Raw genomic sequence first — 56342 nt, forward strand, 5'->3', positions numbered from 1 at the left:
GAACTGCAGATCTGCCTCAGCGATGGGCTTGGCGACGCCGACAGCGCTCGGCTCGATATCCAGTGGAGCGAACTGGATGTATTCGTTCCACTACGTCGATAGCGACGGCGTCAACTGGCGCTTCGATCGCCACCCGAACACACACTCTCCCGAGATTCATTTCCACCGTCCGCCCGAGGCGGCGACGACTGACGCTGAACCGTCCTGTATCGACGTGACCGAGGTGTCACTCGTGACGCGTGCCGTTCATGCGATGTGGCGGGAAGCGTACGAGAACGACAACGTCGACCAGCTGAATAGCGCATCAAACCCGCCGTGAGGCGGCATTATCGCGTGATTCGGTCAGCCACGTCGATCCTCTGTTCGTGAGCGGCTTCGACATCCGAGTAGAGTACCAACGCGTGCTTGATGAACCGGCGGTCTTCCAGATTCTCCTCCCAGCGCGTAATCACCTCATGGCGTTCGCGAAGCTCGTCACTTGCGAGGTCGCCGTCAGCGAGCGACTGTTCGAGCTCCTCCCACGTCTCGACGTCGTAGGTTTCCTGCCACTTTTCGATCTCCTCGGTAATCGCGGCTAGTTCGTTCCGCAGATCCTCGCGCGTGTTCTCCTCGATGAGCGTGCGGATTTCCTCGAAGAGCAGTCGCGTGTAGTCCGGCTGATAGCGCGTGGTCTCGCCGGCCTCGACGCGGCGCAGCTGGCCCTGCTCGACGAGCGCCTGGAGTTCTTCGTTGGTCGTGCTCCAAGCGGCGTCCGCCTGTTCGCTGACCCAGTTGACCGACCGTGGTTCACGAAGCGTCTCGGCGACCGCTCGAATTCGGTCGCGGGCGCTCATCGACTCGGTCCACGACTGGACGCCATCTCGCGAAGATTCAGCCATGCTTGGCACCTCTTGTATCAGTGTTCGTGCTGTTCTCTCATATATGTTTGTACTTTCGCGTATAATCGAGAGTTGTTGCGAGTGAGGTCGTCCGGACGTTGAAATGTAAAACCGAGAGAAGCTATGTTCTAACCAATGGACAACCAATATTCTGACTTCGAGGAACTGCGGTCGACCGGCAAGGCGTCTCACATTCCGGACACGAGGCTGGACGGCGGATGTGAAGATGACCCCCGCTAGCAACGCGTCGGGACGAGCTCTGGTGGCTACCCCGACGCGCCGACGGCCACTGACGGGGAGTGTCGGTCTGTGGGGCGTCAGTCCCAGACGGCCAGACGAAATGCTGGTTCTGTCCCACCAATCATCTCGGGAATGACGTGACTAGCACGGACGAGTCAGCGTCGACGACGTTCCTCGGCATCGTCCACCCGGTCGTCAAGTCGACCACGTTCTACGGCGCCGTCGCGAAGGGCGGCGCCGCGGCGAACCTCCTCTCCGCCAACGAGGCGGAGCTGGCCGTCGACGACTACACGCTCATCTACGATCAACGACCGATTTTACAAGAGACGCTCGCTACCGCTACACAACCGAGGTGTGAGGCTTAACTAAAGACGAATGGACCATGATGGGCACTTTTGAGAACGTCATCAGGAACAGGCGACTCCTCATCGGGCATACGCGGTCTTCTCGGAGCGAAGAGATATGGTTTATGGAGTAAATCACTCAGTCAAGTAATTGCAGTTCACTGTGAAGTAATTTACTCAGGGGTAAACTACTTGTCGCCGCATCGTGTATCGTACAGTATGAGCACCGAACTTGGGACTACTGAGGAGATGGAGCCTCGCGAACTGGTCCACTTCGTCACCCAGCAGACGCGATTCTCTCTCATCAACAACATCCTCCAGCATCCCGATCAGCTCCCCTCGATGTACGAACTCGAGGAGCTCAATCCCAGCGTCAGCGACGCCACCGTCTACAAGCACATCCAGAAGCTCATCGACGCCGGTATCGTCAAAGAGTTCGCCCTGGGCGACGACCAGCGCCGACAGGGGTACCCGTGGAAGTTCTACGGACTCACTGAGGAGGGACGCGAATTCCTCAACGATCATAACCTCCTCGCGGCGGAGGAGACCCTCCAGCAGATCTACGAGACGATCTCCGACAAGCCTGAGAAGATGATCAAGTACGAGAATGCTCCCCGCCCGGACGACGCGTAACTTTGGAATCGACTCGTTTGCAGCTCCCGATTACATTTCGATTTCGTAATTAGCTGCCAGCTCCTGGAACTCCTCCCACTCCGGGAGCTGGTCGTCATCGACCTCGCCGTGCGTCTCGAGGTAGCGGAGCAAGGCATCGATTTCGTCTTCGAGGTCATACTTCGCTGCCTGCTCTCGGAGGTCCTCCTCGTCGACGTCGACGTGGCTGCACAGGAGGAGACAGTACGAGCGGTGGCGGCTGCCGTCGTCGATCAGCAGCGTGTGACAGCAGAGCTCCGCCGGCGAGACTGCCTCGAGTTCCTCGGAGTAGAAGTAGTATCGATGGCCAGTTAGCAGGAATTGGAGGTCGAAGGCCGCAAATCGAGCGAGGCCGGTTTCGTGGAACCCGTCTGCGTCGATCTCCGTCTCGGTCTGGGCGAGGAATTCGTCGTCATCCTCCCAGAGAATCGTCCCCTTCGGGGCAACGGCTTCGAGGCGTTGGCGATGCAGATAGTGGGCGAGTTCACGGGCAAACACGTGGAGGCGGTCGAAGTCGGCGTTGAACTCGTAGCGGCCGTCGTCGACCCCTGCGAGCCCGCGGTCGCGAAACCGCTTGAGGACGCGGTTGACCGTGTTGCGGTAGTTGTCGCGCCGGTCGGAGATCTCGGAGACGGTTCGCGGCTGGTCGAGGTAGTACAGTACCTCGAGTGCCTTGCCGGTCAGCAGCTCGAGAAAGTCGATGTGGGAGTGCTGCCGGACGAGGTCCCGATAGAGCTCGACGGCGCGACCAACCGACGGGACAACTCGTTTTCTCCGGCCGTCGCGTTCCGTGTACACGAGTCCCTTCTCGACAAGGTCCGCGACGGCACGAGAGCCAACTCCATCGTCTTAACCAACAAAACTATGGATCAGTGGGTCGTGTTGGTTAACACGAGAGTAGCCGATGTCCTACGAACCCCCGACCCCACCAGCGAACCTCCCGACGGAGATCATCAACACGCTCAACGAGTCGGACCCGGAGCAGCTCCGAGACATTGCGACGTACGCTGAAGCGCTCGCCGAGCACCAGGAACGAGAGGTCCGTCTCGAGGAATCGGCAGATCAAGAAGAGGTCGAAGAGCGACCAGACGATCTTCCGGATGACGTCCCGGCCAAAGCGACGATCACGATCAAGGAGATCAACGACAATCGCTACTACTACTGGCAGTGGCGAGAGGGGGACCAAGTCAAGTCCAAATATAAGTCACCGGTCGATCCTGACGAGTAGAACAAGTGGCTAGCCGGATATTGATGCCCAGACACCCCGTGTGCGAAATGAAATCCGCAAAGAGATCTGATTGGCACCCCCCGTGTGCGAAATGATTCTACGCTGATTCGGGACGGACCCCGTATGAGAGATGAATCAGTTGACGAATCAAGCGGAGACACCCCGTGTGCGAAATGAAATCGTGTATATGGTTGTCAGACATACCAATAGATAGCAACAGGAATTCTAACGACATCACACCCCGTGTGCGAAATGAATCCAGTTGTGACAACAACGTCACTAAGCGCTACTTTCCTTCGAAGAAGTCATCTATCTGTACGTTGACAACAGATTTGATTAGATCGCCTTCATCGTCTGCCTCTTCGATCCGGATGTCAGCTCGAAGAGTTTCAGCAACCACACCCGGATCATCAACAAACGTGTACTCCTTGTGAACGCCACTCCCGTAGCCGCGTCCCCGCTTTTCTGAGGTAACAAAGTTGTATGTCTCTGCTTCACTCATATACCGGAGGTAGGAGTCACGCGATTTTGTATCAGCGTCAAGTAAGTCAGTAAGGTACTGATATACGCGGTACGCGACCGTGCTGGGAACGGCGTTCAGGTTGCGTTGCGAGTAGACGGGGACAATGGCAGTAGCGTAAAGCGAGAGCTTCTTTTGGGTCGACAGTCCCTGCATCTGAGTCAACGTCCGATCCCGTTCCGCTTCTTTCTGGGCATCACGAACGTGTCCTTCATGGACTGTATCTTCGCCTTCACGGTCTGCAATCTCGCCTGCTTTCCGGAATAGATCGATCGCTTTCCGCGCGTCACCATGGTCTTGTGCCGCAAACGCTGAGCTAAGTGGAATGATACCATTTTCAAGGACACCGTCTCGATACGCGTCACGACGTCGTCTTAGAATGGACTGTAGTTGATCCGCATCGTAATCCGAGAAGACGACATCTTGCGGATTGAACGAGCTCTCAGCCCGGCCGTCAAGGTTCTCCATGAACCGGGGATCATTTGTAAGCGCAGCAACGGACACGTGCCCCTCGATTTGACCGAGTTGTGATGCCCGAGAGAGTTGATAAAGCAGTTTTGAGTATGCTGGTTCGTCGTTCGGGTCCCGTTGTCGTCCCACCAAAAGGTCAACCTCATCCAAGATGATGATGACCGAGTCGAAGTTATTACTCAGGATCTCATAGAACCGGCTGAGTTTCTGGTCTGTCGAGACGCCACTCTGCGGAACACCGACTTCGACATCGGCTTCATTGGCTGCGTTTTCTACAAGACGATAGACGGCCCTATCATGCGATTTGATTGTCTGACAGTTGGTCTTAATAACGCCAAAACGGTCGTTTTGGGCGTTCGCGAGTTCAAGAACCTGCTGACAGACTGCGTTGGTGATGAGTGACTTCCCCGTCCCCGACGGGCCGTAGAGAAGCATATTGGGCGGACGGTTCCCCTGTAATGCCGGTCGAAGATAGGTGATGACGTCGTCAAGCTGGTCATCACGACCGACGATTCGGTCCTCGTCGATGACGGCATCAGGGTCAAGAAGGCCCTTATCTCGAAAAACCGAGTTCTGAACGCCCTCCTGGAGGCGGCCTTTGATGGATTGTGAGAGGGACTGTTGATCGTCGCCGTCAGCCATAATTGCGCAGTTAGGTCGAAACTATAAATAGATATGGGTACCGTGTGCGAGATTAAATTTGCTGAATTCTTCCGATACAGACCGTTTCACGAAGGGTAGACGGAGTAACACCGTAACCGCGGGCGAAATCAATTAGTCGTAGTGACCCCCCGTGTGCGATATGAAATGTCGATCAGGTCATCGAACAGCTGTCGATGCCAAGGCGGGACAGAAGAGTTCGGCAGAGGTACTCCCCGTGTACAAAATGAAATACCAGACGTTTTCTGGATCAAATAGTACCGAAAATACCCTTTGAGTATCTCGAGTGGAATTGGATCTCGTTGCTAAGTTACCCCCACACCCCGTGTGCGATATGAATTTAGCGAAAGGGTAGCCAAGGACGAACCATCCAAAGAGTTGGGATATTGGTGAGAGAGTTCACAAGAAGACGGTTAACCGACGAAGACATCTATCTCACGAAGGACTAAAGCTACAGATGAGTTCGGTTATGTAACGAAACATACTGTTTCGATTCAACCGACTTTAGCCTTATTGCGGCTATGGTTGACAGAGTGGCTATATAAATATTTCTCTAGGGAATAGCCTATCCTGATATTGCTGTCTTTGAGACCTCTTCCCTGTAATAATCGTGGTTTCTGATGTCTCCGGGTCTCTCTTCCCAATCACCCCGTCCCGCAATCTCTCCAATTTCATATCGCACACGGGGTGTGGGGGTTCGACCTCGTAGGGGTCATAGTTAACCAACAAACCCACTCCCGGTGAATCACTATGTTGGTAACAGCACACTTCGATACCTCTGAAGAGTTGCGTCTCGTAGTACAACGCATCGTACGACTTGATCTCCTCGTGAGCCAACGCGACCCGTTCTCGCGAGGTTTTCTCGTCATCAACGACGACGTACTCAATGTCCTGTCCTGGATGAACAGCGACGTCCTTCTCGCGAGCCCGTTTTAGTAACGCTATATTCTGGGTGCTCTGCGTATATCCTTCGAATCGCTTGGAGACACGATTCCGCTCGACGAGTTGTTCAACCGCCACCGTTCTAGCGTGGAGGCGCTTGATAGCGTCTTGGAGACATTCGAGTACGGCGTCCGGAGGCCGAGTCGCGTCAAATCGTTCGAGAAAATCGCACTAGATGGCCCCGATCAACGGTGGAGTTGAGCGCTGCCAGGCTTCGATGTCTCTAATCTCGAACTCGTCGTCGCCTGCGTTGCTCTCGCGCTCGTGATTGATGATCGCCATGATCTCGTTGCGAGCGTCGATGATCGGCTGTAGCACGTCGACTAGGTGGCCCCGCTTATCGCAGATAGGGTACCCGAGATCGGGAACAACCTCGCGAGCGCTGTGGCATTCACACCGGATAATGTCGGACGAAATGTTTCGGGTGCATGAGGTTCGGATAGAGGCTCGAATGTACGAGACGGAAGCCCACGCCGGTGGGTCTACTCAATAGTAGTTATCTTTTGAATGCTTGGGACACTCCTGACTATTGCCAAACCAACGGTCAGACATCGGTGAATACGTGCTGTCTGACGGAGTCTAACTTAGCGAGGAATCAGATTGCGTGCCTCAAAAAAGGTGTTAAGAGCCGAATTGATCGCGGCCTGTCGTTCATCTTCTGAAATAGATTCCCGACTGGCATCAAGAACCTGATCAACTCCATCCTGACGGAGGCTAAACAACTCGCTATACTGGCCGAGTGTCAAACCCATGTTGGACAACTGATGGGCTCCCTCTGTTCCTGAAATATCTGGGCGAAGCGCATCTTGAGCATCGGTCAGATTGGCTTCTGCATCATCAAACCGTGACTGCTCGTAGGCTCGGATACCTGTTTCAATAGCAGTAGCAGAATCTAAAAACGATTGTTGGGCCCGAATATGTCGATCAAAGACCTCTCGTTGGGTACGAAGGGACCCAAGAACCGCCTGCTGGTTCGGAACAAGTGTTCGGCCCTCCGATGTGACCTCGCTTGGCGATTTTTTGGCGTCCGACAGTTGTGATATTGACTGCTCGAAAGAAGCGGTGTCTAATTTGGAAGTCGGATTATAATCAAGTTCCCCTGTGTGATTGAGGACTTCGAGTTCGGACTCCCCAACCGAAATGTAGAGGGAGTCTGCGGCACCCAACGATGTCAGAAGTGTACTATAGTACCCTGTTGCGGTACGAAGTGCGCTGAGCCGCTGTTTGATTTTCGGATCATCAGGAAAGTCTTCGCTGAGAACCTGATTGACCGTATTAAGTCCCGATTCAACTTCGTTGTGAAGATCCCAGCTTGAATTTGGATCTGCGACATCAGCCTCGTTCAACGTTGTAGCTACCCTTGCGAATCGCGTCTCAGCCGTCTTGATCTGATCTTCTGGGGTAGGTTCTGTTTCCGTGTTCTGACCAAGTAATAGCGGTGCTCCACCGATAGCAGCACCACCGACCAGAAGCCGACGTCGCGTGATCTGCTCGCGAACATCTTCCGCATCTATGTCTTCAAAAAACCTATTCAGATCATCCATTACCTGACTTACTTGTCTACAATACTTAAATTCTCCCGGCTCAACAACCCAACTATGGCAGAGCCAGACCCGGAACGACTGTCTGAGATACAGTCAACAATCCAATCTGGACTGCGGGTACATGCACGCGATGAGCGACGTGTCCAGTCAGTCCAACTTGCTGGTGATCTCTCTACAATCTACGAAGAACTTGATGACACAGAACTCCCGACTGAAGGTGGTGGCGAAGACGTGAATGCCTTTTTCAGTACAACCGATCGGAGCCTCCAGCGAACGCGGAAAACCGTCGAAGTTGTCGAAGATAGTCTCAACATCGGTCTTGGACACAGCAAACTCACCCGCCTTGCGATGACCGGTGCGCAGTTGAATTCCGGTGTTGCCCTCGTGATTGCGACGCATAACCTCCTGATTACTGCAAACAATCTAGATCACGCTCGTGGTTCAGTTGAGTCAATTCGGGACATTGCAGCTGAGCGGTTTCACGAATTCTATCGGGCGATTGGCCTATTTGTCACGGAGGCGATCCTGTTTACCACGCCGATCAACTATCAGATTGCTTGGCGGGGTACGAGATATCTGAACAATCGGTTCCTCTATTCACTCCGGCACAGTGGGTTCTCAGGGACGATTGACACGACGCTGAAAGGGCTTCACCGGATCATATTGAGTGAGATCCACTACGTCATCCGTGGAATTGTCCCAGCTGGGCTTCGGGCCCCGGAAGAGTTCGTGACGTATCTCACGTCAATGGCGATACAGACGCTTGGGCTACTCTGGGAGTTCACAGATCTTGGGGTTAGAGAGATTCGTGGGAAGACAGAAGAGATTGTACACGAGTATCAACAGTTTGTCGGGGATACGTACGAGGTTGTGACAGCAGATGTGGACGTAGATTCAGTGATTATGAACGCCGTCGCTCAGTTTAGAGGCGAACTTGATTTCTTCCGATTGGCCTCTCCGTATACAGACTCAAGGATTTGAGGTACTGTAGCCCATTTTTTGGCATAGGGTTATCTGTCTAGTAACTATTCTGATCATCTGATTTCGTTTCAGATGGCCATATTGGCCCCTCTGGACGAGGGATCTCCTCTACCAAATCCTTCTCGAACTTCGAAGCTCTCCAGGCGATCACATTCTCTTTCCGCTGGACGTACTTTTTATCGGTATCCAGCCAGCGGGCAATATCCTCGTAACTGTGACCAGCACAGAGCAGCACCATCAACGCGAAATCGAAGCGATCTAGATTGCTCTCGTTCGCATCGGCATCAATACGGTCGATGAACGCCTTCGAAGCATCACCGACAAACTTCAGCAGTATCTCATACAGTTCCTCGTCATCAAAGCCATCAAACGTGAACCCCTCCGTGATGTTGTTCCCAGGGTCATTCTCTTCGGTATCCCAGCGAATCTCGTCGAGGGCCGCTCTTTCACAGTCGTGAAGTCTCGACAGGAGCTCTGGATACTCCTGTTCCCAGGTCGTGATTGTATCAGCTACAGCCTCAGATTGAGCGTGTTCGATGTAGGGCGCACATCCTCGCTTCGCGATGGCTGATTCGATGTTCTTTCCCGAGATCGTCAGTAGCACGGACGCACATCGATCAGTCTTCTCAAGGATCTGTGCGACTTCGCGACGCGACTCGAGTTCGTCAAGGCCTGCACGTTTCTGCGCGTCGTGGACGAGGTTGTTTCTGCGTTCTTTGACCTCGATAAGGGACCCGTGGTCACCCTCGGTCAGTATTTGGATATCACAGAGTTTCTCTAATCGCTTAGCGTGCCCCACACTCCGAACGTGCTCTGTGATGCTGTCGAGACGAGCTTCCTCGCGAAAGAGTTCGTTCAGGACCGTTTCCGTCGTCAACTCTTCGATGAGTGCTGAGGCAAGGAGTAGATACGAAAAGAATGACCGTTCAACTTCGCTGTCGATCTCGTCGGTGGACCGGATTTTTTCAGCTATTTCAGCACGCTGTTCGAGATAATACTCGAGGACGTTGTCTGAGTGCCCGACTAGAGAGTTTTGGCGTTCTACGTATGCAACTTGGAGTAGTAACTCCTTATCGAAAGGGGTGCTCTCACTCAGCTCCTGGCACTTCTGGAGTGAATTTGTGGGGAGATGGCGAGTCAAATAATCGATGTCGTCGTAGACGAGCGGCGTATTCGTCGGGCAATTGTCTACGATTGACTGAAAGTCGTCGTTGTCAGCGAGCTCGTTAAGAGCAGCACGTATCTCGTCGACGCTAAGTTCTCGGACATCTTCTGACAGGTCGGGGTTTTCACCGACTGGAACAACGCGGTAAGACGCATCTCCAACGATGACGACCGGCCCTTCCAAATCGAGAACTTGGTATTCCCCGATAGGGCTCAGAGAGACTGTCTCTGTGTCTATTGCGAACGATAAGTCGAGATCAGTATAGTCGCCCACGCGTCAAAATTGCAAAGAGCTCTATTCGACCTGGGCTTCGTACTCGTCCCAAAGCGTGTCGATGTCAGTGCCGGTCTCCTCAGAGATATGGCGCAGCAACTGCGCCCTGTTCTCGAACCGACGGAGCTGACCCTTTGCGCTCATAGTGAAATATAGTTGCTCCTGCAGTAATAAATCACGGGGATACATTTTTGCTCAACAAAACACGACCTATCAGCCCCTATCTACTCAGCAAATGTGGGTGATGGTTGGTCGATAGCTGTGTATTCCTGATCTCGGCTGGATCGGTTTGCTTCGAAGAGGTTGTATTGAGTCATCTTTGATGGATCTGTCCAAACGGATTCGCTTGGTTCGCGGATCATCGGGATCTTCGGAATAGTGCCCGTTGATCTCGCTCGGCTTGACCGGGCCGTGCTCGTGAACGGTGTTGTAGATGACCCCCTGATACAGAGTGAGCGAGTCGAGGCTCTTCTATTTGATCTGGGCGCGAGTATCCTCGGCGGCATTCAGAGAATGTCGCAGGCGGCGAACGTCCAAGCCGACATCCGGAGCGCCAGACGGTACAATCGAAATTATCGCCGCTGGCTCCAACTTCGGAGTCGACGGGAAGCACTCACCGACGAACGACAGCGACTCGTGAGTCGATACGAAGCCCTCGACCCAGCGAATGTAACAGGAACTCTCAAAGCGAGTGTGATCGCGATTCTCTTGGCGATCGTTGTGCCTTCGCTTGCGTACCTCCTCCGGGTCTTGGGGCTAGCACCGGAGATCGGACCAGCGGGAGTGCGCTCGATAGCTGTGTTCGTAGCGTGGGTGTTTGGTCTCGGCTACGTATTCTTACACCTCTATCGAGAAATCACGGAGGTCTCGGACGAGTTGCCCAAGCGACCAGTGGATGATGACGCGACAGATGCGTCGGACGAGAATCAGACGGCCTAACGATGAACTAAGTGGGAGGATAGAGTGGTATCGATAGAATGCCACCTGAGTGGGGCGCTGATGTACGCCCGCTAATCAAAAATGGAGTCCAAGCTGTCATCGAACGGCACTCCGACGTAGATGTCGATCCACCTACACGGACGTTCCATCAACTGAGTGCTGGCGGGTTTATGCAGAACACCGAGGAGGTTTCGGTACCAACTCCCGGCGACCGCTTCGACGACGGTGACCTCTTCGATACACTCTATGCTGGTGAATTTATAGAGGCGGCCCAGCGCATCTACGATCAGCTCCCGGATCCTCCCGACGACAATCAGTTATCCGAAGCCAACCGTGTCGAATCTATCGAGCGGGGGCTGTTCGAGTTCGTCGGTGTCGTGTTGAATTACGCCGGCGAGTTTCAGTACGACGAGGATGCCTTCGCAGCCGCCTTCAAGGAGCAGTTCGACCCCCGATTCACCGATCGAGAGTACTCCCGATTCCTGCTCGTTCTGAAGAACACCTCCATCGAGCCAGACATCACGATCAACCTCGAAACGGAGATCCAAGGTAGCCCGGACTATCTGGGACCATACGCCGTTGACACGCTCCGGATTCGCCCCTTAGACCGTCTGGAGGAAGCCGGAATCGCGACGTACGAAGCTTCGGGGACGAGCGTCCTCGAACCAGTCGAGACGCTCGGTGCATGCGGCCCGAACGCAGCGCTAGAAATCGTCCTCCGTCGCCGCCGGCCTTATCGGGATATCGCTCGCGAGATCGATGACACCGAAATCACGCCCTGGGAACGTCCCGAATTCGATGTCACACCGGTTGATGTCTATCCCTGGCAGCAATTGACCGACGTGATCGAGTATCTCGCGGGAAGCGTTCGCCGGTGTCTGCGACTTCTCTACCCGATGGGGACTGTTGGCTACGAGAAGGGCTACAACGTAGTGCCCGGCTGGAAAACGTACCGTGGGATTACGGCACCAGTCACCTTTGAACTCAAATTCGAGTGCCCAAGTTCGACGACAGGAACCCATATCGCTGAGGATCGTGCCTTGGAGATCCCCCGGCTGTGGAGAGATCATCGGCGTCGAATCGCACCCGACCATGACAAGTTTCAGAACCCGCTGTCCCGGTTCGAGCGAATGTTCAGCCGGGAGTCCCTTGAGGATCAATTAGTCGACTGCGTCGTTGGCTGCGAAACAACCGTGTTGAAAGGTGGCTCTCCTGGCGGGAACAAATATCGGCTCGGTGTTCGGACGGCAGTGCTTCTGGGTGAGCAGAACGCTCGCAATTGGTCGTCAGAACGGATTGGGGAGTTCTTCAGAACGCTGTACGACTACCGGAACAAGGTCGTGCATAAGGATACAACACTTCCAGACGAACCGACCGGTAGAAACCTGATCTCAGTCGATGATGAGGTATTCGTTGCCAGTACATTTCTTATCCACGCTCGCGAACTCTATGCAGACCTCATTCTGGATTATCTTGATCTAGTTGCATCTCAGGGTGCGTCCATCCCGGATATTAACGAACAACGCTCTTCCGTAGGAGATTGTTGATACACCCTCTCGTTGCAGACGCCACTCAGTAGCTGGCCGTTAGAGCCGCTGCAGCGCCAGTTCTTTCTTCGTCCAGCTCACAACAGAATCGCAAGAGGGCTCTCTATCAACAATGTACTACACAAGAGCGTGCTGGTGATCGCTCTTGTGAAGCACGTTGTTGATTTTCAGAGCGCAGCATCGATAGCATGTTTGAGCGCTTCATCACCCGGTTTTCTATAGAGTTCACGCCGAAGCTGAAACGCTCTGAGATACGGTGTTAGCTTGTCTTTCGAGACTCCTCGATGCGGCGAGAGCCACGGTCGCACCAGCGACCCGTGGCTCTCGCAGGTATTGACGTGCACATCTCCATCAGCGTACTCACCATCGCCGTGGACGACGTATTCGCGGGCGAATGCGTCGTCCTTCTCAAGCGGGTCGTACGCGCGAAATCCGTCGGTATACACCGTCAGCGGCTCCTCTTCGTGGTCCGCGAGCAGGAGCCGAACCGTCGATTCGTCGGCGGATTTCGCTGGCACGACGTACCGCTGGTCGTTGCCGCGATCAACGAGCGTGAACACCGGTGGTTTGTCTCCCTCGTACGAGCCACGACCGCGCGTGGACAGGCCACGCGAGCGCGACTTCTGGTCGCGCTCGCGGCCTTTCAGCCCCGCAGAGACGTACACTTCGTCGATTTCGACCGGGCCAGACAGCGTGAGCGAAGGCGCGTCGAGCGCTCTAGCAAAGCGCTCGACGCGCTGTCTTACCGTTCTGTACGAGAGATCGAGTTCAGCCTCGATCTGCCGAATGCTCGTGTTGAAGCGTAAGAACACGCAAATCGTGAAGTACCACTCTTTGAGTGTGAGCTTCGAATGAGCGAAAATTGTGTCGGTCTTATCGTTGAATGTGCGACCACAATTCTTACACAGATACCGCTGATACACCCGATAGCTGCCGTTTCTGACCGTCAGGTCAGAACGGCAGCGGGGGCATTCGACACCGTCACGCCAGCGGACCTGCTGGAGCAGGTCCGCGGCAGCCGATTCCGACACGAATCGGTTCACAGGGAACATATCGGGCACCGCTAGCGCGGTGCCCTTGCCCTCTTCGACTTTGAGCCGCTGCTCCCGCCATCAACAATCTACTTCACAAGAGCGTTTATAATTATTTGGGCTGGCGTTGGGGAGTCAGCCTGCCATCGAACGTGGTTTGTGTCCGTGTTGTCGGCTTCCTCTCGCGCCTGAAGACGCGGGTTTCCGCCTTGCAGTCATTAATGAGTCGCCGACTACGTTCGATAGAGCGAGTACAAGATCAGCGGTCGTGTTCTAGTACTTTGGTGCGAGCAAGCAGTGGGAGGATCTCAAAGAACCGCAACCCGGGGCTGATCATCTCTTGATCTCCAACAGTAATTACGTCTAGTGATACGAGTGGCCCGGTGTGATCCCGTTTGAGACTGTGATACATCGCTGTGGCCTCACTTCGTGGGAGTTGGGTTGCTGACTCTTCTTGCTCGAAGGCAGCCACGTGTGAAGCCACATGCCGTAGTGGCATCTCCCATGTGTCGGCAATCGCGAGACACCAGATCGTACGGCGGCGACGAGAGCTAGAGAGCAGTTGGTGGATATCGGCATCTGCCGCGCGCTCAGGCTGATTACGAGAAGGCGTGTCACTCATTGGAATCTCCATGAAATGTCGTGATGGCAGTGGGATCGACAGCGGGGAGTGGTTCGGTACCATCTGGTCTCTTCTGTGCGTAGTCGTACTCGAAGTTTGCGTGCTGGGCCGCTGTTGGATCAAGATGTCGCTTGAGACCGGATTTTGCGATCACTACTCGAGAGAGTAGTGAGAGTGTCTGCAACTGTTGGAGGCCACCTATGGCCTGAGCTTGTCGATCCATTGGTTTTCGTGGGCAGAATGAGCCCACCAATCAAGCACCACAAACTTGTCTCACGGCGCTCTCGTCAACGGCCTGTGTCGTGCTTATATCTACTTTTTGATATGATTGTGCGCAGCACAGATACTGTGGGTCGGTTCCAACGAGTATGTGTACGAGGTCGCCACGGTGGCCCACTCGTGCTCATCCATGAGCAGCACAACACAACTGCAGAAGATCGAACGTGTCGCACAAAAATATGGCCTTGATGATATCGGTGATGAGTTAGTTGCCTACTGGGACGATGGGGGCCCTGACAAGTCGACCCGGGAGCTCGCGGCGTACTTCAATTACCACGTTACTGATACTGCCCTCCGGAACGCAGGCATCATCCTTGACCGTGAGGTCGTTGAATCGATCGCAGAAAAACTCGGGACGGATAAGGCTCGCCTCACAGAGTCGGAATTCGGTGAGCGCGATGTCGATCTGCGCGAGGTCAAAGAGGATCTGGTCACGTATCAGACGGTGTATACGTACCTGTGTGAGATCCGCGGCATCGAGTACACCAAGACCAGCCGTGACAAGTCCCAATACCTCAGTACCCTGCGTAAACTCCATGGTCGCGTGGAGATGATCGATCGGGACACAGCCGCGAAACTGGTACAGCGGGACGAAATTGATGGCCCAACACCGAACATTGATGTCGATGTCACAGCGCAGTGTCCAGCTTGCCATTCCAAGACGAACCTGCTGATCTACCTCTCAAACGGTGGCTGTCCGACACCGGAGTGTGCAGATCACGCGTGAATCGCCTCGGGACTTGGCCTCGAGATCACCCCACAGTAGCCGCTCACCCGCTACACGCAATACCGAGACGGTATACCGGACACGCTGACTAGTTTCGCCCCACGGCGGAGACTTACGGAGAATCAAGGAGAAAGCCTCGCGCTTCAGCGCGGGGATGAATCCGACAACTCCTCCACAGTCCATCGCTCGAAGGCATCGCTGGATATTCTACGCCCTGTGAATGACCACTGTTAAGTTGGATTGCTGTCATAGGTTATGTATGGCAAAACAGGTCGTCACGCGCACCTATACTGCTTCCATTCGGAACCAGTCACAGGTGTCGGACGATCTTGATGCCCTTGGGTTCGCAGCCTCGAAACTCTGGAACGTCGGGCGGTGGACATGCAGCCGGATTTGGGACGAGATCGGTCACATACCAACCCACACCGAACTCACCGCGTACCTCAAGAACCACGAACGCTATGATGACCTGCATTCGCAGTCAAGTCAGCGAGTCCTTCAAGAACTCGCTGAAGCGTTCAGTGGGTGGTACGGCAAACGACGCAACGGAGACACGAGAGCGAACCCGCCCGGCTACCGCAAACACGGTGACGAACACCCGCGCTCAACGGTCACGTTCAAAGCCGCTGGCTTCAAACTCGACACCCAGTACAACCGCGTCCGACTCTCTCAAGGGTCGAACCTCAAGGAGTATTGGTCGGACTTCATCCTCTGTGAGTTCCAAACTCGTCCCGACGTTGATCTCTCCGCCGTGGAGACCGTCCAACAAGTGAAGGCGGTTTGGACAGGCGATGAGTGGGAACTACACTTCGTGTGTAAGGTTGAAATAGAGGAATCTGAGTCGCCCGGCGAACAGACAGTTGGCATTGACCTCGGTATCAACAACTTCGCCGCACTCGCCTTTGAGGACGGCTACAGTGAGTTGTACCCGCTGAACTGTCTGAAGCAGGACGACTACTACTTCAGCAAACGGATCGCCCGGTGTGACAATTCGAACTCTGAACAAGCCACGCGGCTGAACCAGAAAAAAGCGAGTCGTCGCACGCACTACTTCCACACCCTCTCGAAGCACATCGTTCAGCGGTGTGTTGAGGAAGATGTCGGCACGATAGTGATCGGCGACCTCTCTGACATCCGCAAGGACGACGAGACCGATGAGGCGAAGAACTGGGGCAAGCATGGCAATCTCGACTTGCACTCGTGGGCGTTCGGCCGCTTCACGGAGTTGCTCACCTACAAAGCCGAGATGGAAGGGATCATTGTCGAAGAGGTGTCTGAGCGCGATACGTCGAAGTCGTGTTCATGTTGTGGTCGCAAGCGGGATGCAAATCGTGTCGAGCGCGGACTGTATGTGTGCGACGAGTGCGGGACAACGGCGAACGCAGACGTGAACGGAGCCGAGAACATCCGACAAAAAGTATCTCCGAGTTCACCGAGTTTGTCGGTGGATAGGAGTAACGGCTGGTTGGCACAGCCATCGACGTTCCTGTTTGACAAGGAAGCTGGCGCATTCGCGCCTCAAGAACGGGTAACGTCGTAAACCACAATATCCCAACCCAGCGGCGCGGTGCCGTGGGAATCCTCGCGCTTCAGCGCGGGGAGGATGTCAACAGTGTCCGGATTGCGGTCGCGGGGAGGCACAGTTACGTACCGGATTCGAGGTTCACCACCTCGACGGCGACGCACACAACAACGACCCGTCAAACCAGATTGCGCTTTGTAGACCGTGTCACAATCTCCGAGAGGGGAAGAAGCCGAGCATCCGCTCTATCGAGCACCTCCGGAATCAGATCAACCTCGACGAATCAAGCCCACCGGTATCTGAACCGCAAGGCCCACGCGAGTGCGACGTGTGTGACAGAGAACATGACTACGAGTTTCAAACATACGCCCCGGATTTGGATCTTTGCAAGCTCTGTGACGAGACCTTCGAGTGGTCGAAATCGGGGAAACAGTCACACATCTCCCGTGAGGAAATCCACCGGTTACGGAAACGCTGGATAGCAGAACACCCCGATGCAGCAGTGATCTCCGATCTCACTCAACTTTCTCGCGGGGACATGATCGCAGTCACTGACTCGAATTACGTCACTAAGCAGGAATTCTGGGTGTACTCTGTCTCACGAGCGGGATTCACGTACGCGAACTGCGATGAAGTTGGTGGCCAAATCACGGCAACTGGGACACCCGATTTAAGCATCCAGAGGCTTGATGAGTCACCACCTGCCCGGAGCGTGCAGACCGACATTCAAACTTTTCTTGACGCCGAGCAGGTCGTTCGATACAATACAGACTCATTCAAGGAGCGTGTTCACCTCCACCGGTTCGCAAATGGGATCGATTCATAATCGTCTCGTTTTGAGTCCATCACCGCCAGTGGTCTTTAGAAGTAGCACAATGTGATGACACACGAGCGTGACGTCGGAGAACGCCGAGCGCGCAGGTGACCACAAATGACGGGCACAGACGTTACGACAGAGACGGCGTCGAGCGACAACGGCTCGAGCTACGCCTGTCGTGAGTGCGCGTGGCGAGGGAACGACTACAAGCTACTCGATAACGGTACACCCGAGGGACGGGCGGTGTGTCCGGGGTGCGAGGGCGGGCTCCTCCTGGCTCGCGACGCACGCGTGGTGGACGGGGGCGTCCATGCCGAGTGAACAGCCCACACCCGTCCGCAACGTCGCCGAACGCCTTGCGGAGCGCGGCGCCGAGCTCGCCGGCGAGCGCCTCCAGGTGACGCTCGGTAACGACCGCACCCACACGGTCACTGTCGACGACGTGACCCACGAGCCGATGGGCGAGACCGACACCGCCCTGCTGGAAGTCGCCGTCACGTTTGAGGCTCTTCCCGACGTGGGCCTTCCGGCGCACCAACACGGAACGATGCAGGGTGAGATCACGGTCGTGGAGTCCGACTCTGCGGGCTGGGGGATGCCGGCACTCCTCCAGCTCGTCGAGACGGACGCCGGCGACGAGGAGTATGCAACTGTCGGAGCCGTCGCGAGCGTCGCGAGCGCCGAGGAGGTGACCGCGTAGATGCCGAACCAGATCACGTCAACAGGCAACGGCTACGCACTCCAGGTGACGAAGCCCGCGCGGAGCGCGGGCCTCGTCGATGAGACGTCGGAGGGCGATACCACCTACCGCGCTGACGTGGTGGCGTACGGCTTCGACGGCGCGATCTGTGTGATCGACGCGGACACCGACCGGGTGTCCATGTCCGAGCGCGCCGATCTAGTGGCGGCGCTCACGAGCGCGACCGACTCCATCCACACGGGGATCCGAACGCGCATCCAGCACTCCGGTTCCACGGGGTACCGCGTCCAGATTCCCGTCGTTGGGACGGGCTTGCAGGAGGGCGACGGCCTGCCCTGCCATGCGGCCCCCGGCGTGCTGTTGATGGCACCACTCGACACGTCACTGCCCGTCGGCAGCCTGCTCGATCGCGTCCGGTGAGTCACGCAGGTTTCTCACTCGAGACCACACTTCCGCTGCACATCCTGTTTGATTTCGCCGGCAGACGCTTGCCCACCCCCTTCGACTTACAGAATCTCAAACGCGGGCGCCTCGGCGAGCTCGTCCATACCGTCGAACTCCTCCGCGAACCGTTCGACGAGCGCCGGCCCGCTCCGATTGTGGAGCGGAGCTTTCGCTTGAACCCGGCATGTTCGTCGGTGGCGAGCTGATCGAGTGCCCGCCTGATGTTCCGGTGTCGGTGTTCGACAATCTCAACGTTGAGCTCGGCGTCGACGCCGTCGACGCGACGCGCACGGTGTCGTCGTCAGTCACATCGGTGTGGAGCATGCTGTTTATACGAGAAGTTGGATGTCGGCATCAGCCATTTCCTGAAACGCGGAGGCGGCGCCGACTCCGGTGGTAACCCCCTCATAGAAGTCGGATTCGTCATACTCGAGTAGGTCGATCGTCATCTGGCAGGCTTGAAGGTCGACACCGCTGGCAATCGCCGTTTCGATCAGTTCTTCGACGGAGGCAACGTCGTTGTCCTCGATCTTCGAGCGCATCATGCGCGTCGTCATGCGGTCCATGCCGGGGAGTGCAGCGATGACGTTGGGAACTGGCATGTTGGGATTGCCCACGGAGCTCAGCTGTAAGTTCTTTGAGTTCTCCTCGTGGAGAATTTCGAGTCCCCAGAAGGTGTGGAAGACGGTGACCTCGTATCCGAATGCGGCGGCCGTGCTGGCGAGGATGAGTGGCGGATATGCCATGTCGAGCGTCCCCTTCGTCGCGATGATGACCATCTTGTCGGGGCCGTCGTCGGTGTCCACGCTTGCGATGTCGGCTTCGAGCTCCTCGACTCGCGCTTGGAGCTCGGCGACCGCTTCCGCCGAGGGAGCACCGGCGTCTGACTCGTCGGTAGGGGGCGCGTCGGTGCTCATTTACTCGACCTTCCGGATGTAGTGCTTGAACACGTCCGTTCCGGATTCCGTGGCCTCGATCTGGTCGACAAGCTCGGCATCAGCCGTCGACTCCGCCCACCCCGCAATGTCGCTCATGCTGCCAGCGTCGGTAGCGACGACCTCAATGGTCTCGCCAGCAGCGAGGTCGTCGAATGCACCCTTCGTCTTGATAACGGGCATCGGGCAGTTCTGTCCTTTTACATCGAGCGTCGTATCTGTAGTTTCCGTGCTCATGATTATCTAGACTCTGTTGTGGCTATTACACAATATTAGTGGCAAAGGTATAACTCTGATGGTGTGGCAAATGGCCAATATAGAGGCACAGTTTAGAATAGAGATCACTATTAAACGGTCTCCATTGGGTTAAGAAGGAGTTTAAGAGACACCGCCGGAGGTAATATTGTGGGAATAGAGGATTTCTATCCGAACGTTTATGTTGGTGAAGGCGATACAGTATTGTACGAAATGATGGAAAACGTGGATTTTCCGGTTCCGGAATCCGATGTCGAGTCGGTGTCTCCCGAGACGTTGAAGGCCCGTATCGACGCCGGAGAGGACGTGACACTACTGGATGCCCGCATGACGGGCGATTATGAGGAGTGGCGGATCGACGGTGATTCGGTTACCAGCATCAATATTCCGTACTTCGAGTTTCTCGACGAGGAGATCGACGACGACGTACTCGCATCGATCCCTGCCGATGAGCATGTAACGGTCCTCTGTGCGAAAGGGGGCGCAAGCGAGTTCGTCGCCGGCGCGCTCGCGGACCGTGGCTACGATGTCGATCACCTCGAAGAGGGGATGAACGGGTGGGCTTCCATTTACGAGGCACACGAAGTCACCGGCTACACAGGAGCTGGCACTCTCCTGCAGTACCAGCGTCCATCGAGCGGTTGTCTCGGCTACTTCCTCTATGACGGTGAGGAGGCCGCCGTGATTGACCCCCTTCGCGCGTTTGCCGACCGCTATCTCGAGGACGCCAAAGAGCTCGGCGTCGAGCTAACATACGCGTTCGACACGCACGTTCACGCGGATCACATCTCCGGACTCCGTGCGCTCGGCGAGCGCGGTGTCGAGGCTGTGCTCCCGAAGGAGGCCGCCGACCGTGGTGTCACCTACACAGACGAGGTGACACTGACGAGCGACGGAGACACCTTCGCCATCGGCGACGCGACGGTCGAGACGGTGTTCACGCCCGGTCACACGTCGGGAATGACATCGTTCCTCCTTGACGACAGCCTTCTCGCAACCGGCGATGGGCTGTTTATTGAGAGCGTCGCTCGACCCGACCTTGAGGAGGGTGACGACGGTGCGGCCGACGCCGCGCGCACGCTGTACGACTCCCTGCAGAATCGCGTGCTCGCGCTCGACGACGACGTACTCGTGGGTGGCGCCCACTTCAGCGAGGCCGCCGAGCCCGCGGGCGACGGCACGTACACGGCACCCATCGGCGAGCTGACCCAGCGCATGGACGCGCTCTCGATGGACGAAGACGCGTTCGTCGAGCTCGTTCTCTCGGATATGCCCCCACGCCCCGCCAATTACGAGGAGATCATCGGGACGAACCTCGGAACGAACGAGGTTGACGACGAGGAGGCATTCACGCTCGAGCTCGGGCCGAACAACTGTGCCGCAAGTCAGGATGCACTCACCAGTGACTAACGATACTACGCGAGGACGCAGATGATAGCCGAACTCGTCGGTGCGGGAACGTTTGAGGCGCTGTTTCCCAACGGGATCTCCCGATACGCCGTCGGTGGCATCCTCGTCGGATTGGGGACGGTCCTCATCTATCTGGGGACTGGCATCACCGCCGGCGCGAGTACGTTTCTCGAGTCGACGCTGTCGTACGTCTCCAACCGGGAGCGGTTCCAGCAGTTCAGGTTCGTCAGCTCTCGGGATTGGCGGGTCGTGTTCACGCTCGGCATCGTGGGCGGTGCGGCGATCTACGCGCTCACCTTCCAGTCCGGGCTCGTGACGAGCGGGCTCTATGCCGCGGGCAACACTGGCGAGCTTCGAGAGGTCGCTGGCGTCACGATCTGGCTGACTGACGTTCAGCCATGGCGGCTGTTCCTCGGCGGGATTCTCGTCGGCATCGGGACCCGCATCGGGAAGGGGTGTACGTCCGGCCACGGGATCTGCGGGGTTGGCTCCGTGTCAAAAACGTCGCTCGTCGGTGTCGCGACGTTCCTCTTGGTCGCGATCGTCACTGCAAACCTCGTGGCTGCGCTGGGGGTGAGCCCGTAGATGGCCGACCGACATCCGCTGTTCATGCCACTGATCCTACTCGGTGGGCTCGTCTTCGGGTTCGGGCTCGGCTTCAGCCACATGGCCCGTCCAGAGGTCGTGTTGAACTTCCTGACGTTCGACGACTTCGGCCTGCTGTTCGTCATGTTCGGTGGATCCGCGGTCGCCGGCCTCGCGTTCTGGCTCGTTCCCAAGCTTCGGTCCGATGCGCCCCTAACCGGACAACCGTACGGGCGCCGTCTGAAGTCGCTCGACCGCAAAGTGCTAATCGGCGGGTCGGTCTTCGGCGTCGGCTGGGGGCTCTCCGGAATCTGTCCGGGGGCAGCCTACGCCAGCCTCGGCGTCGGCAACGTGACGATCCTGTGGGCCATCGCCGGCATGTTCGTCGGTGCGTACGTCCAAGGCGTGTTCCGCAGCGAATCGACCACGTCCGGATCGGCCACACCGTCCGACGACTGATGGTCCGTGGCGACAATCAGGTCATATGACGCTGCCTGATACCGTCGTTCCGGGGCTCTCGAGCACTCGGATTCTTGAGATCGCGGACGATCTCGTCGCGGTAGACACGAGCAATCCTCCGGGAGACACCACAGAACTTGCCGAGTGGACGGTCTCGTTCTTTGAGACGCTTGGGCTCGACCCGGAGGTCGTCACTAGTGATCCTGCCAAACCGAACGTTCTGGCGACCCTCCCCGGTGAGGCTGACAAGACGCTTCTGTACAACGGTCACCTTGACACTGTCCCGTTCGGCGCGTCCGCGTGGAGCTACGACCCGCTCGGTGAACGCGACGGCGACCGCCTGTACGGCCGCGGGGCAACCGACATGAAAGGGCCACTGGCGGCGATGCTCCACGTTGCCGAAACCTACGTCGAAACGGGAGTCAACCCACCCGTGAACCTCTTGTTCGCCGTAGTGAGCGACGAGGAGACCGGAGGCGCTGCAGGGGTGTCTGCGTTGGTCGAACAGGGGGTGTTTGAGGAGACGACTCCTGATGCCTGTGTGATCGGCGAGACGACGTGTTCTGCGGGTCGCCATTCGGTGACTGTCGCCGACCGCGGGAGTATCTGGCTGACGCTCCGTGCGGAGGGGACGGCTGCCCACGGGTCTCGCCCCGTGCTCGGCGTCAACGCCGTCGATGCGCTGTGGGAAGCGGTGTCCACAATTCGACGCCGGCTGACGCAGCGTGACCTGTCGCTCGGCACCGACGTGCGTCGAATCGTGGACGAATCGGTGTCGTACTACGAGCCGAGTATGGGCCGAGAGGCGGCCGAGAAGCTGTTCGTCCACCCGTCGGTTAACGTGGGAACGTTCGAGGGTGGCGACGCCGTGAACACCGTTCCGGACACGGCCCGGGCTCAGCTTGACGTGCGGATCTCCGCCGGTGTCGACACGAGTACTATTCTCGCCGACGTTCGTGACTGCCTCGAAGAGTTCCCGTTGGTGTCGATCGAGGATGCGAGCTGGTCCGTCGGCACGTACGAACCACCGGAAAGCCCACTCGTGGAGTCCGTCGTGGACATGGCGTCACGCGTCGCCGGCGACCGCATCTACCGCCGGAGTGCGACGGGCGGCGGGGACGCGAAGAAACTCCGGAATGCGGGGGTTCCCACGGTCGAGTTTGCGTTCGGGACGGACACCGTTCACGCCATCGACGAATACACGACTGCGGACGCGCTTGTCGCCAACGCACGAGTGTACGCCCAACTGCCGAATGCTTGGACTGACGCCGTTGTAGAATCGTGATCAGGTGGTCTCCGTCGGAAATGGACAGGGCAGATTCGCTGACATCCATGGGTCTGCCGAACGAAAGTAGCGCCCCCATTGCGGAGAATTAAAACGACCGGTCTCTTCCCCTACGTTTGTCGACGATCGCCGAGCACGTGGGTAGTGTACGTAACAAGCAGTAGGAGAGCCCCAAATCCTGCAGTGCCCATAGCGAGCGGTGCTGTCGTAACCAACTCTCCGAATGGGTCCGTGAGCAGGAGCACCCCGATGGTAAGCGCTGCGGCGATCGCGATCGCGACCGCACCGAACAGCTTGAATGCGCTATCCAGGTCGATTCGGCGGGGGCGGATCGTCTGACTCATAACTCACTATACGGTTGTGGGGGATTTATGAATGACTGACTGTTCCCAGTGAGAGAGAATGTTTTGCTGATAGAACTCACCAACACTTCTCAGAGATTGACCGCACACACGTCACGGGCCGAATGACGAACGACCACTCCGACAAGTAGGGTGGTACTGAGGACGAACGCAATTGTCGACACTGAATACGGGATGCTACCACTAAACGCCGGTACCATTCCGATTGAGGCACTGACAGCAAGTAACGGGAGGATACAACCAGCACACGAGAGGAGACCGATAACGCCTGCCGCTGCTGACCCTGACCGATTCTGTAGCGCCTGTGCAATCAAAAATCCTAGCGTCACGTACCCGATAACCTGAAACGGTACGGCGACGACGGTAATCACGAACGCATCGATACCGATTACCGGTCCCCATCCTGGAATCCCACCTGAGGTAGTGATCCCAAGCTCTGTCCACCCCACGGAGAGACCGCCACTGATCCACGTAAGCAGAATTATGTAGCCCCCAGCGATTACTGTCTCAAACGCGGATATACGACGGACCAGATGGCCAACGGTGGCGAAAGCACCTCCGACTGTGGTGAGCCACACAAACGGATACACGGCTCGGCTGAGGTCAAGAACCTCGTTTGATCCAAATATTAGGTACATTGTTAAAAAGACGAGGTATGCGAGCGCGACTAGCGAGCTACCGAGCAGCGCTCTGTAGGCAACGCCGCTCCGGCCACAGAGCCGGGATGGGAGGCCTTTAGACGGTGATTTGGCGCTACTGTTCCCGTCCGAAACCGTTGCGTCCGCACCAGACCCTACCCCTTCCTCAACGGCTTTCATAGCTCACGACACCTCGTCGGTACCAGTGTCAGTCCGCCAGCCGCCATTTATTATCACGACGTAGACGAGGATGAGTGCAAGTACGATCACCGCGGTCAGATACGGAATCAGGGGTACCGACATCCCAAACAGCTCCGCAACCGTTCGGAGTTCGTAGGCGATAACGCCGAACACGGCGAGCGCGACGAGTAGTCCCCCTCGCGTAATGTCGACGCTCATGGAGCCACCCCCCACAGTGCCTCGATCACGGTCTGTGCGGTTACGAACGGATCAATCCACACCGGGAATGCGCTTCCTCCCGGACCAAAGAGACCACCGCGAGCAACAATCGAGCCAAGCGGTAGGGCGTACGCGAGTACGACGAGCAGCACCGCCACACCGACCCACAGCCTGAGATTGTCGAGCACTTTCGGAGCGTCCTCGGGACCGGACAGTGCGGGTGGTAGTGGCTCCGCGAGCCCGGACACCTTCGGGTTCCCCATCGTTAGCACGATATTGGCTAAAAACAGCACTGTCGAGATGAAAAGCAATGCACCGCCGATAGCGATCTGCACGTTTAGCTCTTGGAAGCCGCCAAACGTGCCTACGTAGTCGAACCCAGCGTACTCCGGTTCCGCCGTCCTGCGCGGCACGCCGAGCAGTCCCTGTGCGTGCATCGCGTTGGACATAAGCGCCATGCCGACAAACCAGAGGACGACCTGCATAAGCCCGATCTGGGGGCTGTACAGCGGTTTATTCGATATCTGAGGCCACAGCCAGTACGTCCCCGCCATCATTGTTAATGCGACGGCAGTGCCCACGGTGAGGTGGAAGTGTCCGGGGACCCACAGCGTGTTGTGGATCATGTAGTTGATGTTGAGTCCAGCGTTGACCATCCCGGAGAATCCACCAGCGGCAAACATCAGTCCAGCAAGCATCATTCCGGTAAACGCAGGGTTGCGCCACGGCAGCGACCGGAGCCAACCGAATATCCCAGTGCCTCCACGCTTTCGTGCACCGTACTCAACGCTGGCGACGACCGTAAATGCGGTGAGTAGGCTGGGTAACAGCAAGAACATCGTGTTGGTCATCGAGATGAATTTGAATCCCTCGGCGATCCCCGGGTCGAGATATTGGTGGTGGATCCCGACAGGAGTTGACAGCAGAAGGAACAGCAGGAAGACAACGCGGGCCAGCGGGTCGCTGAATAGCCGTCCGCCAGCGATCTTCGGAAGAACGGTGTACCATAGGAGGTACGCGGGCATCAGCCAGAAGTAGACAACTGGATGACCAAAGAACCAGAACAGCGTCCGGGTGAGTGTCGGGTTCACCGTATCAATGAGACCGAGCGACCAAGGGAGCAAGAACACGAGGATGGATACTGCGATACCCACTGTCGCGATGTACCACATCACCATCGTTGTTAGCACCATGAACGTCTGGAGTGGGATTCGTTCATCAGGGTTCTCCTCGCGCCACGCAAGCCAGGTTCGGAACCAGTCCGCGCCCGCAACCCACGTACCGATGACGAATACAGTCAACCCGGCGTAAAACAGTGGATGTGCCTGTAGCGGCGCGTAAAACGTGAAGAGCACGTCTGCGCTCATGTCGATCCGATTAGTGAAACCTGCGAGAATCGCCACGCCGGTCATCGTCATGCCGCCGGCCATAAGCCCGTACCACGTCCAAGTGATCCGCATATCCACCGTGGGACGATCGAGACTGCGGACGATTGCCCAGGTGAACAGTCCAACGAGGAAGAAGATCGTGAAGCTAATTACGAGGAACACGCCGTGTGCGGTGAGGAACGTGTAGTAGTCAACGGAGCTGAACGGTCGGGCGATACCCGTCCGGTGGAGTGTCTGGATAATACCGAACAGCGCGCCGATTCCCAGCGCAAAAAAGGCGCTTAAAAATGCCGTACGGACGAGCTTAGCTGCGTCCGGGAACTTGTCGACGAACGTAGGTTCGTGTTCTAGTTCGACACTCATGCGCTTCCACCTCCGTGTTCTTCCTCGTATTCATCTTCGGGGACAACCTCCAGAGTCCCCTCCATTCCGTGGTGGGCCGCGCCGCAGTACTCGTTACAAACGATGCCGTACTCACGCGGTTCGTTCACCTCAACGGTGATCTCGGCGACTTCTCCAGGTACCACCATCGTGTTGGCGTTGGTTTCGACAACTTGGAAGCCATGAATCACGTCGGGAGAAGTAATGAAGAACGTCACTTCGCTATTCTCAGGGACGACGATTGGGTCAGGATCGAAGTTGAACTGGTAAGCGACGACGTACGCCTCATACGCGTTATCGTCAACCTGTTCAACACGTGGATCTGCGAACCGCTCATCTTCCTCAAGTGCCTCGGGATTCAGCGTTTCTTGGCTGTCGGCCACCATCGCAATGCCGGGACCAACTGCGCCGTACGTGACGCTGCCAATGAGCAGCAGGATTAATACGACCGATAACGCGAGCCAAATTTTCTCGTATGAGTGAATGTGCATCGGTGTTCACCCGATCACGACGAGGTCCCGGCCAAGGAACTCCACGAAGTACACGAACACCCACGCAACGACAAGGATACCAAAGTAGACGAGGATGAGCGCCATCGTGCCGATCGGATCGAACTCCTCGGCATCTTCGGAATTGCCGACCGAATTGGTGACGGAATTGGACCCTTCCCGGGCCGAGTCATGTGAGCTCATGATTCGTAAGTACGTCTGTGTTGCATAAATACTGAACAACCATTTCCCAGAATCTGAAAAGATCCGATTGAGTATTTGTTGATACGATTCTAAATAAAAGTATGGACCCGTCACTGCAGCGCATAGTGTTGCTACCGCTAGCCGCACTCGTGCCGGTCGTTGCGTACGCCTCGGCTCGTGCGGATCTTGTCGTCGCTATCGCCGGGATTAACGTAGTGCTAATCTGGATCAGTCTTCGGGTGGCAACCGGTGGCAGCCCACAGCCGAAAGATACGACCTCATCCGACTCGAAAACCGAAACCACGAACGTCGACCGGTAACGGACGGTTTCGATACCGATCAAAATGTCTACGTGTACGCTCTGTGATTTACCGACCAATCCGTCACCAGTCACCGACGAGGACGTCGAAGGAGAGTTCTGTTGCCGTGGCTGTCTGGCAGTTGCGAGCTCGCTTGACGGAGTTACCGACGTAGAGGAACTCGCGGAGCAAACTCCCGACTCGAAGCCCGCACCGTCTTTTGATGGAGAAACTGTGTTCCTCCACGTTGATGGGATGCACTGTGCGACCTGTGAGTCGTTTCTCGAGGTAACCGCTGGCGAACTGTCCGGCGTCGAAGCGGTCGAGGCGAGCTACGCGACGGACACGGTTCGTGTTGAGTACGACCCCGACCGTATCGTGGGGGAGGAGTTACCGGAGCGGCTCAGCGTGGCCGGCTACACAGCCAGCGAGCGGGCCGACCCGGAGCCCGCCGGCGACGATGTCGATGTCGTCCGGTTTTTGATCGGCGGTGGATTTTTCGGAATGATGGCGATGCTGTGGTATCTTATCTTTTTGTACCCCACCTACTTCGGATACGAACCGCTTTTTGACCTCGGCGGCATGGACGGGCTATTTTTATTCGCACAGATATGGGTGTACACTTCCATTGTCTTGTTTTATACGGGGTTTCCGATCCTTCGAGGCGCGTACGTTAGCCTCAGGGCACGGCAGCCGAACATGGATCTGTTGGTAGCGCTTGCGGCTGGGAGCTCGTATCTGTACAGCACGCTTGCGATGGTACTCGGTCGGACGGATTTGTACTTCGATGTAACCGTCGCAGTAGTGCTCGTGGTGATTGCCGGAAACGCCTACGAATCGAGGATCAAGCGTCGAGCAACCGGACTCCTTTCGGAACTCTCGACAGCAACGGATACGACGGTTCGCCTGGAGTCCGGCGAGACGGCTTCTGTCGACGCGATTGAGCCACATGACCGTTTACTCGTTCGACCGGGGGAGCGAGTTCCGTTCGACGGCACTGTCGTTGAGGGAACGGCGGCGGTCGACGAGGCGCTACTCACAGGAGAGTCACTACCCGTGACGAAGCGTACCGGTGACTCGATCCGAGGGGGGACTGTCGTGACTAACACACCCGTTGTCGTCGATGTCGGCGAGGAGGTCGAGAGCACACTCGACACGCTGGTTCGGCTGCTATGGGAGATCCAGAGCTCCCGGTCGGGGATCCAGCGGCTTGTCGACCGGCTCGCGGTCGTGTTCGTTCCGCTGGTGCTCGTCATCGCGCTGCTTGCCGGCGGTGGGTTTCTCCTCACCGGTGCGACACCGACGACAGCAGCACTCGTCGCACTCACCGTTCTCATCGTGTCGTGTCCGTGTGCGCTCGGGCTGGCGACGCCGCTTGCGGTCGCTGCGGGGGTCCGCGATGCCGCACGGCGAGGCATCGTGATCGTCTCCGATGTCGTGTTCGAGCACGGCGACGACGTGGAAACGGTCGTCCTCGACAAGACCGGTACGCTCACCAGTGGCGAAATGCAGGTACTCGATGTCACCAGCGACGAGCCACACAAGCACTTGCTCGACCGGGCGGCCGCCATCGAACGCCACTCACCGCATCCAATCGCTGAGGCGATCGTCGATGCTGCCGGAGATCCAGTCGATTCTGGAGAAGCGTCAGGCGGCGCAATCGGCGAGGATACCGCCGGCGCGGACGGCAAGATATTCGACGGCGGTGTCCGTCACGCTCATGTGTCGGACGTCAGCGTGCTCGACCGAGGAGTTCGCGGTCGTGATGCGATGGGACGAGAGACGGTTGTCGGGCATCGATCGCTGTTTGACGGTGAAGAGTGGACTGTTCCGCCATCATACCGCGAGGCGGCCGATCTGGCGGAATCCGAGGGGCGCGTTCCGGTGCTTGTCGGATCGGACGGAACGGTTCACGGGGTGATCATCGTCGGCGATGACGTCCGAGATGGGTGGGAGCGGTTGGTGACGACCCTTCACGAGGACGGAAGACGGGTCGTGCTGCTGACGGGAGACTCAGCACACGCTGCTCAGCGGTTCGCGAGGCATCCGGCAATCGACGAAACGTTTGCGGGTGTACCTCCGGAGGCGAAAGCGGAAACGGTCCGCCGGCTTGCGGCGACCGACCGAGTGGCAATGGTTGGCGACGGCAGCAACGACGCACCGGCACTAGCTGCTGCCGATCTCGGCATCTCGATCGCCAGCGGGACCGATCTGGCTGCCGACGCCGCGGACGCGATCCTGTTGGAGGACCGACTGGAGGCGATTCCGGAATTGTTTGCGATTACCCACGGGACGAATCGTCGGATCCACGAGAATCTCGGCTGGGCGTTCGTGTACAACGCGATTGCTATCCCGCTTGCAGTGGCCGGGCTGTTGAATCCGTTGTTTGCTGCACTAGCAATGGCGACGAGCAGTCTGCTCGTTGTGAGCAACTCGACACGGACCATCCATGGCGTCAACTGACACAAGGGTCAGGTCCACGACTTTTGGCGTTGGAGGATCTCAAGCGTCCGAAAACGCTTCGACGACGGTTTCGATGTCGTCGATGACCCGATTGTGATCAAGGTTCTCCCCGCGATAGGCACGTTCGACTATACCGTCGGGGTTGACAAGCAGTGTGACGACGACGTGGGCAAAGTCGTAGCCCTCGAGGCGGTCACTCTCCGTTTCGCGCTCGAAGCCGAGCCCGAGGTCGTTCTCGACGATCTGTTTCGCTTGTTCCGGGGACTCCGGTCGGAGGTAGTGCCAGTTTCCGGCGTCGAGGGCGACATTATACGTTTCGGCGTTCTCTCGGAGTACCTCGGCGTCGTCGCGCTCGGGGTCGAACGTGATCGGGAGGAAGGCGGTATCGCCGGCCAGTCCAGCCTCTATGACGACGCCCTGAATCCCTGAGAGCCGATCCATCAGGATCCCACATTCGGCCGGACAGGACGCGAAGAAGGCAGTGTACACCGCGGTTCGGTTGAGGTCCGCTGTATCGACCATGGTCTCCTCGATCGGATCCGGTAACGAGAACGTCGGCATCGACTGGCCGTAAGCCGGATAGGCGAGACTTTCGCTATCGGCAATCTGATCCTCTTGGGGGTCCAGGACGACGCCGTCCGCCTCTCCATCGAAAAACCTCGTGAGACAGCCAGCGGTCCCGACTGTCGCGGCAGCTGCCCCACCAAGTAGCGCACGTCTCTTCATACTCATTCTCGGCGTTCGATTCAGATAACCCGTCTGGTGCGATCCTCTCACGACTACCCATCGATCGCTCGACAGCCCGTCTACTTTCTTATTCGGTCGGTTCGACTTGCGCCGATGGGAACGGCTCAAATGACGAGCCAGATCTGGACACCGCCAGCGACGACGAGGACCACGCCAGCGATCCACGTTAGCGATCGGGAGTAGCCAGCCAGCCGCTTTACCCCCGCACCGTAACCGAGAGCGATGAGAACGGTCGTCGAGATCAGTAGCGCAGCGAACGTCCCAGCGAGTGCAGCGAACATCGCAAGCGTCCCAACCGGCGGCAAGGCGAACGACTGCACTGCAACGGCGATCACGAGTGGTGAGACACACCCGGCGGCGGCAAGCGCGTACATCGCGCCGAATGCTCCGAAACCAACGACGCCCGTCCGGCGCTGTGGGAGTCGGACGGTACTACCAATTTCGAACCCTGTAAGAGTCAAAACCCCGAGAATAACGAGCATGATGCCGACCCCGGCCTCCAGAAAGGGGAGTCCGGCTTGTAGCCTGTCACCGGCTGCGACAGCCACGCCGGCGATAGCTGCGAACGTAAGCACAGCTCCGACGACGGCGGCCCCACCGCGTGTGAGCACTCCGGCGATCGACGGTTGCTCATCGCCCGTCGCTGAGACGTAGTAGCCGACGTATCCCGGAAGGAGAGCGTACGCACATGGAGAAAAGAAGGCTGCAACCCCGACCCCGGCCGCGAACCCGGAGGGGCCGAGCAGCCCTCCTGCGTTGATCGCGGACATAGGGATGTACTCGATAGGAACGAGCGGGAGAATCAATCCTAAAGTGGTATCTGTAGTCATGCTCGATCTACCATGTCTCGAAGTTCACGTTCGGACATCGCGCCGCTTTCGGCGTACACCACCTCATTCGACGCGTCAATGACCGCGGTGAAGGGGACGCTTTCGACGTTGAGGACGGTTGACAGCACCAGTTCATCGTCGACGCCGACAGTCCAGTTCCCCCCGTGGGCGCGCCACCAGTCGACGACCGTTTCCCGGTCAACGGTCGTTCCCACCATCTCGACGGTGATGGAGACGAACGACGCGTCCACGTTGGGCCGAACCGACCGGAGCGTCTCCATGTAGTCGGCACAGACGTTACAGGTAGTCGCAAAGAACTCAAGTACAGTCACCGACCCCCGTTCAGGTACGTCCCGGTGACCGGCCTCGCTACCGGGGGCATCGAACGTTTCGATCCGGGTGACTGGAGCAGTTGGTGACGACCCGTCCCCATCGGTTGCCGTTCCGGACAGTAGACCGCCAGCGTCGGAGCGGGTAACTGCAATCCCGCCAGCGAGGGTCCCCACACCTGCGAGCCCGGCTAGCAGATCACGGCGTTCCATGTCTTGAACAATCGCTCCTAGCGTCTTAGCCAGTCTGGTACGATCGTCTCATGCCCCTACACGACACGTCGCTGGCACAACCAAATTACGGAAAATCGAGGAGAAAGCCTCGCGCTTTAGCGCGTGGAGGGTGTCAAAGCGGTGCATAGTACGGGATCGGCGGATGTGGAAGCGGTATACCGAACGTCGCGAACCCGTGCTGGAGCGGGATGTAGCCGAGTACGACAAACGCGACGCCGAGTACCCGGTGCATCCGAAGTCGCGTTTCGACGCTAACGGACTGGAATACGGTGCCGAAGAGAAATAGTGCCGGAATGGTACCGATCCCGAGTGCTCCGAGCGCGACTGCTCCGCCGAGCGCACTCCCCTGTACGAACGCGTACAGAAACGCCGGGTACAACAGCGGGCAAGGGAGGAGACCATGAGCGGCGCCGAGCCCGGCGATACGCCAGTCACCGACCCACGAGTCGACTCGTGGGACGATCCGATCAGTGACGAACCCGGACGCTCTGTCTAGTCCGGGGACCGGTAGCGACTGCATCTCTAGCCGGAGCGCATATCGGACGCCGATGACGATGATGATTCCTCCAACAAGGATCCCAGTGAGCGCGTGAATGTCCGAGGCAACGGTCGTGACGGTTCGGCCGGTGACAAACACCAGACTTCCAGCAAGGCCAAATAGACCGCCAAGTACTGCATAACTCGCCGCTCGCCCGAAGTTGAACAGGGCGTGCTGACGCACCTGTTTAATTGTAAGATGATCATCTCGGTGAGCCGCGCCGGCATCACTGCCACTACTTCGCATTCGGTCGGCGTACGTGCTTACGAGTGGTCCGCACATACCGAGACAGTGGGCGCCACCGAGTAGCCCGATCAGTAGAAAAACCGTGAGACTGATGGGTTCGCTGGAGTGGATAGTGCCTGACGGCTCGCACGTCGCCGTCATCGCGACTCGACCCATCGTTGGCAACGAATCGGCGCCGCCCACAAGCGCGCGCATATCTAATCGTCGGTGTCGGGTGCCCCTAACCGATCTGGTGCGATCGACGAACGGCGTCGGGAATCCTCGTCCCTACCACTTAAAAAACGCTGTCGACTGTCCGAATAAAGCGATCAACGAGACGGTCCGGCAGCGACGGCGATACGTCGTCAAGGAGATCTGCGGTCGCGGCAGGATGGGTCAGCGACACCGTCATCGGGTGGTCCTCGGACTTCCCGATGATTCCAGCATCAACGAGGGTCGAGATGTGCCACGATATCGTGCTCCGCGTCAGGCCCAGCTCCGATGCAAGCGTTGCTTGCTGGGTCGGCCCGTTCGCGTGGAGGCGGAAGATGATCGCCCGCGCCGTCTCGCGGCGAATGAACGCGAGTGCACGCCGCTCCCACGGGTCGAACGACGGCACGAAGTAGTGCGAGCGACCGCCTACGCGCTCGACGACTAGCTCCTCGTCAGCGACGAGCCGTCGCAGGTGATACTGCACCTGTCCGGTCGCGAGGTCGAGCTCACGGCCCACCCGGTTAAAATGAACGCCGGGCGTATTGCGGACGTGCTGGCGGACCTGCGCTCTGGTAGTCGACATAGATTCTTATCTGTTCCTTCTGATTCATCACGCTAAAAGTGCGCGAGCGTTCTCTCTGTTCGGGAGCAGTCGGTGACTATATTCTCACGCACACTTGTACAATCGACACTATCGTGACTACGTCGTTCGCATCGTTTGTACCGTCCTCGTTGCTGATATCGTTTGCACCGCAGACTGTGGAGGGCTGGGGCGTAGAGGAGTCGCTCGCTGTGCTCGCCATCGTCGTCGCGGCTGGTATCGGGACCGGAATCCTCTTTCTCATAAGTTTCGTCGCGTATCGGCGCCGGCAACGCAGACAGTACCTCCTCATCAGCGTTGCAGTTGGCGCACTGCTAGCCCGCTCGGTCGTTGGCGCGGGGACCGTCCTCGGGTATGTTCCGATGCCCGTCCATCACTTCCTCGAACACAGCCTCGACTTCTTGATCGCAGCGACCATTCTCTACGCGGTGTACGCGCACGCACCGGGATCAGTATCGGATAACTCTTCACAGTGAGAAATACGGCAGCTTTCGGCCGCCTTGCTTCGATTTCACTGCCGGAGACGGAATCGAACCCGCTCGATCAGTGTATCGATCCGACGCCGATATGCAAGCGCCGCGATGGAGACGGTAGCGCCGACGAGTATCCACCCAACGAACGACCCGATGGCGCGACCGACATTAACGACGCCGCCCTCCGGCGCGAACGTCGCACCGATCACGTACTCGAAGACGAGCCCACGGAATGCGCCGTTCGGCGTGAGCGCCAAGCGTGCCGGAATCGCTGAGGGTGTAGTCCCGTCACCCAGCGCACGCAAGAGCGCGAGGTCGCCCCCAAGGACTCCAGCGATGATGACGAGAACGCCGAGTGCAATCGCGCTCCGCCGGCTCGACGCCAACGCCGACACGGCCGCCGATATCGAGAGATACGTGACGCCAAGCAGAGCGACGAACGTGAGGAATCGGACGTAAAGCAGCGGGGAATCGACTCCAGTGTGTGTCGCGAAGATTCCGGTGTCTGGAGCGGCGGTCAGCCAGACGAAGATGCCGACCAGCACAAAGGGAACACCGACGATCGCGAACAGTGCGACCGTCCGCGCAAGTAACACCCCGAAGACGTAGCTCGCGGTGGTCACCGGATACGTTCGTATCACCGCAAGCTCGCCGGTATCGGTGTCTCCGAGTAGTGCACGATATCCGAGCACGACGGAGAGGAGCGGTACAAGCACCTCAGTCGGCAAAAGCAGATCGACGATGGCTGGAACGTATCCGGTTTCACCGCCGCCCCCGACTGCGACGAGCCCACCGAGGACGACCAGGAGTCCGATCGCGAGAATGGCGTACCCGGGGGTACGGGCAACGGTCGCGAGTTCGCGACGGAACACGGTCCCGACGCCGCGAAGGATACCGGTCATCGATCGGACGCCCCCGGAACGTGGACTCCATCCAAGCGCTCGCTGTCCGTGTCAGTAGTATCGCCGTCAGCATCACCGATCGGGCCTGTGCGACCGGTACCACCATCCACGGCAGCACGATACAGTTCGGTAACGTTGGTGACGCCGTATTCGTCGCATAGCGCTTCGACACCGCCAAAAGCGATGACACGACCCCGGTCGAGGACGGCAACGTAGTCAGCATACGTGTCGACGAGTTCGAGATCGTGTGAACTCAAGACGACCGCAGTGTCGCCAGCTGTCCGTGCGGCTGCCGCCCCAAACGCCCGCTCACGCATCCCAGGGTCGAGACCGCTGGTCGGCTCATCAAGGACGACCAGCGAAGGGTCGCCGAGCGTTGCCTGTGCGATCCCGAGTAGCCGCCGCATCCCACCCGAGAGCGCCTCGACGCGTCTGTCAGCGGCGTCGGAGAGTCCCACGGAGTCGAGTGCAGTGTCCGGATTCGCGTCGACAAATTGTGCGTAGAATGCGAGCGTCTCCCGGGCGGTGAATCCCTCCCGGAAGGGGACCCGCTGTGGCAGGTATCCAATCGGCTTCATGCCGTCGGACTTGGGTCGCCGCACTCTTCCCGCGGTCGGTTCGACGACGCCTGCGAGCACGCCGAGTAGTGTCGACTTTCCGGAGCCGTTCGGACCGATGACCGCCGTCAATCCTGGTTCGATATCGAGCGAGGCGGAATCGAGCACGGCCACGCCGCCGTAGGTCCGAGTCACGTTTTTCATCGCTGCGGAGATATTGTCGGTCATGAGTTCTTTTCCGGTCTCTGGTCAGTTGTCTCCGCTCGACCCACGCCGTCTGCAGACGTGAGCGTCGGTGGTGTAGACGCGTTTTTAGCCATATTCGCTCCATGTTGTTTGGTTTCTTCCGTCCCCTTTGCTGCGGCCACCCGATCCGGTGCGTGTGGCTCGGACGCCGGCGTCGGGTCGATGATGCTTCCGGATCTGGCACCCGGAACCGTCCCTCGTAGGCGGTCGATCAGCGCGAGTGCTGGCGACTCGCGAACGGCAATCGCTGCGGGCTCACGGTGGAGTGCAGCGTCGACCGGTGCTGTCGGTTGATAGGCCCGCTCGCCGGAGTCGTGGAAGCCGACGTCGGCGCCCTCCCAGTAGTTGCCGTGGTCGCCATCGGCCCAGATACGGAGCGCTCCTGCTCCGGCGCCGGCGTGGTCGTCATTCCCAACAAAATCGTTTGCGACAACGCGGCTGGACGGAACGACCGTCGTCGCTCGCGCACCTTGCTCGTTATCGACGAGAACATTGTGCTCGTACAGCGATCCGCGTGAACTCGTCGACAGACCGAGCCCGTTGTTGGCGAGCGTGTTGTGTCCGATGTACGTCCGCGTACCGGACGCCTGTATCCCTGTACCGGACTCTCTAACATCGTTGCCGACGATCGCGTTTCGTGCGGGTCGCGTCATCACCGTGACCCCGCCGTACGACTCGTTTCGGAAGACGTTATCGGCGATGAGCGTATCACCGGTGTACATGAGATGAGCTCCGTATCGGTTCTCGGTGAACGACGAGTTGCGGACGGCAGAGCCGTCAGCACGGTGGAGGTACACCCCATCGCGGCCGCCGGCGAACGTGCTGTCAGTCACAGTCACCCGCGACTCGATCCCGGTCACCCCCATAAAGCCGTCCTGCCACTCGTCCGTACCATCGACGGTGAGATTTCTGACGACCGCATTCGAACCGTCCCGAAGGAGCAATCCGCTCGCATTTGTCTCGATAACCACATCGTCGACGAAGAGCCCTGGAGCGTCTAGTGCCCGGATCCCCGCGTCGCCGTAGCCGTAGCCGAGCTGGATGTTCGTATCCCACGCTTCACCGTCCGCAGTCCCGTTGTCGCCATTCACGCCCTCGTCGCCGCTGGCTGCCTCGCGAGCCGCGTCCGGGTCCCGCGTCTGATTCCCAGTCCCGTCTATCGTCACCCCGGAGACCGCCACATTCGGAGCACGAACCGTTATCACCGAGCCGTTTCCGCTGCCGTGGACGCTTGCATCGTCGCCGGCGAGGGTGATTGACTCGTTAATCGTCACGGTCTCTTCATACGTGCCGGGAGGGACGACGACCGTCGTATTCGGTGGTGCGGCGTCGACGGCAGCCGCAATCGTGGGCTCGTCGTCGCCGACGACGACAGAGACTGGTCGATCGCTGCGGCTTTCAGCAGCCGCAAGACGTTCGTCGGCTGAATTCTGGCGGTCAGATACCATCGAGCGAACTGTCGCCGCGGAGTCGATATCGAACGAGGACGACCGTACTGTCTCCCAATCGACGACTGCCCCACCGTGCTCTGCGGCGAACGACTCGGCGGCACCGTTCGTTTCGAATGGGACGACCGTCTCGCCAGCCGGTGTACGGGCGTCGCTGTCGACCACGTACACCGCCTCGTCGGTCGGAGTCCACGAGGGTGTTCCCGTCGGAGACGACGCTGCGAACAGCCCGGATGCAGTCGTTCCGGGATCTCGGTCGTCAAACGTCTCGACGTACGCCACGAGCGGATAGCCAAACTGACGTTCGGTCCTCCCGTCGGTAAGCCGATCGACAAACGTCTCGATTCCGTTATATCCCACGACATATTGCAGCTGTGAATAGAAAACTTGGGCGCGCGGCACTGTCGCTGACTCGGCCATCAACTCGTCAGTCTCTGCAGAGAGACCTAGTTCGGAGGCGTCGTCATACAACACCGGGTCGGGTGCTGCATTGGATGGATCGGCGAGAAACGCGCCCGCAGTCGCGATCGATGCAACGAGTGCAACAAGCGCAAGACCGAACAGAAACAGGTGAGCGCGGTCGCCATACGGGTCAAAAACTGCCACGTATGAAAGGACGATCCCCCGGCCTATATCCGATCTGGTTCGTTCCTCGAACAGCCTTCTGAACGCGTTCCAAGGGTCTAAACGCGGGAGAATCGAAACACAAACCATGCCAGATTTCGAACGGGCGGCGGTGCCTCGACGTCGGTTGATGACCGGTCTTGTTGGCGGGTGTACAGTCGCGTTCGCCGGTTGCCTGGGCGGCGACGACTCGGACGATACAGTTGACATCTCCCCGATCGATCTCGATGGCGAACACGCCTGCGACCAGTGCGGGATGATCGTCGAAGACCATCCCGGCCCAGTCGGGCAAATCCACTTCGCTGACGCCGAACCAGAAGGAGGGGACCCCGGACGGTTCTGTAGCAGCACCTGTACGTACACCTACCGTTTCGAAGCGGAAGACGACGGACGTGACCTGCTTGCAACGTTTCTTACTGACTACTCGCTCGTTGAGCAGGAGGTGTTCGAATCCGGTTCCGACAAAATGTTTTCTTCACACGTCGAACGAGAGGCGTTCTCGCTGACGACTGAACTCACAGTTGTCGCGCGTAGCGACATTACGGGTGCGATGGGACCGGAGTTCATCCCCTTTAGCGACGGTACCGATATCGATGCGTTCGTTACGGAGTACGGCGGCGAGCCGTACGATGCCGAAGACGTTGATCGGGCGATGCTCGACGCATTGTGACTGCGAGATTCCGGCAAGCAATCCGGTTTCCCCGTCAGCACTGGTTGTGCTCGTTCTCCGAACAGCCGTGCACCCCCGTACTGACGGGGAAAACCCTCGAAACTCCCTGGATCTGATAGAGAGCCGGTTCACAATGCGTGGTTCAATGCGTCGAGCGTGGCGTCGATCTCGGATTCGGTCGACACGGCGTGGACGGAGATTCGCACCGCGTCGACCATCGGGATCGACCGGACAACGATGTCGCGCTCGGCGAGCGCCTCAACGACTGCTTCGGGGTCGTCAGCACGGAGGGAGACGAGCCCTGACTCGTATGACCGCGGGCTCAACAACTGCTCGTCGTCGAAACCGTCTTTCAGGCGGTCGGTCAGGGCTTCGATCCGTGACTCGATCCGCTCGACGCCGACCTCCTCTATCGCCTCTATCGCCTCAGCCAATCCGACGTGCGCTGTAGGTGTCGTGGACCCGATCTCGAACCGGGACGCTCCCTGCTTGAACTCGATCTCCAGGGAAGAGGGTCTCTCGACGCTTCGATATCCGATCGTTCCCGGAACGAGCTGGTCGACCGATTCTCGATTCACGTACAGAAAGCCAGCGCCCCACGGGCCGAGAAGCCACTTGTGTCCTGCGGCGGCGACGGCGTCCGCTCCCCATGCGGTCACGTCCATCGGCTGTTGGCCGGGCGTCTGGACGGCGTCAACGAGCGTGAAGGCTCCCGCATCACCGGCGATCTCCACGAGTTCTCGTACTGGGAGGCGTGTTCCGTGCGTCCACGTGACCGCACTGAAACAGACGACCTTCGCGTCAGCGACTGCCTCCGCGTACTCGTCTAGATCCACACGACCCTTCGTCGTTTCGACGACCCGCACGTCGACGCCCTTGCGCTCCAGCTGCTGCCATGGGAGCACGCCGGCGGGATGTTCGAGGTCCGTCCGCACGACCACGTCGCCAGCCTCCCACTGGATCGCGTTTGCGATCCGGTTGATCCCGTCCGTCGTGCTCTCGGTCAACGCGATCTCCGTCGGATGCGCGTTGACGAAGGAGGCAACTCGTTCACGAACGTTCTCGTACGCTTCGAATGCAACCTCGTAGGGGTCGTTTTCCGTAGAGCCGTATTCGTGGTCTTGGAGAAAGCTCGTCGCCGCGTCGACGACGTATCGTGGACTGGGTCCGTGTGCCCCGTAGTTAAGATACGTCCCTTTCTGTAGCGCCGGGATGTCGGCTCTGAGCTCTCGCGGCGTCATACAGGCACCTCGTTCCGTGGTGACTCCTCGATTGCGTCAAGGAATGCTTCCGCATCCAGCGCTGCGCTTGCTCCGGTACCGGCCGCTGTGATCGCCTGTTGGTAGCGGTCGTCGGCAACGTCACCGGCGGCAAAGACTCCGTCGACGGTCGTCGCCGTCGTCGTCTCATCCGTGATTACGAAGTTCTGCTCGGTACGCTGAACTCCCGTTTCTTGGAGGAATCCCGTGTTAGGGTTATGACCGATTCCGTAGAACACACCCTGTACGTCAAGGGACTCGATCTCAACGTCTTCGCCGGCGTCACGCTTTGCGGTTGGCTGTCCGTCCGGATGTGAGAGAAGCCTCACACTGGTTACGCTGTCTTCAGGTGAGCCTCGTATCTCGGAGAGTTCGGTATTCCATCGAAACGAGATCTCCTCGTGTTCGATAGCGCGTTTCGCGAGGATCTCCGACGCCCGCAGTTCGTCACGCCGGTGGACCACTGTGACGGAGTCTGCAAACTTCGTCAGAAACAGTGCTTCCTCCATGGCGGCGTCGCCACCACCGACGACGACGACATCGTTCCCACGGTGGAACGCACCGTCACAGGTCGCACACGTCGAGAGCCCATATCCCATCAGCTCGTTTTCTCCGGGAATCCCGAGCGTGCGAGCGCTGGCTCCAGTCGCGAGGACCACACTCCGCGTGGACAGCACCTCACCATTGGACAGTGAGAGGGTAAACGGTTGCTCGGAGAAGTCGGCGTTGACGACGGACGCTTGCTGAAATGAAGCGCCGAACTTTTCGGCCTGCTCTCGCCCACGTTGGACGAGTTCGTGACCGCCGACCCCTTCTGGGAATCCGAGGTAGTTCTCTACGTCCGTCGTGAGCGATAGCTGTCCTCCGGGTTCGTCACCGGTCAATACGACAGGATTGAGGTCGGCTCGGGCGGCGTAAATCGCTGCTGACTGTCCAGCTACGCCGGAGCCGACGATGATGATGTCGTTGATGGATGCCTCTTTCACTGGATGTACTCTCCGATAACGTTGCTGAGGGATTCGGCAGTCTGCATGCCAACCATGCGCTCGGCAAGCTCTCCGCTAGCAAAGAGGATCACCGTTGGAATGCCCTGTACCCCGTACTGTCCAGCCAATCCCTGAAACTGATCGACGTCCACTTTCAGAACCGCCGCATCCGTCTCGGAGGCGACGCTCTCTATCGCCGGCTCCATCATTTGACACGGCCCACACCAATCGGCGTAGAAATCGACGAGGACGACATCGTGCGCCGACAGTATCTCCTCAAACTCCGATTCGTCGTTCAGCAGGACGGGATCCGTTGGGGTGCTCTGCTCTTTGGAACTCATCACGTTCACGTAGGGGCCGCTCCCTCTTAATAGTTTTGTGCAATATGTACAATACCGCAGAACACAATCGTCTTGGAGGTCATCGGGAGACCAAAACAGCAGATTCAGACTAGGATGGAGGGACAATCATCACGTTACCATTAGCCCGTGCAACGATATCCTCGGAAACGCTCCCGAGGAGGAGCCGGCGTAACCGGCTTCGTCCACGAGACCCGACGAGCGTCGTCGTCGGGTCTATCTCCTTTTCTACGTTGAGTATTTCCTCAGATGGATCGCCCTGTCGGATCTCAGTTCGTGTTTCGATTCCCCAGTCGTTCAACTGGCCGGCGAGCTCCTTGAGCTGGGCTTCGGGGCCGTCTCTATCCGGAGGTTCGGGATCCTTCGGCGTCCGGACGTGAACGAGCGTTGCTTCTTGTGTGGCGTGACGAAGATACGAGAACGCCTCAAACGCGTCTGCTGCATTCTCGGAAAAGTCGGTCGCATACATCATTCTCCGGAAGAGCTGGGCTTTCACGACTGAAGGATCCTCGGTTCCGCGTTCGATTCGGTTGACCACCAGCGGCGTTTCGGTCGTCCGCGCGAGGTTGCGTGCCGTGGAGCCAATAACACGGTTTTCCAACGGGCTCTTCCCGCGTGATCCGACAAGCGTGAGGCTGGCATCGATCGTCTCGGCAATCCCCCGAATCCGTCGGTGTGGTGTACCGCGAACGACGTGAGCAGTTACGTCGAAACCCGCTTTCCGGATGACCTGTTCGTAGCTTCGGATCGATTTCCGTCGGCGCTTCTCGAAATCGATTCCGGGCATCCCTCTGTGAACGTTCGATGGGATGACCGTCACTAAATGTATCTCGTCGATCCCGATACGACCGAGACATTTGAGGCAGGTTTCGTTTTTGATGGTTGCCTCGCTGGCTGCCGAAAGATCGGTGGCGAGTACCGCTTTCATACTGTCCGTACGGGTCACCCACATAATATTGTTTTGGTGAGACAATACAGTTCAAGAGGAAGGTCGCTGCCATTCGACAGTTACTATGGTTCCACTCTGTTCATCTTGATTCTACCTCTGATCGGCGACTCCTAGTCTTGCGGTTATCCGATAGAGACGGTTATATCTCTATAAGTTATGAGCATATCTGTATTGCTTCTCTATCGGTTAGTGCTCAATAGTATTGTACTGTTGTCCCATAAGCGTTATACACTCACCCCGGGTAGATGTGGTTGAGAAGAATCCCATGATTGGTACACAACCGCACTTAACTGTGGAGGAAGAGCGATGATTGAGGCGGCAGTCCAGTCCGGCCCAGTTCAGGGGATCACATTCGTCGGCGCTATCTTCGCTATCGCCATCGTACTGTACGTGGGATACGCGATCCTTGAACGAGCGATTGCACCAATCGTCGAAATAGTCACGGAACCATAATCGATGGAGCTGTTGGGACTGAGCCTCGGGCTGCTCGTCTTGTTCGTCAGCTTCGGCTTCATGGTGGGTGTGCTGTTCGGGTTCTTCGGGATGGGTGGATCGTTTCTCATCACCCCGACATTGCTTCTATTGGGCTACCCTGCGTCAGTAGCAATCGGAAGTGGGCTGGCGTTCTACTTCGGCACGTCCGTGATCGCCGTGTTGAAACACTACGACGTTGGGGAAGTCGATTACAAGCTCGGCGCCATTCTGTTCGTCGTGCTCTCTATCGGGATCGAGCTTGGAAGCCGTCTCGTGTTCGGGCTGGAGGCGCTCGGCGTCGCCGAGCTCGTGACGGGCGTCGCCTACGTGCTCCTGCTCGGCGGAATCGGCGCGCTGTTCCTGAGGCGTGCGTACAATCTTGACGACGGGGCCGACGGCGACGGAGGAGAAGGAGAGACCGATGAGGTCAGCGACGAGGAGATCCCGCCAATCGCACAGCGGATTCAGTCGCACAACGTCCCCCCAATGATTTCGCTGTCCTCGGGCGGGCGTGCCTCCCTGTGGACGATCAGTGGCTCCGGCGGGATTGTCGGCGTCGTCTCCGGGCTCATCGGCGTCGGTGGTGGGTTCATCCGCATGCCGACGATCTACTACGTCATCGGCACGCCGCTCACCGCCGCCGTCGGAACCAGCCTCTTCGCCGGGCTGTTCTCCGGTGCCTTCGGCACGTTCACCTATGGGACGTCCGGGAGCGTCGACCTCACCGTCGTTGGGCTCCTCCTCGTGGGGAGCGCGCTCGGGGCGCGACTCGGTTCCGCGGCAACCACGATGGTCGAAGAGAACGACGTGATCGTCTACTTCGGCCTGATGATGGTGTTCGCGAGCGTCGGCATTGCGCTCAGCGAACTCGCCAACTGGCTGGGGACAGGAGCGCTCGACCTCGTCAGTGTGCTCCTACTCGTCGGATCGTCGTTCGTCGTCGCGCTGCTGATCCTGTACAAGGCGTTCGAAGCGACGCGAACCACGGACGGAGGGGAACCGCTTCCGGACGGGAGTCACTGATGCAACACGAGGATGCTTGGCGTGGGCCGGGTTCTGGAATCGACCTCGATGGACGGCTCCCAACGTTTAGCCGATGAACCTCCTCGCCGTCGTTGCTGTCATTCTCGTGCTCGGGGTTGCATCCCGTGTGCTTGCGGACCGGCTCCGTATCCCCAGCGTACTGTTTCTGATCACAGCAGGGGTCGTCATCGGACCCGAGGTTTTGGGATTCGTATCGCGGGAAACGTTCGGAGATGGCCTATCCGTGATGGTTGGTGTCAGCGTCGCTATCATCCTCTTTGAGGGTGGGTATCATCTGGGAATCCGGAAGCTTCGCGAGAGTTCGACAGCACTCATCCGTCTCACAACAATCGGTGCCCTCGTTACGTGGCTTGGGACGGCAGCAGCCGTAGTTGTCTTTCTCAACACAACCCCCTCAGTTGGATTGTTGGTTGGTGCACTGCTCATTGCTACCGGGCCGACAGTGATTGGACCGATTCTCCAAGTCGTCACGGTTCGTGACCACGTCGCCTCAGTCCTGGAAGGAGAAGGGGTGATCAACGATCTCACTGCAGCTATTCTCGTGGTCGTCGTGTTCGAGGTCCTTGTAGTGGGAAACGGGACTCCCACCACGCTCGTCAGCAGCTTTTTCGTCCGGCTAGGTATCGGATTGACGGTTGGTGCACTCGTCGCCAGCGTCGTCTGGTACGCTCTCAAGCACACGGGCTCGCGTCCCTGTGCGGCACCGCTTCACGCCCGGCTGATCGTTCTTGCAGCAATTGTCGTGGCGTACGCCGGCGCCGAGTCCATCGCCAGTGAAACCGGTATCGCTGCTGCGGCGATGGCCGGGTTCGCTCTAGGAAACGTTGACCTCCCACACCACGAAGCGATTATCGACTTTCTCGACGATCTTTCAGTCGTCGTCCTGTCGTTCATTTTCGTAGCGCTGGCGGCGCTTATCGACTTCGGAGATATCCGCAGGCTCGGACTCGCCGGACTCGCGATCGTCGCTGCCGTCACGCTGGTGTTGCGCCCGGCGGTTGTCTATCTCTCGACGACCAACCCTCTGTTCACGAGAAACGAACGGCTCTTTCTCAGTGCGGTCGGCCCACGAGGAATCGTTCCTGCAAGCGTTGCCACGCTGTTCGCCGTCGAACTGCAGGCACTCGGCCGACCGCAGGAAGCGCAGTTGCTCGCCGGAACCGTCTTTCTCATCATCTTCGCAACGGTCGTGCTTCAGGCCGGCCTTGCTCCACAAATCGCAAACGTACTAAAGGTTTCACCAATGCGCACAATACTCGTCGGCGGAGGCCGTGTCGGTCTCTCGCTTGCAGAACGACTCGAACAGGACGGAGAAAACGTCATTCTTGTTGACCGAGATCCAGCGGTAGTCAAGGAGGCACGTAGTCGTGGCCTTCAGGCAGTAGTCGGCGACGGCACCGAAGCCAACACGCTTCGGAAAGCGGGGACAGACGACGCAAAGACGGTTATCGCGACGACGCCGGACGACGATGTCAACCTACTCGTCTGCCAGCTTGCACGGACGGTATTCGCCGTCGAAACCGTCGCCTCTCGAGTGAACCAGCCGGAAAACGTCGAGGCGTTCGAGACGCTCGACGTCTACGCAGTCGACCTCTCGATGGCGACCGCGTGGTCACTCGAGAACGTGTTGGAACGACCGTCGTTGTCCGGTTGGATGAACGAACTGGGGCGAACCGGGGACGTTCAGGAAATAGAAGTGACAGCGACGGATCTTGGTGGAAAGACGATTGCGGAACTCAACGCCGAGATCCCGGATGGATGTATCGTTGGACTGCTTACCCATCGAAACGGCGACACCGAGGTTCCGACAGGTGACCACGAACTCCGCGAGGGTGATCGCGTCACGTTCCTCGGTGAGGTTGACGCCGTCAATCGCGCTGTCAAGCGGTTCCATCCTCATGACTGAGCATTCACACCGCGATTTCCGGCCCTTGCGGCACTTTCTGGACGATATTGTGCGGTTCTTGCAAACACTTTTATTGACGGAAATCCTGATATGAGACATGAGTAAGTCGATGAGTGAGATGCTCCGTGAGGATATGGAGTGTGAAGGTCTACTGGAGTGTTTCCATGGCCTCAAAGAGCTTGATAAAGAATGTTTCAGGATGCTCGTCGAAACCGAGGAGCCGTTAACTGTCGACGAGATTGCCGAGAAAGTCGACCGCGAGCGCTCGACGGCGTACCGCTCAATCCAGCGACTGCTCCAGACCGGGTTCATCCAGAAAGAGCAGATCAACTACGAACAGGGTGGGTACTACCACGTGTACAAGCCGACCGATCCCGACGAGATCGCCGACGACATGCAGCGGATGCTCAACGACTGGTACGCCCAGATGGGCCAGCTCATCGGCGAGTTCCGCGACAAGTACGACGAGGCCGAGCCGGTTGCGGCGGAGAGCTGAGAGATGTTCTAGCCGTCAGGTCATTCGCCGCGCTCGAGAGGCGCCCCGACCGTATTCCCCCACTCGACCCATGAACCGTAGTAGTGGCGGACGTTCGGCTGTTCCAGCAGTTCGTGAAGCGCAACCCACGTGAGTGCCGACCGTTCGCCGATCCGGCAGTAGACGATTACGTCCTCGACGAGCACGTCGTCGAACAGTTCCTGGAGTTCCGCGTTCGATCTGAACCGCCCGCTCTCATCGACGACATGATGCCATGGCACGTTTTTCGCTCCCGGAATGTGGCCACCCCGTTGGACACTCTCGTTCCATCCCGGTGGAGAAAGCACGTCACCGCGGTACTCCGGCGGTGACCGAACGTCGATTATCGAGACGGAATCCTCGTTCAAAAGCGGTGTTACCTCGTGCGCGTCAGCCCGTATCGTGGAGTCCGATTCCGGAACCGGATACGAAACCGACGTGTATGTGGGCTTCTCATCCGTCGTCAGATTTCCCTCATTCGACCAGACATTCCAACCTCCATTGAGTAGTCGCACGTCGTCGTGGCCGTAGTACGTGAACAGCCAGTAGGCGTACGCCGCAAACCAGTTGTACAGGTCACCGTAGAGAACGACCGTGGTATTCTCGTCTATCCCGTGGTCGCCGAGGACGCGGGCAAACTCTGTCGGCTTCACGATGTCGAACAGACGGTCGTCCTGAAGATCGTCGTTCCAGTCGAAAGATATCGCACCCGGAATGTGACTCTCCGCATATCGTTCCGGGTCTATGTTCACCTCAGCGAGCCGAACATCTGCATCGTCCGTGGCAATTGTGTCGAGTCGTTCTCGAACCCACTCAGCCGAGACCAACGTTTGCTGGCGGCGACTCACTCGTCGGTCACCTCGTTTGGAGCCTGCTGGAAAGATTCAAACGCATCGTCGATGCCGGAGGCGGAGAACGCTTTGACAAGCCGTGACTCCGCGCGTCTGAGTCGATACGAAAGCGTTGATCGCGGCCATTCCAGTGTCGCTGCCAGCTCGTCGAGCGTCACTTCACGCGGCGTCTCGTAGTATCCCCGCTCGACCGCAAGCTCAAGCGCCGAAAGCTGTTCGGCGGGCATGTCCAGTTGGGACACGAGGTCTGTTCTCCAACTGGACGCGTCACCGATGTGGTCGAAGTCGAACTGAATGGAAGGCCGTAACGATGCTTGGATCGCATCGTACAGTATCCCGACTCGATCATCGCTTTCCATCAGGATACGCCATGACTCAACGTTTCCTTCACGCTCGAACTCGAAGAGGACATCTGATCCAATGTGCTTCGCTGCGAGAGTATAGATGGTCTCACAGCCGTCGAGCCGCTCGACCCGAAAGTAGTATTCCAGATTCGCGTCGGTCCGTCCGAGTCGATCCACAGTCACGTCGTGTTCGCAGTCACCCTCGGACACACGGTCCAGTTCGATGGGATCCGAGAGTAGGTCGTCCTCAAGAGTATCAAGCAAGCTGGCCGCTGCCTCCACCCGCTCAACCCGCCAAAAACGGCCCCCACCGAGACATCCTCCCATTCCGGTCGAGCTAATATCGTTTTCACGGAATCGTTCGGCCACTGATCCGGTGCTATCGTCCGCGGTATACGACAGATCGAACGCAAATTTACGCATGGTGGTATCGGTCCTACCGTCCGTTGGTGCTCGCGACGTAGTAACCTGTCCTTGTCGTGCGCCAAACGACTGGTCAAGACGGCTGACGCATAACCACCGGCCATGCTTCACGACTGTACCGGCACGAACGTCGACAAGACGCCGACGAGCGCATCACAACGGAAGCGAACACGGCAATGACGGGTTCGAGTCACTCTCTTCCGCCGACGACTTCTCTGAAGCGGTGGTTGGTCACGACTAACCACAAGGACGTCGGTATCATGTACACGATTACGGCGTTGTTTTTCCTACTATTTGGCGGAGTAATGGCGCTGCTGATCCGCCTGCAGTTGTGGGACCCTGCCAATCAGGTGATGTCCGGGCTGGCCTACAACGAGGCCGTCACCGCCCACGGGATGATCATGGTGTTCTGGTTCCTCTCGCCGTTCGCATTCGGCTTCGCGAACTACTTCGTCCCGCTGCAGATCGGGGCTGACGACCTGGCGTTCCCGCGGCTGAACGCGCTGTCGTACTGGATGTACCTGTTCTCGGGAGTCCTACTCGGAATTAGCTTCTTTCAGGGTGGGACGCTCGACGCCGGCTGGACGATGTATGCTCCGCTGAACGTCCCCATGTACACCCCGAGCATCGGGTCGACCGGAGCCATCCTCGCCTTGGCAATGTTCATCGTCGGCGTTACCGCGTCGACGGTGAACTTCCTTACGTCCATACACCACTCACGGGCGGAAGGAATGGGCCTGATGGACATGCCGATGTTCACGTGGTCCATCCTCGCGACCGTCTGGATGATGTTGTTTGCATTCGCCGCCCTGCTCGGTGCTCTTCTCATCCTCGGCTCCGACCGCGTGCTCGGCAGCGTCTACTTTTCGGCAACTGAGGGCGGTTCCCTACTGTGGGGCCACCTCTGGTGGTTCTTCGGTCACCCGGAGGTGTACATCGTCTTTTTCCCTGCACTCGGTGTGATGCTGGAGCTGTTCCAGACGTTCTCTGGTCGTCGGCTCGTCGGCCGCAAGTGGGTGATCATTGCCATCTGTCTGATCGCCGTACAGTCGTTCCTCGTGTGGATGCACCACATGTTCCTGACGACGATCAATCTGGAGATCAAGACACTGATGATGGCGACTACTATCGGCATCTCGCTCCCGTTCGACCTGCTGGTATTCGCGCTGATCTACACGCTGATCAAAGGGCGCATCCAGTTCACGACGCCGTTCCTCTTCGCGTTCGGCGCGCTCCTGCTGTTCATTCTCGGGGGTATTACCGGCGTCTTCCTCGGCGCTATCGTCCTCGACTACGAGTTCCGCGGTACCTACTGGGTCGTCGCCCACTTCCACTACGTCATGTTCGGCGGCGCAACCGCACTTGTGGGTGCCGTATACTACTGGTTCCCGAAGATGACGGGGAAGATGTACGACGAGTTCCTTGGAAAGGTCCACTTTGCCGTGTTCTTTATCGGGTTCAATGCGGTGTACTTCTCGATGTTCCTCGCGTGGGAGACCCCACGCCGGGTGTTCGAGTACAACCCCGAGTTCCAGACGATCCACCAGTTCGGCACTATTGGAGCGTTCGTCCTCGGGTTTTCCTTTTTCATCATGTTCTATAACCTTGGAAAGTCGTACGTCTCCGGGGAGCCCGCCGGCGACAACCCGTGGGACTACTCCCGGACGGCAGAGTGGGCAATCTCCTCGCCCCCACCGCTGGAGAACTGGCCGGGTCGGCCGTCGTATGCCTCCGGCAAACTCAAGTTCGTGACGGACCGCGCGACTGACGGCGGTCCCTCGGTGAAAGGGAACACCGACGGCGAGCTCGCCGCGGACGGCGGCGGCCACCACGACGACCACATCAAGAACTACCCCTACTGGGACAAACACGCCAGCCACGCCTCCATCTGGCCGATCACGCTCTCGGCATTCACGGGTATCCTGCTGCTCGGCCTCTCGGGCGTCCGACAGTCGGTCGGCGTTTACGCGGGTGACGCAGTGACGCAGATCTCCGTCACGCTCACCGGCAATCCGCTGTATCCGCTATTGACGATAGTCGGGTTGGTCGGCCTCGTCTGGTCCGGCTGGGAGTGGGGCATGGAGGACTTCTACGCCCCGCCCAGCGAGTTTGCCGAACGCTGGCCCTTCGAGGGCGTCGAGAAGGTGAAGCTGGGAATGTGGTTCTTCCTTGCCTCCGACGTGCTCGTGTTTGCGGCGTTCATTAGCTCGGCCGTCTTCATCCGGTACAACGCCGGCTGGATGACGTGGCAGCCGATTCCGGACTCGTTACCGGGACTCATCAACACGTTCGTACTGCTTACCTCCTCGTTCACAGTGATCCTCGCACTCGTCGCCTCCCATCGCAAAAATCGGAAGGGACTACTTGCAACACTCGCTGCAACAACCCTGCTCGGATTCGCGTTTTTGAGCGTGAAGGCGTGGGAATGGTGGGAGAAGATCTACGTTGACGGTGTGTTCATCGGCTCAGTCTCCGAGGGCCTGCCGTACACGGATATCCAAGCGTCCGTCTATTTCGTAACGACCGGTCTCCACGCAATCCACGTAGTTGCAGGTCTGTTCATCGCGATATATCTGTTATCCCGCGCCTACCGTGGTGCCTACATGGAGGACAGCCGGCCGGTGGAGTACTTTGGCCTCTACTGGCACTTCGTCGACATCGTCTGGGTGTTCCTGTTCCCGCTGTTTTACCTCTTTTGAGCAACAGATCTCATCTGGATACTTCCCAAGAATCTCTTTCTTTACCTTCTCTTTACGAAGAATCAAGGAGAAAGCCTCGCGCCTCAGCGCGGGGAGGATGTCAAACAGGAATGTGTCCGAAGGATGAGGTTTCAACAGGGTCAAACAGAGTAGTTTTGCCTGTCCAGCACAGATTTGGCGACATCAGCACACGCCGAACAACATCCGTGTTCGTGACTAGTGCTTTGCCCTTCGTATATGAGTCACACAGCAAACAGCGTCCTTGACGCGTCAACTATCGTCGCCGTCGGGGATACAGCGTGGATAGCTGCGTACACTGATCGGCTCAATTCCCATTTTGACACGAGCGTCCACACGGTCTCGACAGCAGCGGCAGCTCAAGAGGAACTCCGACAGACCTCCGTTGACTGCGTCGTTACCGACTACAGTCTCCCTGACAGGACAGGTATTGATCTCTCCCGCCAACTACGCGACACGACGACGGGACTACCACTCATTATCGGGACGGCGGACGGGAGCGAGACGGTCGCTAGTGAGGCCATCGAAGCTGGTGTTACCGACTACATCGCCGTCACTGACCCACTCGAAGATACCGTCTCCGATGCGCTGCAGCGAACCGAACAGGCACTCCGGGACGCCCAGCGGTCGGCGACCCAGCGCCAACGCGCACGGCAGTTCGACGCCTCATTCCACGATACCAGATCGGGAACGTGGGTCCTTGACCCGGATGGCACGCTTACTCGTATCAACCAAGCTGCCCGGAACATGATAGACATGGACGCTGACGTCGTCACCGGCGACCCATTCTGGACGCTTCCCTGGTGGTCAGGTGACACGCAGACCAGCGACGACATTCGCCGGCTCATCGATACAGCGAGACGTGGCGAATTTGGGCACGCCGTCGTTACGCAGGCCGCCGTGCCTGGTGAGCTAGTGCTCGAACTCTCCGTCCAACCGGTGACTGACGAACGTGGCGACCTCGTCTCTATCATCGTTGACAGCGTCGACATCACCGACCGTGTCGAGCTCGAACGGGAACTTCGTCAGTCAGAGGAACTGCACCGCGTCACGCTCAACAACATGACCGACACCGTTCTCATGACCGACGAGGACGGCGAGTACACGTACGTCTGTCCGAACGTCCACTTCATCTTCGGGTATACCGCAGACGAGATCAGGAAATTGGGCACGATCGAAGACCTTCTTGGCGAGGATCTCGTCAACCGCGAGGAACTTGCTGAGACGGGCGTCTTGAAGAACATCGAGACGACGGCGACGGACAAGGCGGGCCGTGAACACACCTTGCTGGTGAACGTCCGTGAGGTCTCCATCCAGGATGGCACGCTGCTGTACAGCTGTCGTGACATCACGAAGCGCAAGCAGCGCGAACAGGCGCTTGCGACGCTCCAGGAGACAGCTCGAGATTTCCTCTATGCCGGGACCCACCAGGAGATTGCCCAGCACATCGTTGACGACACGCCCGACGTCCTTGGACTCGACGCCAGCGCTGTCCACCTCTTCGATGCTGACGACAATCACCTCCACCCCACCGCCCACTCACAGGCGCTCCGAGACGCTCACGGGCCACTCCCGGCAGTCCATGCGGACGGCCGCGATCTCACCAGTCACAGTTTCGTGGAGAACGATGCCCTGTTCTTCGAAAACGTCCACGATGCAGACCGTCTCGTGAATCCTGCGACTGACATCCGGAGTGCCGCGTACATCCCGCTCGGAAACCACGGCGTGTATTTCGCTGGATCGACGGACGTGGACGTCTTTGACGACGTCACCCAGGAACTTGCGGACCTACTGGCGGCGACGGCAGAGGCGGCACTCGACCGCGTCAGCCGGGAGGCCCAGCTCCGCGAACAGGATCGCGAGCTGCAGCGCCAGAACGACCAGCTCACCACGCTCAACCGCGTTAATAAGACGATCCGGGAGATCGACCAGGCACTCGTAGAAGCCGAGACCCGCGAGGAAATTGATCATACCGTCTGTGAACAGCTCACCGCCGACGGCCGCTTCCAGTTCGCATGGATCGGCAGCGTCGATGATGCCGAAAAGATGGTAACACCACAGGCGTGGGCTGGGACCGATCAGGGATATCTCGACACCCAATCGTTCCACGTGGCCGGGGATACCGTGGAGCCAGCCGGTCAAACAGCCACCACAGGCGAGAGGACGCATGTCTCGAACGTCGCGGCCGACCTCCACGCGGCCTCGTGGCGCAAGGATGCCATCTCCCGTGACTTCCTCTCGGTGTTGAGTGTCCCACTGGTGTATAACGACCTCTCGTACGGTGTCCTAACCGTATATGCGGAGACGCCGGATGCTTTCGACGAAACGATTCAGACGGTGCTCTCGGAGCTTGGAGAGACGATCGCCTCCGCGATCAGCGCGACCGAGCGCAAGCGTGCGCTGCTTACTACGTCGTTGACTCGCGTCGAGTACGAGATCGACGACCCGTCGTTCGTGCTCACTCAGTTGGCGGGTATTGCTGACTGTACGCTGATCTACGAGGGGGGTGCCCAGCAGACCGCTAGCGGTAACTACGTGTTTGTCACCGTCGATGACGCGTCACTCGATACCGTTGTTGACTCAACGGATGACCTCACAGTCGTCGAGGATGTCCAGCGGATTCGCGGCGGCGACACCGGCGGGGTGTTGCGACTCCACCTGTCTGAGCCGTTTCTGGCGACGGAGTTGGCCGACCACGGTGCCGTCCTCCGGAGTGCGACAGCAACCGAGGCGGATACAACACTGATCGTCGATCTACCGGCGAGCGTCGAAGTGAGGCATGTGACACAGTTTCTTGCTGACCAGTTCGGAACCCTCCACCTCGCGTCGAAGCAAACCCGCGAACAGGCATCCGAACATGGGTTCTACGCCTCCGTTCTTGATCGCCTGACAGACAGACAACTCGAAGTCCTCGAAACTGCGTACTACAGCGGGTACTTCGAATCACCGCGTACAGCAACCGGTGAAGCTGTCGCGGACTCGCTGGACATCTCGCCGCAAGCGGTCTACCAGCACATCAGAACCGCACAACGAAAACTGTTCGCGGCACTCATCGACGACCACACACCGGTAGCCGCTCATCACGCAGATTGACAACCCCGCGCGTAGGAGCGTGTTCAAGTAAATCGTGAGAGACGTTTCTACCGGCGTCTCACAACTAGTTGAATAGTAAATCCCACCGTCAATTCGGGGTTCGGTGTTCAACTACTAAATATTCCCTTATACTCCTATTATAGATTGGTAGAGTTCTGCGCCAGGCTGCTGGGACTCCCGATCAGCAATGAAAGATGTGTATCAAAACCCGTCCGACGAATCGCCATACGAGTGTTTCGAATGTGGGAACATCGCAGTTGCGGAGAACAACCCCGGAGCGTGCCCGGACTGTGCTAGTGATATGCGGAATCGGCGTACACCGATCGAATAACCATGGCTTCGACATCAACGACGACTGACGAGCCGTCTGAGGAACCGATCGAAGAGGAATCAGCCCTAGAGACTGCGCGCCGCCAGCTCCAGCATGCTGCCGACCACCTCGACATTGACCAGAATATCGTCGAACGCCTCAAACACCCCAGGAAGGTTCACGAAGTCACTGTCCCCATCGAGCGCGAGAACGGCGACGTCGAGGTCTACACTGGGTATCGCGCACAACATGACAGCGTCCGCGGCCCGTTCAAGGGTGGTCTCCGGTATCACCCCGAAGTCACGCGCGAAGAGTGCGTCGGGCTGGGCATGTGGATGACCTGGAAGTGCGCCGTGATGGACATCCCGTTCGGCGGCGCGAAAGGCGGTATCGCGGTGAACCCAAAGGAGCTGACCGATGACGAGAAGGAACAGCTGACCCGACGGTTCACCGACGAGATCAGAACCGCCATCGGACCGACGAAAGATATCCCCGCTCCCGACATGGGGACGGACCCACAGACGATGGCGTGGCTAATGGACGCCTACTCGATGCAGGAGGGCGAAACGATTCCCGGCGTCGTCACAGGGAAACCACCCATCGTCGGCGGTAGCAAGGGGCGTGACGCAGCGCCGGGTCGGAGCGTCGCCATCATTGCTCGAGAGGCAATCGACTACTACGACAAGGACATCAATAACACGTCGATCGCCATTCAAGGGTACGGCAGCGTCGGGTCGAACGCCGCTCGCCTCCTCGACGACTGGGGAGCGAACGTCGTCGCCGTCAGCGACGTCAACGGCGGCGTCTACGACGTTAACGGTCTCGACACGGACTCGATCCCGTCCCACCACGAGCAGCCGGAAGCGGTGCTGGAGCATGCGGCTCCCAGGACTGTGAGCAACGAGGAACTGCTGGAACTCGACGTCGATGTGGTGATTCCGGCCGCTATCGGAAACGTGCTGACGGCTGACAACGCCGACGACATCACCGCGGACATCATCGTCGAGGGGGCGAACGGGCCGACGACGAGTGCGGCGAGTGCGATCTTTGCCGAGCGCGAGATTCCGGTGATTCCGGACATCCTGGCAAACGCTGGCGGGGTGACCGTGAGTTACTTCGAGTGGCTCCAGGACATCAATCGGCGGTCGTGGTCGCTGGAACGCGTCAACGATGAACTCAAGACGGAGATGCTGGCGGCGTGGCAGGACGTCCAGCAGGAGTTCGAAGCACGGGACGTGACGTGGCGTGATGCGGCGTACATTGTCGCGCTCTCCCGGATTGCCGAGGCGCACGAGGCGCGCGGGCTCTGGCCTTGACATTCTCCCCGCCCTGAACAGTAGTTGCCGAACCTAGCTGAGATTCTTCACGGTGGGCTCCGTTGGTCAAAAGATGATCCAGACGGCTGAGGTGAAATAAGCGTGTCGTGCCGCTTCAACCCTGCTGTATCCAGACTTAGAATTCGGTGTCAAACCGTGCAGAGAGTACACGAGAGAGGATTTCATCGAAATCCTCTCTCGTATCGCCTTCGATCACGAATTCGCAAACACAGGCGGCAAAACGCTCCAACATTGACCGGCTCAAGGCGATTGAACTCCCGGACGCCGATGCCGTCGCGGACGACATCGACAACTACCTCCAAACGGTGGAGCGCGCGGAGGAGCTCGACGAGAAGATCGAACGCACCGACGACCTCATCGACGAAATCGTCTACGAACTCTACGGGCTCACCGACGAGGAGATCACAATCGTGGAGGAAGCGGTTGGAGACGACTACCGGCCAAACGTCCCGAGCGTCTCGTCGCTCGCCCCGGCGAGATAGTCGCGTATCTCCCCCTCCCGCCACCCGACGGGCGCCAGCACACTCTCGACGGCGCGCACGGCGGCGTCAGCGTACCACTCGGTATCGCACCGGCTCACGTCCTTGAACTCCAGGCGCACCCGACCAGCGCCGCGTGCGTCCGCATCAACCACGATGTACCGGACGGTCTGTCCAGGCGATAACCCGCTGCCCTGCAATCGTGCTCGCTTGAGCGCGGCCACCGTCACTGTCTCGCTGCTGTAGTCGTCGACGTGCTTCGAGACGCGGTTGTCGATGACAAGCGCGCCGGCGTCCACCTCGCCGTCCCGAAGGGCGTCGAGTCGCCGGCGCAGCACGTCACAGACGGCCTCGGGCGACCGCGTGTCGTCGAACACCCGCAGCGCCTCGGCCTGCACCGCACCCACCCACGCGCACGTCGAGCGCTGGCGCCCCTCGATGCCGCGCGTCTTGATCGCGTCACCGAGCTCCGATTCTGGCTCCGGAAGTGACTCGCCGCGACGCTTCCCGAAATACCCCGTCAGCGCGCCGGAGTCGGAATTGCGCATCGGGCAGAAGGCCACCCACTCGAACTCGCACTCGTA

Annotated in this window: 54 protein-coding genes and 6 pseudogenes (2 of these 60 cut by a window edge); 27 read left to right on the top strand and 33 right to left on the bottom strand. The window is 58.4% G+C overall.

What is annotated here, in order from left to right; genetic code table 11:
- Window positions 1-319 (top strand): annotated as a pseudogene (locus ACYQ07_RS03160) (toxin-antitoxin system TumE family protein); it begins 132 nt to the left of the window's first position.
- A 7-nt stretch (window positions 320-326) separates the two neighbouring features.
- Here ACYQ07_RS03160 and ACYQ07_RS03165 read toward each other — a convergent pair.
- A complete protein-coding gene (locus ACYQ07_RS03165) occupies window positions 327-878 on the bottom strand; it encodes a DUF7342 family protein (protein WP_459877259.1) in 552 nt (183 codons plus the stop codon).
- A 135-nt stretch (window positions 879-1013) separates the two neighbouring features.
- Between ACYQ07_RS03165 and ACYQ07_RS03170 the strand changes: the two are divergent.
- Together ACYQ07_RS03170 and ACYQ07_RS03175 are read left to right on the top strand one after the other, a co-directional pair.
- A pseudogene (locus ACYQ07_RS03170) lies at window positions 1014-1423 on the top strand (biosurfactant protein 1); the annotation flags it as partial.
- Window positions 1424-1681: 258 nt separating this feature from the next.
- Window positions 1682-2095, top strand: a complete 414-nt coding sequence (locus tag ACYQ07_RS03175; protein WP_459877262.1) for a PadR family transcriptional regulator — start codon at window positions 1682-1684, stop codon at window positions 2093-2095.
- Between the two features lie 30 nt (window positions 2096-2125).
- Here the strand turns inward: ACYQ07_RS03175 and ACYQ07_RS03180 are convergent.
- Window positions 2126-2947: pseudogene (locus tag ACYQ07_RS03180) on the bottom strand (transcriptional regulator TrmB); the annotation flags it as partial.
- Window positions 2948-3017: 70 nt separating this feature from the next.
- Here ACYQ07_RS03180 and ACYQ07_RS03185 point away from each other — a divergent pair.
- A complete protein-coding gene (locus ACYQ07_RS03185) occupies window positions 3018-3341 on the top strand; it encodes a DUF6788 family protein (RefSeq protein WP_459877265.1) in 324 nt (107 codons plus the stop codon).
- Window positions 3342-3627: 286 nt separating this feature from the next.
- Here ACYQ07_RS03185 and ACYQ07_RS03190 read toward each other — a convergent pair whose 3' ends face one another.
- From ACYQ07_RS03190 to ACYQ07_RS03200, 3 genes and pseudogenes are all read right to left on the bottom strand, one after another.
- Window positions 3628-4974 (bottom strand): orc1/cdc6 family replication initiation protein, encoded by a 1347-nt coding sequence (locus ACYQ07_RS03190; RefSeq protein WP_459877268.1) that lies wholly within the window; start codon window positions 4972-4974, stop codon window positions 3628-3630.
- A 786-nt stretch (window positions 4975-5760) separates the two neighbouring features.
- Window positions 5761-6385 (bottom strand): annotated as a pseudogene (locus tag ACYQ07_RS03195) (hypothetical protein); the annotation flags it as partial.
- Window positions 6386-6518: 133 nt separating this feature from the next.
- Window positions 6519-7478, bottom strand: a complete 960-nt coding sequence (locus tag ACYQ07_RS03200; protein ID WP_459877271.1) for a hypothetical protein — start codon at window positions 7476-7478, stop codon at window positions 6519-6521.
- 54 nt (window positions 7479-7532) lie between these two features.
- On the opposite strand from ACYQ07_RS03200, the gene ACYQ07_RS03205 reads away from it, so the two are divergent.
- A complete protein-coding gene (locus tag ACYQ07_RS03205; protein WP_459877274.1) occupies window positions 7533-8459 on the top strand; it encodes a hypothetical protein in 927 nt (308 codons plus the stop codon).
- Between the two features lie 37 nt (window positions 8460-8496).
- Here the strand turns inward: ACYQ07_RS03205 and ACYQ07_RS03210 are convergent, their stop codons facing one another.
- From ACYQ07_RS03210 to ACYQ07_RS03220, 3 genes and pseudogenes are all read right to left on the bottom strand, one after another.
- Window positions 8497-9897 (bottom strand): hypothetical protein, encoded by a 1401-nt coding sequence (locus ACYQ07_RS03210; RefSeq protein WP_459877277.1) that lies wholly within the window; start codon window positions 9895-9897, stop codon window positions 8497-8499.
- Between the two features lie 21 nt (window positions 9898-9918).
- Complete coding sequence (locus tag ACYQ07_RS03215; RefSeq protein WP_008528531.1) at window positions 9919-10041, bottom strand: hypothetical protein; 123 nt, start codon at window positions 10039-10041, stop codon at window positions 9919-9921.
- A gap of 80 nt (window positions 10042-10121) precedes the next feature.
- Window positions 10122-10407, bottom strand: a pseudogene (locus tag ACYQ07_RS03220) (AAA family ATPase); the annotation flags it as partial.
- Window positions 10408-11006: 599 nt separating this feature from the next.
- Here ACYQ07_RS03220 and ACYQ07_RS03225 point away from each other — a divergent pair.
- Window positions 11007-12383, top strand: a complete 1377-nt coding sequence (locus tag ACYQ07_RS03225; RefSeq protein WP_459877280.1) for a hypothetical protein — start codon at window positions 11007-11009, stop codon at window positions 12381-12383.
- Window positions 12384-12550: 167 nt separating this feature from the next.
- On the opposite strand, the gene ACYQ07_RS03230 is transcribed toward ACYQ07_RS03225, so the two are convergent.
- Both ACYQ07_RS03230 and ACYQ07_RS03235 read right to left on the bottom strand, forming a co-directional pair.
- Window positions 12551-13435, bottom strand: coding sequence for an IS1595 family transposase (locus ACYQ07_RS03230; protein WP_459880214.1), 885 nt, complete (start codon window positions 13433-13435; stop codon window positions 12551-12553).
- A 238-nt stretch (window positions 13436-13673) separates the two neighbouring features.
- Window positions 13674-14099 (bottom strand): DUF7344 domain-containing protein, encoded by a 426-nt coding sequence (locus ACYQ07_RS03235; RefSeq protein WP_459877283.1) that lies wholly within the window; start codon window positions 14097-14099, stop codon window positions 13674-13676.
- A gap of 307 nt (window positions 14100-14406) precedes the next feature.
- On the opposite strand from ACYQ07_RS03235, the gene rdfA reads away from it, so the two are divergent.
- From rdfA to ACYQ07_RS03255, 4 genes are all read left to right on the top strand, one after another.
- The gene (gene rdfA, locus ACYQ07_RS03240) at window positions 14407-15042 is read left to right on the top strand and encodes a rod-determining factor RdfA (protein WP_459877286.1); all 636 of its coding nucleotides are present in this window, start codon (window positions 14407-14409) and stop codon (window positions 15040-15042) included.
- A 259-nt stretch (window positions 15043-15301) separates the two neighbouring features.
- Window positions 15302-16582 carry an RNA-guided endonuclease InsQ/TnpB family protein gene (locus ACYQ07_RS03245; protein WP_459877288.1) on the top strand — a complete coding sequence of 427 codons (1281 nt, stop codon included), beginning with the start codon at window positions 15302-15304 and terminating at the stop codon, window positions 16580-16582.
- Between the two features lie 1109 nt (window positions 16583-17691).
- On the top strand, window positions 17692-18081 hold the full coding sequence (locus ACYQ07_RS03250) for a hypothetical protein (RefSeq protein ID WP_459877291.1): 390 nt from the start codon (window positions 17692-17694) through the stop codon (window positions 18079-18081).
- Window positions 18082-18501, top strand: a complete 420-nt coding sequence (locus ACYQ07_RS03255) for a hypothetical protein (protein ID WP_459877294.1) — start codon at window positions 18082-18084, stop codon at window positions 18499-18501. It begins immediately after the preceding gene.
- A 353-nt stretch (window positions 18502-18854) separates the two neighbouring features.
- Here ACYQ07_RS03255 and ACYQ07_RS03260 read toward each other — a convergent pair whose 3' ends face one another.
- Together ACYQ07_RS03260 and ACYQ07_RS03265 are read right to left on the bottom strand one after the other, a co-directional pair.
- A complete protein-coding gene (locus ACYQ07_RS03260; protein ID WP_459877297.1) occupies window positions 18855-19442 on the bottom strand; it encodes a DsrE/DsrF/DrsH-like family protein in 588 nt (195 codons plus the stop codon).
- Complete coding sequence (locus ACYQ07_RS03265; protein WP_459877300.1) at window positions 19443-19697, bottom strand: sulfurtransferase TusA family protein; 255 nt, start codon at window positions 19695-19697, stop codon at window positions 19443-19445.
- A gap of 234 nt (window positions 19698-19931) precedes the next feature.
- Here ACYQ07_RS03265 and ACYQ07_RS03270 point away from each other — a divergent pair, with 234 nt between their 5' ends.
- The 4 genes from ACYQ07_RS03270 to ACYQ07_RS03285 are packed head-to-tail and all read left to right on the top strand — an operon-like array spanning window position 19932 to window position 23454.
- Window positions 19932-21125, top strand: coding sequence for an MBL fold metallo-hydrolase (locus ACYQ07_RS03270; RefSeq protein WP_459880217.1), 1194 nt, complete (start codon window positions 19932-19934; stop codon window positions 21123-21125).
- Window positions 21126-21146: 21 nt separating this feature from the next.
- Window positions 21147-21710, top strand: coding sequence for a YeeE/YedE family protein (locus ACYQ07_RS03275; RefSeq protein ID WP_459877303.1), 564 nt, complete (start codon window positions 21147-21149; stop codon window positions 21708-21710).
- Complete coding sequence (locus tag ACYQ07_RS03280; protein ID WP_459877306.1) at window positions 21711-22169, top strand: YeeE/YedE family protein; 459 nt, start codon at window positions 21711-21713, stop codon at window positions 22167-22169.
- Window positions 22170-22194: 25 nt separating this feature from the next.
- On the top strand, window positions 22195-23454 hold the full coding sequence (locus tag ACYQ07_RS03285; protein ID WP_459877309.1) for a M20 family metallopeptidase: 1260 nt from the start codon (window positions 22195-22197) through the stop codon (window positions 23452-23454).
- A gap of 110 nt (window positions 23455-23564) precedes the next feature.
- On the opposite strand, the gene ACYQ07_RS03290 is transcribed toward ACYQ07_RS03285, so the two are convergent.
- From ACYQ07_RS03290 to ACYQ07_RS03315, 6 genes are all read right to left on the bottom strand, one after another.
- Complete coding sequence (locus tag ACYQ07_RS03290) at window positions 23565-23798, bottom strand: hypothetical protein (protein WP_459877312.1); 234 nt, start codon at window positions 23796-23798, stop codon at window positions 23565-23567.
- An 89-nt stretch (window positions 23799-23887) separates the two neighbouring features.
- Window positions 23888-24634, bottom strand: a complete 747-nt coding sequence (locus ACYQ07_RS03295; RefSeq protein WP_459877315.1) for a DUF7546 family protein — start codon at window positions 24632-24634, stop codon at window positions 23888-23890.
- Window positions 24635-24637: 3 nt separating this feature from the next.
- Window positions 24638-24853, bottom strand: a complete 216-nt coding sequence (locus tag ACYQ07_RS03300) for a CbaC protein (RefSeq protein WP_459877318.1) — start codon at window positions 24851-24853, stop codon at window positions 24638-24640.
- Window positions 24850-26604, bottom strand: coding sequence for a b(o/a)3-type cytochrome-c oxidase subunit 1 (locus ACYQ07_RS03305; protein WP_459877320.1), 1755 nt, complete (start codon window positions 26602-26604; stop codon window positions 24850-24852). Before ACYQ07_RS03305 ends, ACYQ07_RS03300 begins: the two co-directional genes overlap by 4 nt.
- On the bottom strand, window positions 26601-27113 hold the full coding sequence (locus tag ACYQ07_RS03310) for a cytochrome c oxidase subunit II (protein WP_459877322.1): 513 nt from the start codon (window positions 27111-27113) through the stop codon (window positions 26601-26603). The genes ACYQ07_RS03305 and ACYQ07_RS03310 overlap by 4 nt, the downstream gene beginning before the upstream one ends.
- Window positions 27114-27119: 6 nt before the next feature.
- Window positions 27120-27314 (bottom strand): hypothetical protein, encoded by a 195-nt coding sequence (locus ACYQ07_RS03315; RefSeq protein WP_459877325.1) that lies wholly within the window; start codon window positions 27312-27314, stop codon window positions 27120-27122.
- Window positions 27315-27415: 101 nt separating this feature from the next.
- Between ACYQ07_RS03315 and ACYQ07_RS15480 the strand changes: the two genes are divergently transcribed.
- Both ACYQ07_RS15480 and ACYQ07_RS03320 read left to right on the top strand, forming a co-directional pair.
- Window positions 27416-27634: a DUF8131 family protein gene (locus tag ACYQ07_RS15480; protein ID WP_487247235.1), complete on the top strand. Its 219-nt coding sequence runs from the start codon at window positions 27416-27418 to the stop codon at window positions 27632-27634.
- Between the two features lie 24 nt (window positions 27635-27658).
- A complete protein-coding gene (locus ACYQ07_RS03320; protein WP_459877328.1) occupies window positions 27659-30076 on the top strand; it encodes a heavy metal translocating P-type ATPase in 2418 nt (805 codons plus the stop codon).
- A gap of 39 nt (window positions 30077-30115) precedes the next feature.
- Here the strand turns inward: ACYQ07_RS03320 and ACYQ07_RS03325 are convergent, their stop codons facing one another.
- The 5 genes from ACYQ07_RS03325 to ACYQ07_RS03345 all read right to left on the bottom strand — a co-directional run bounded on the left by ACYQ07_RS03325 (window position 30116) and on the right by ACYQ07_RS03345 (window position 33775).
- Window positions 30116-30802 (bottom strand): SCO family protein, encoded by a 687-nt coding sequence (locus ACYQ07_RS03325; RefSeq protein WP_459877331.1) that lies wholly within the window; start codon window positions 30800-30802, stop codon window positions 30116-30118.
- Between the two features lie 125 nt (window positions 30803-30927).
- The gene (locus ACYQ07_RS03330; protein WP_459877334.1) at window positions 30928-31593 is read right to left on the bottom strand and encodes a cytochrome c biogenesis CcdA family protein; all 666 of its coding nucleotides are present in this window, start codon (window positions 31591-31593) and stop codon (window positions 30928-30930) included.
- Between the two features lie 56 nt (window positions 31594-31649).
- A complete protein-coding gene (locus tag ACYQ07_RS03335) occupies window positions 31650-32195 on the bottom strand; it encodes a TlpA family protein disulfide reductase (RefSeq protein ID WP_459877337.1) in 546 nt (181 codons plus the stop codon).
- 133 nt (window positions 32196-32328) lie between these two features.
- Entirely contained in the window at window positions 32329-33195 is an 867-nt protein-coding gene (locus ACYQ07_RS03340; protein ID WP_459877340.1) for a sulfite exporter TauE/SafE family protein, read from the bottom strand.
- Window positions 33196-33274: 79 nt separating this feature from the next.
- A complete protein-coding gene (locus tag ACYQ07_RS03345; RefSeq protein ID WP_459877343.1) occupies window positions 33275-33775 on the bottom strand; it encodes a winged helix-turn-helix transcriptional regulator in 501 nt (166 codons plus the stop codon).
- 149 nt (window positions 33776-33924) lie between these two features.
- On the opposite strand from ACYQ07_RS03345, the gene ACYQ07_RS03350 reads away from it, so the two are divergent.
- The gene (locus ACYQ07_RS03350) at window positions 33925-34269 is read left to right on the top strand and encodes a DUF7471 family protein (protein WP_459880220.1); all 345 of its coding nucleotides are present in this window, start codon (window positions 33925-33927) and stop codon (window positions 34267-34269) included.
- A gap of 35 nt (window positions 34270-34304) precedes the next feature.
- On the opposite strand, the gene ACYQ07_RS03355 is transcribed toward ACYQ07_RS03350, so the two are convergent.
- From ACYQ07_RS03355 to ACYQ07_RS03365, 3 genes are read right to left on the bottom strand one after another with little or no spacing between them, the layout of a single operon-like run.
- Window positions 34305-35168, bottom strand: coding sequence for an ABC transporter permease subunit (locus ACYQ07_RS03355; protein ID WP_459877346.1), 864 nt, complete (start codon window positions 35166-35168; stop codon window positions 34305-34307).
- A complete protein-coding gene (locus ACYQ07_RS03360) occupies window positions 35165-35953 on the bottom strand; it encodes an ABC transporter ATP-binding protein (RefSeq protein ID WP_459877349.1) in 789 nt (262 codons plus the stop codon). The genes ACYQ07_RS03355 and ACYQ07_RS03360 overlap by 4 nt, the downstream gene beginning before the upstream one ends.
- The gene (locus tag ACYQ07_RS03365; protein ID WP_459880223.1) at window positions 35950-38025 is read right to left on the bottom strand and encodes a right-handed parallel beta-helix repeat-containing protein; all 2076 of its coding nucleotides are present in this window, start codon (window positions 38023-38025) and stop codon (window positions 35950-35952) included. The genes ACYQ07_RS03360 and ACYQ07_RS03365 overlap by 4 nt, the downstream gene beginning before the upstream one ends.
- Window positions 38026-38131: 106 nt before the next feature.
- Here ACYQ07_RS03365 and ACYQ07_RS03370 point away from each other — a divergent pair, with 106 nt between their 5' ends.
- Complete coding sequence (locus ACYQ07_RS03370) at window positions 38132-38713, top strand: nitrous oxide reductase accessory protein NosL (RefSeq protein ID WP_459877352.1); 582 nt, start codon at window positions 38132-38134, stop codon at window positions 38711-38713.
- A 128-nt stretch (window positions 38714-38841) separates the two neighbouring features.
- Here ACYQ07_RS03370 and ACYQ07_RS03375 read toward each other — a convergent pair whose 3' ends face one another.
- From ACYQ07_RS03375 to ACYQ07_RS03390, 4 genes are all read right to left on the bottom strand, one after another.
- Entirely contained in the window at window positions 38842-39954 is a 1113-nt protein-coding gene (locus ACYQ07_RS03375) for an aminotransferase class V-fold PLP-dependent enzyme (protein WP_459877355.1), read from the bottom strand.
- Window positions 39951-40958, bottom strand: a complete 1008-nt coding sequence (locus ACYQ07_RS03380; RefSeq protein WP_459877358.1) for an NAD(P)/FAD-dependent oxidoreductase — start codon at window positions 40956-40958, stop codon at window positions 39951-39953. The genes ACYQ07_RS03375 and ACYQ07_RS03380 overlap by 4 nt, the downstream gene beginning before the upstream one ends.
- On the bottom strand, window positions 40955-41299 hold the full coding sequence (gene trxA / locus ACYQ07_RS03385) for a thioredoxin (protein ID WP_459877361.1): 345 nt from the start codon (window positions 41297-41299) through the stop codon (window positions 40955-40957). Before trxA ends, ACYQ07_RS03380 begins: the two co-directional genes overlap by 4 nt.
- A 109-nt stretch (window positions 41300-41408) precedes the next feature.
- On the bottom strand, window positions 41409-42245 hold the full coding sequence (locus ACYQ07_RS03390; protein ID WP_459877363.1) for a universal stress protein: 837 nt from the start codon (window positions 42243-42245) through the stop codon (window positions 41409-41411).
- Between the two features lie 327 nt (window positions 42246-42572).
- Here ACYQ07_RS03390 and ACYQ07_RS03395 point away from each other — a divergent pair, with 327 nt between their 5' ends.
- The 4 genes from ACYQ07_RS03395 (at window position 42573) to ACYQ07_RS03410 (ending at window position 46186) form a co-directional block, all read left to right on the top strand.
- Window positions 42573-42719 (top strand): DUF7512 family protein, encoded by a 147-nt coding sequence (locus ACYQ07_RS03395; protein WP_459877366.1) that lies wholly within the window; start codon window positions 42573-42575, stop codon window positions 42717-42719.
- Between the two features lie 3 nt (window positions 42720-42722).
- Window positions 42723-43763: a sulfite exporter TauE/SafE family protein gene (locus tag ACYQ07_RS03400; RefSeq protein ID WP_459877369.1), complete on the top strand. Its 1041-nt coding sequence runs from the start codon at window positions 42723-42725 to the stop codon at window positions 43761-43763.
- 73 nt (window positions 43764-43836) lie between these two features.
- Complete coding sequence (locus tag ACYQ07_RS03405) at window positions 43837-45690, top strand: cation:proton antiporter domain-containing protein (protein ID WP_459877372.1); 1854 nt, start codon at window positions 43837-43839, stop codon at window positions 45688-45690.
- Window positions 45691-45787: 97 nt separating this feature from the next.
- Window positions 45788-46186 (top strand): helix-turn-helix domain-containing protein, encoded by a 399-nt coding sequence (locus ACYQ07_RS03410; protein WP_459877375.1) that lies wholly within the window; start codon window positions 45788-45790, stop codon window positions 46184-46186.
- Window positions 46187-46206: 20 nt separating this feature from the next.
- On the opposite strand, the gene ACYQ07_RS03415 is transcribed toward ACYQ07_RS03410, so the two are convergent.
- Both ACYQ07_RS03415 and ACYQ07_RS03420 read right to left on the bottom strand, forming a co-directional pair.
- Window positions 46207-47052 (bottom strand): sulfurtransferase, encoded by an 846-nt coding sequence (locus ACYQ07_RS03415; protein WP_459877378.1) that lies wholly within the window; start codon window positions 47050-47052, stop codon window positions 46207-46209.
- The gene (locus ACYQ07_RS03420) at window positions 47049-47822 is read right to left on the bottom strand and encodes a helix-turn-helix domain-containing protein (protein ID WP_459877381.1); all 774 of its coding nucleotides are present in this window, start codon (window positions 47820-47822) and stop codon (window positions 47049-47051) included. The genes ACYQ07_RS03415 and ACYQ07_RS03420 overlap by 4 nt, the downstream gene beginning before the upstream one ends.
- A gap of 176 nt (window positions 47823-47998) precedes the next feature.
- Here ACYQ07_RS03420 and ACYQ07_RS03425 point away from each other — a divergent pair, with 176 nt between their 5' ends.
- From ACYQ07_RS03425 to ACYQ07_RS03445, 5 genes and pseudogenes are all read left to right on the top strand, one after another.
- Window positions 47999-50521, top strand: a complete 2523-nt coding sequence (locus ACYQ07_RS03425) for a cbb3-type cytochrome c oxidase subunit I (protein ID WP_459877384.1) — start codon at window positions 47999-48001, stop codon at window positions 50519-50521.
- Window positions 50522-50758: 237 nt separating this feature from the next.
- Window positions 50759-53632 (top strand): bacterio-opsin activator domain-containing protein, encoded by a 2874-nt coding sequence (locus tag ACYQ07_RS03430; RefSeq protein WP_459877387.1) that lies wholly within the window; start codon window positions 50759-50761, stop codon window positions 53630-53632.
- Between the two features lie 187 nt (window positions 53633-53819).
- Window positions 53820-53963 carry a rubrerythrin-like domain-containing protein gene (locus tag ACYQ07_RS03435; protein ID WP_459877390.1) on the top strand — a complete coding sequence of 48 codons (144 nt, stop codon included), beginning with the start codon at window positions 53820-53822 and terminating at the stop codon, window positions 53961-53963.
- A gap of 2 nt (window positions 53964-53965) precedes the next feature.
- Window positions 53966-55258, top strand: coding sequence for a glutamate dehydrogenase GdhB (gdhB, locus tag ACYQ07_RS03440; RefSeq protein WP_459877393.1), 1293 nt, complete (start codon window positions 53966-53968; stop codon window positions 55256-55258).
- 245 nt (window positions 55259-55503) lie between these two features.
- Window positions 55504-55761: pseudogene (locus ACYQ07_RS03445) on the top strand (hypothetical protein); the annotation flags it as partial.
- Here ACYQ07_RS03445 and ACYQ07_RS03450 read toward each other — a convergent pair.
- A protein-coding gene (locus ACYQ07_RS03450; protein WP_459877396.1) for a type B DNA-directed DNA polymerase crosses the window boundary here: on the bottom strand, window positions 55713-56342 show its 3' portion. 1572 nt of this gene lie beyond the right edge of the window; 630 of the gene's 2202 nt are visible here — the last part of the coding sequence; the start codon falls outside the window, past its right edge — the gene reads right to left on this strand; it ends in the stop codon at window positions 55713-55715. The pseudogene ACYQ07_RS03445 and the gene ACYQ07_RS03450 overlap by 49 nt on opposite strands.

It is taken from the genome of Halorubrum gandharaense, from assembly GCF_054654575.1.

Coding starts and splice junctions, on each gene's coding strand:
- ACYQ07_RS03165 (WP_459877259.1), bottom strand. CDS start 878: ATGGCTGAATCTTCGCGAGATGGCGTCCAGTCGTGGACCGAGTCGATG.
- ACYQ07_RS03175 (WP_459877262.1), top strand. CDS start 1,682: ATGAGCACCGAACTTGGGACTACTGAGGAGATGGAGCCTCGCGAACTG.
- ACYQ07_RS03185 (WP_459877265.1), top strand. CDS start 3,018: ATGTCCTACGAACCCCCGACCCCACCAGCGAACCTCCCGACGGAGATC.
- ACYQ07_RS03190 (WP_459877268.1), bottom strand. CDS start 4,974: ATGGCTGACGGCGACGATCAACAGTCCCTCTCACAATCCATCAAAGGC.
- ACYQ07_RS03200 (WP_459877271.1), bottom strand. CDS start 7,478: ATGGATGATCTGAATAGGTTTTTTGAAGACATAGATGCGGAAGATGTT.
- ACYQ07_RS03205 (WP_459877274.1), top strand. CDS start 7,533: ATGGCAGAGCCAGACCCGGAACGACTGTCTGAGATACAGTCAACAATC.
- ACYQ07_RS03215 (WP_008528531.1), bottom strand. CDS start 10,041: ATGAGCGCAAAGGGTCAGCTCCGTCGGTTCGAGAACAGGGCGCAGTTG.
- ACYQ07_RS03225 (WP_459877280.1), top strand. CDS start 11,007: ATGCAGAACACCGAGGAGGTTTCGGTACCAACTCCCGGCGACCGCTTC.
- ACYQ07_RS03230 (WP_459880214.1), bottom strand. CDS start 13,435: ATGTTCCCTGTGAACCGATTCGTGTCGGAATCGGCTGCCGCGGACCTG.
- ACYQ07_RS03235 (WP_459877283.1), bottom strand. CDS start 14,099: ATGGTACCGAACCACTCCCCGCTGTCGATCCCACTGCCATCACGACAT.
- ACYQ07_RS03245 (WP_459877288.1), top strand. CDS start 15,302: ATGGCAAAACAGGTCGTCACGCGCACCTATACTGCTTCCATTCGGAAC.
- ACYQ07_RS03250 (WP_459877291.1), top strand. CDS start 17,692: ATGCCGAGTGAACAGCCCACACCCGTCCGCAACGTCGCCGAACGCCTT.
- ACYQ07_RS03255 (WP_459877294.1), top strand. CDS start 18,082: ATGCCGAACCAGATCACGTCAACAGGCAACGGCTACGCACTCCAGGTG.
- ACYQ07_RS03260 (WP_459877297.1), bottom strand. CDS start 19,442: ATGAGCACCGACGCGCCCCCTACCGACGAGTCAGACGCCGGTGCTCCC.
- ACYQ07_RS03265 (WP_459877300.1), bottom strand. CDS start 19,697: ATGAGCACGGAAACTACAGATACGACGCTCGATGTAAAAGGACAGAAC.
- ACYQ07_RS03270 (WP_459880217.1), top strand. CDS start 19,932: ATGGAAAACGTGGATTTTCCGGTTCCGGAATCCGATGTCGAGTCGGTG.
- ACYQ07_RS03275 (WP_459877303.1), top strand. CDS start 21,147: ATGATAGCCGAACTCGTCGGTGCGGGAACGTTTGAGGCGCTGTTTCCC.
- ACYQ07_RS03280 (WP_459877306.1), top strand. CDS start 21,711: ATGGCCGACCGACATCCGCTGTTCATGCCACTGATCCTACTCGGTGGG.
- ACYQ07_RS03285 (WP_459877309.1), top strand. CDS start 22,195: ATGACGCTGCCTGATACCGTCGTTCCGGGGCTCTCGAGCACTCGGATT.
- ACYQ07_RS03290 (WP_459877312.1), bottom strand. CDS start 23,798: ATGAGTCAGACGATCCGCCCCCGCCGAATCGACCTGGATAGCGCATTC.
- ACYQ07_RS03295 (WP_459877315.1), bottom strand. CDS start 24,634: ATGAAAGCCGTTGAGGAAGGGGTAGGGTCTGGTGCGGACGCAACGGTT.
- ACYQ07_RS03300 (WP_459877318.1), bottom strand. CDS start 24,853: ATGAGCGTCGACATTACGCGAGGGGGACTACTCGTCGCGCTCGCCGTG.
- ACYQ07_RS03305 (WP_459877320.1), bottom strand. CDS start 26,604: ATGAGTGTCGAACTAGAACACGAACCTACGTTCGTCGACAAGTTCCCG.
- ACYQ07_RS03310 (WP_459877322.1), bottom strand. CDS start 27,113: ATGCACATTCACTCATACGAGAAAATTTGGCTCGCGTTATCGGTCGTA.
- ACYQ07_RS03315 (WP_459877325.1), bottom strand. CDS start 27,314: ATGAGCTCACATGACTCGGCCCGGGAAGGGTCCAATTCCGTCACCAAT.
- ACYQ07_RS15480 (WP_487247235.1), top strand. CDS start 27,416: ATGGACCCGTCACTGCAGCGCATAGTGTTGCTACCGCTAGCCGCACTC.
- ACYQ07_RS03320 (WP_459877328.1), top strand. CDS start 27,659: ATGTCTACGTGTACGCTCTGTGATTTACCGACCAATCCGTCACCAGTC.
- ACYQ07_RS03325 (WP_459877331.1), bottom strand. CDS start 30,802: ATGAAGAGACGTGCGCTACTTGGTGGGGCAGCTGCCGCGACAGTCGGG.
- ACYQ07_RS03330 (WP_459877334.1), bottom strand. CDS start 31,593: ATGTCCGCGATCAACGCAGGAGGGCTGCTCGGCCCCTCCGGGTTCGCG.
- ACYQ07_RS03335 (WP_459877337.1), bottom strand. CDS start 32,195: ATGGAACGCCGTGATCTGCTAGCCGGGCTCGCAGGTGTGGGGACCCTC.
- ACYQ07_RS03340 (WP_459877340.1), bottom strand. CDS start 33,195: ATGCGCGCGCTTGTGGGCGGCGCCGATTCGTTGCCAACGATGGGTCGA.
- ACYQ07_RS03345 (WP_459877343.1), bottom strand. CDS start 33,775: ATGTCGACTACCAGAGCGCAGGTCCGCCAGCACGTCCGCAATACGCCC.
- ACYQ07_RS03355 (WP_459877346.1), bottom strand. CDS start 35,168: ATGACCGGTATCCTTCGCGGCGTCGGGACCGTGTTCCGTCGCGAACTC.
- ACYQ07_RS03360 (WP_459877349.1), bottom strand. CDS start 35,953: ATGACCGACAATATCTCCGCAGCGATGAAAAACGTGACTCGGACCTAC.
- ACYQ07_RS03370 (WP_459877352.1), top strand. CDS start 38,132: ATGCCAGATTTCGAACGGGCGGCGGTGCCTCGACGTCGGTTGATGACC.
- ACYQ07_RS03375 (WP_459877355.1), bottom strand. CDS start 39,954: ATGACGCCGCGAGAGCTCAGAGCCGACATCCCGGCGCTACAGAAAGGG.
- trxA (WP_459877361.1), bottom strand. CDS start 41,299: ATGAGTTCCAAAGAGCAGAGCACCCCAACGGATCCCGTCCTGCTGAAC.
- ACYQ07_RS03390 (WP_459877363.1), bottom strand. CDS start 42,245: ATGAAAGCGGTACTCGCCACCGATCTTTCGGCAGCCAGCGAGGCAACC.
- ACYQ07_RS03395 (WP_459877366.1), top strand. CDS start 42,573: ATGATTGAGGCGGCAGTCCAGTCCGGCCCAGTTCAGGGGATCACATTC.
- ACYQ07_RS03400 (WP_459877369.1), top strand. CDS start 42,723: ATGGAGCTGTTGGGACTGAGCCTCGGGCTGCTCGTCTTGTTCGTCAGC.
- ACYQ07_RS03405 (WP_459877372.1), top strand. CDS start 43,837: ATGAACCTCCTCGCCGTCGTTGCTGTCATTCTCGTGCTCGGGGTTGCA.
- ACYQ07_RS03410 (WP_459877375.1), top strand. CDS start 45,788: ATGAGTAAGTCGATGAGTGAGATGCTCCGTGAGGATATGGAGTGTGAA.
- ACYQ07_RS03420 (WP_459877381.1), bottom strand. CDS start 47,822: ATGCGTAAATTTGCGTTCGATCTGTCGTATACCGCGGACGATAGCACC.
- ACYQ07_RS03425 (WP_459877384.1), top strand. CDS start 47,999: ATGACGGGTTCGAGTCACTCTCTTCCGCCGACGACTTCTCTGAAGCGG.
- ACYQ07_RS03430 (WP_459877387.1), top strand. CDS start 50,759: ATGAGTCACACAGCAAACAGCGTCCTTGACGCGTCAACTATCGTCGCC.
- ACYQ07_RS03435 (WP_459877390.1), top strand. CDS start 53,820: ATGAAAGATGTGTATCAAAACCCGTCCGACGAATCGCCATACGAGTGT.
- gdhB (WP_459877393.1), top strand. CDS start 53,966: ATGGCTTCGACATCAACGACGACTGACGAGCCGTCTGAGGAACCGATC.